This window comes from Pseudonocardia yuanmonensis, from assembly GCF_039542425.1.
In the GTDB taxonomy this organism is placed as follows: Bacteria; Actinomycetota; Actinomycetes; order Mycobacteriales; family Pseudonocardiaceae; genus Pseudonocardia; species Pseudonocardia yuanmonensis.
Genome location: NZ_BAABIC010000004.1, coordinates 171,906 through 227,079, shown reverse-complemented (window position 1 = coordinate 227,079; position 55,174 = coordinate 171,906). Strand labels below are relative to the sequence as shown.

The 55,174-nt window shown below is 75.4% G+C and carries 60 protein-coding genes and 1 pseudogene (2 of these 61 only partly in view); 38 read left to right on the top strand and 23 right to left on the bottom strand.

Features of this window, described 5'->3' with window-relative positions:
• From ABD990_RS07685 to ABD990_RS07650, 8 genes are all read left to right on the top strand, one after another.
• Positions 1-1,046 carry the 3' portion of a DEAD/DEAH box helicase gene (locus ABD990_RS07685; RefSeq protein ID WP_345379340.1) on the top strand. Its footprint begins 622 nt before the window's first position, so 1,046 of the gene's 1,668 nt are visible here — the last part of the coding sequence; its start codon lies beyond the left edge, outside the window; it ends in the stop codon at positions 1,044-1,046.
• Between the two features lie 111 nt (positions 1,047-1,157).
• Positions 1,158-1,550, top strand: coding sequence for a hypothetical protein (locus ABD990_RS07680; RefSeq protein ID WP_345379339.1), 393 nt, complete (start codon positions 1,158-1,160; stop codon positions 1,548-1,550).
• A 56-nt stretch (positions 1,551-1,606) separates the two neighbouring features.
• Positions 1,607-2,113: a hypothetical protein gene (locus ABD990_RS07675; protein WP_345379338.1), complete on the top strand. Its 507-nt coding sequence runs from the start codon at positions 1,607-1,609 to the stop codon at positions 2,111-2,113.
• Between the two features lie 64 nt (positions 2,114-2,177).
• The gene (locus ABD990_RS07670; protein WP_345379337.1) at positions 2,178-2,585 is read left to right on the top strand and encodes a hypothetical protein; all 408 of its coding nucleotides are present in this window, start codon (positions 2,178-2,180) and stop codon (positions 2,583-2,585) included.
• 1,136 nt (positions 2,586-3,721) lie between these two features.
• Positions 3,722-4,153: an Hsp20/alpha crystallin family protein gene (locus ABD990_RS07665; RefSeq protein ID WP_345379335.1), complete on the top strand. Its 432-nt coding sequence runs from the start codon at positions 3,722-3,724 to the stop codon at positions 4,151-4,153.
• 125 nt (positions 4,154-4,278) lie between these two features.
• Positions 4,279-4,704, top strand: coding sequence for a hypothetical protein (locus tag ABD990_RS07660; RefSeq protein WP_345379333.1), 426 nt, complete (start codon positions 4,279-4,281; stop codon positions 4,702-4,704).
• A gap of 19 nt (positions 4,705-4,723) precedes the next feature.
• The gene (locus ABD990_RS07655; RefSeq protein WP_345379332.1) at positions 4,724-5,020 is read left to right on the top strand and encodes a J domain-containing protein; all 297 of its coding nucleotides are present in this window, start codon (positions 4,724-4,726) and stop codon (positions 5,018-5,020) included.
• Positions 5,021-5,085: 65 nt separating this feature from the next.
• A complete protein-coding gene (locus ABD990_RS07650) occupies positions 5,086-5,517 on the top strand; it encodes a hypothetical protein (RefSeq protein WP_345379331.1) in 432 nt (143 codons plus the stop codon).
• A 111-nt stretch (positions 5,518-5,628) separates the two neighbouring features.
• On the opposite strand, the gene ABD990_RS07645 is transcribed toward ABD990_RS07650, so the two are convergent.
• The gene (locus tag ABD990_RS07645) at positions 5,629-6,291 is read right to left on the bottom strand and encodes a GAF domain-containing protein (RefSeq protein WP_345379329.1); all 663 of its coding nucleotides are present in this window, start codon (positions 6,289-6,291) and stop codon (positions 5,629-5,631) included.
• Positions 6,292-6,474: 183 nt separating this feature from the next.
• Here ABD990_RS07645 and ABD990_RS07640 point away from each other — a divergent pair, with 183 nt between their 5' ends.
• Genes ABD990_RS07640 through ABD990_RS07630 form a run of 3 tightly spaced genes read left to right on the top strand, consistent with a single transcriptional unit; the run spans position 6,475 to position 7,614 of the window.
• Positions 6,475-6,759, top strand: coding sequence for a hypothetical protein (locus ABD990_RS07640; RefSeq protein WP_345379328.1), 285 nt, complete (start codon positions 6,475-6,477; stop codon positions 6,757-6,759).
• Positions 6,752-7,027, top strand: a complete 276-nt coding sequence (locus tag ABD990_RS07635) for an SH3-like domain-containing protein (protein WP_345379326.1) — start codon at positions 6,752-6,754, stop codon at positions 7,025-7,027. Before ABD990_RS07640 ends, ABD990_RS07635 begins: the two co-directional genes overlap by 8 nt.
• Positions 7,024-7,614 (top strand): nitrile hydratase subunit alpha, encoded by a 591-nt coding sequence (locus ABD990_RS07630; RefSeq protein WP_345379325.1) that lies wholly within the window; start codon positions 7,024-7,026, stop codon positions 7,612-7,614. The genes ABD990_RS07635 and ABD990_RS07630 overlap by 4 nt, the downstream gene beginning before the upstream one ends.
• A 58-nt stretch (positions 7,615-7,672) precedes the next feature.
• Here the strand turns inward: ABD990_RS07630 and ABD990_RS07625 are convergent.
• Positions 7,673-7,948, bottom strand: a pseudogene (locus ABD990_RS07625) (GNAT family N-acetyltransferase); the annotation flags it as partial.
• 149 nt (positions 7,949-8,097) lie between these two features.
• Here ABD990_RS07625 and ABD990_RS07620 point away from each other — a divergent pair.
• Positions 8,098-8,316 (top strand): hypothetical protein, encoded by a 219-nt coding sequence (locus tag ABD990_RS07620; protein ID WP_345379324.1) that lies wholly within the window; start codon positions 8,098-8,100, stop codon positions 8,314-8,316.
• Positions 8,317-8,325: 9 nt separating this feature from the next.
• On the opposite strand, the gene ABD990_RS07615 is transcribed toward ABD990_RS07620, so the two are convergent.
• Both ABD990_RS07615 and ABD990_RS07610 read right to left on the bottom strand, forming a co-directional pair.
• Positions 8,326-10,119 carry a thiamine pyrophosphate-requiring protein gene (locus ABD990_RS07615; RefSeq protein ID WP_345379323.1) on the bottom strand — a complete coding sequence of 598 codons (1,794 nt, stop codon included), beginning with the start codon at positions 10,117-10,119 and terminating at the stop codon, positions 8,326-8,328.
• Between the two features lie 135 nt (positions 10,120-10,254).
• Positions 10,255-11,247 carry a LysR family transcriptional regulator gene (locus ABD990_RS07610; RefSeq protein ID WP_345379322.1) on the bottom strand — a complete coding sequence of 331 codons (993 nt, stop codon included), beginning with the start codon at positions 11,245-11,247 and terminating at the stop codon, positions 10,255-10,257.
• Between the two features lie 111 nt (positions 11,248-11,358).
• Between ABD990_RS07610 and ABD990_RS07605 the strand changes: the two genes are divergently transcribed.
• Entirely contained in the window at positions 11,359-13,170 is a 1,812-nt protein-coding gene (locus ABD990_RS07605; RefSeq protein ID WP_345379320.1) for an FAD-dependent oxidoreductase, read from the top strand.
• Between the two features lie 13 nt (positions 13,171-13,183).
• Positions 13,184-15,091 carry a maleylacetate reductase and hydroxyquinol 1,2-dioxygenase domain-containing protein gene (locus ABD990_RS07600; RefSeq protein WP_345379318.1) on the top strand — a complete coding sequence of 636 codons (1,908 nt, stop codon included), beginning with the start codon at positions 13,184-13,186 and terminating at the stop codon, positions 15,089-15,091.
• On the opposite strand, the gene ABD990_RS07595 is transcribed toward ABD990_RS07600, so the two are convergent.
• Complete coding sequence (locus ABD990_RS07595; protein WP_345379317.1) at positions 15,092-15,547, bottom strand: MarR family winged helix-turn-helix transcriptional regulator; 456 nt, start codon at positions 15,545-15,547, stop codon at positions 15,092-15,094.
• A gap of 82 nt (positions 15,548-15,629) precedes the next feature.
• Between ABD990_RS07595 and ABD990_RS07590 the strand changes: the two genes are divergently transcribed.
• From ABD990_RS07590 to ABD990_RS07580, 3 genes are all read left to right on the top strand, one after another.
• Entirely contained in the window at positions 15,630-16,757 is a 1,128-nt protein-coding gene (locus ABD990_RS07590; RefSeq protein ID WP_345379316.1) for an LLM class flavin-dependent oxidoreductase, read from the top strand.
• Between the two features lie 2 nt (positions 16,758-16,759).
• The gene (locus ABD990_RS07585) at positions 16,760-17,377 is read left to right on the top strand and encodes an FMN reductase (protein WP_345379315.1); all 618 of its coding nucleotides are present in this window, start codon (positions 16,760-16,762) and stop codon (positions 17,375-17,377) included.
• 359 nt (positions 17,378-17,736) lie between these two features.
• The gene (locus ABD990_RS07580; RefSeq protein ID WP_345379314.1) at positions 17,737-18,504 is read left to right on the top strand and encodes a hypothetical protein; all 768 of its coding nucleotides are present in this window, start codon (positions 17,737-17,739) and stop codon (positions 18,502-18,504) included.
• 22 nt (positions 18,505-18,526) lie between these two features.
• Here the strand turns inward: ABD990_RS07580 and ABD990_RS07575 are convergent, their stop codons facing one another.
• Entirely contained in the window at positions 18,527-18,943 is a 417-nt protein-coding gene (locus ABD990_RS07575) for an AAA family ATPase (RefSeq protein ID WP_345379313.1), read from the bottom strand.
• Positions 18,944-18,992: 49 nt separating this feature from the next.
• Positions 18,993-19,286, bottom strand: a complete 294-nt coding sequence (locus tag ABD990_RS07570) for a 2TM domain-containing protein (protein WP_345379312.1) — start codon at positions 19,284-19,286, stop codon at positions 18,993-18,995.
• A 328-nt stretch (positions 19,287-19,614) separates the two neighbouring features.
• Here ABD990_RS07570 and ABD990_RS07565 point away from each other — a divergent pair, with 328 nt between their 5' ends.
• Both ABD990_RS07565 and ABD990_RS07560 read left to right on the top strand, forming a co-directional pair.
• On the top strand, positions 19,615-20,178 hold the full coding sequence (locus tag ABD990_RS07565; protein WP_345379311.1) for a hypothetical protein: 564 nt from the start codon (positions 19,615-19,617) through the stop codon (positions 20,176-20,178).
• Between the two features lie 25 nt (positions 20,179-20,203).
• Positions 20,204-23,137 (top strand): FtsW/RodA/SpoVE family cell cycle protein, encoded by a 2,934-nt coding sequence (locus tag ABD990_RS07560; RefSeq protein WP_345379310.1) that lies wholly within the window; start codon positions 20,204-20,206, stop codon positions 23,135-23,137.
• A 34-nt stretch (positions 23,138-23,171) separates the two neighbouring features.
• Here the strand turns inward: ABD990_RS07560 and ABD990_RS07555 are convergent, their stop codons facing one another.
• The 6 genes from ABD990_RS07555 to ABD990_RS07530 form a co-directional block, all read right to left on the bottom strand.
• Positions 23,172-24,158 (bottom strand): rod shape-determining protein, encoded by a 987-nt coding sequence (locus ABD990_RS07555; protein ID WP_345379309.1) that lies wholly within the window; start codon positions 24,156-24,158, stop codon positions 23,172-23,174.
• Between the two features lie 106 nt (positions 24,159-24,264).
• The gene (locus ABD990_RS07550) at positions 24,265-25,062 is read right to left on the bottom strand and encodes a universal stress protein (RefSeq protein ID WP_345379308.1); all 798 of its coding nucleotides are present in this window, start codon (positions 25,060-25,062) and stop codon (positions 24,265-24,267) included.
• A gap of 192 nt (positions 25,063-25,254) precedes the next feature.
• Positions 25,255-25,611, bottom strand: coding sequence for a dsRBD fold-containing protein (locus tag ABD990_RS07545; RefSeq protein WP_345379307.1), 357 nt, complete (start codon positions 25,609-25,611; stop codon positions 25,255-25,257).
• A gap of 420 nt (positions 25,612-26,031) precedes the next feature.
• Entirely contained in the window at positions 26,032-26,754 is a 723-nt protein-coding gene (locus ABD990_RS07540) for a GAF and ANTAR domain-containing protein (RefSeq protein ID WP_345379306.1), read from the bottom strand.
• Entirely contained in the window at positions 26,751-27,131 is a 381-nt protein-coding gene (locus ABD990_RS07535) for a CBS domain-containing protein (protein ID WP_345379305.1), read from the bottom strand. Before ABD990_RS07535 ends, ABD990_RS07540 begins: the two co-directional genes overlap by 4 nt.
• Positions 27,132-27,232: 101 nt before the next feature.
• Positions 27,233-27,421 (bottom strand): DUF1918 domain-containing protein, encoded by a 189-nt coding sequence (locus ABD990_RS07530; RefSeq protein ID WP_345379304.1) that lies wholly within the window; start codon positions 27,419-27,421, stop codon positions 27,233-27,235.
• Positions 27,422-27,705: 284 nt separating this feature from the next.
• On the opposite strand from ABD990_RS07530, the gene ABD990_RS07525 reads away from it, so the two are divergent.
• Complete coding sequence (locus ABD990_RS07525) at positions 27,706-28,008, top strand: hypothetical protein (RefSeq protein ID WP_345379302.1); 303 nt, start codon at positions 27,706-27,708, stop codon at positions 28,006-28,008.
• Positions 28,009-28,051: 43 nt separating this feature from the next.
• Here the strand turns inward: ABD990_RS07525 and ABD990_RS07520 are convergent, their stop codons facing one another.
• Complete coding sequence (locus tag ABD990_RS07520) at positions 28,052-28,906, bottom strand: universal stress protein (RefSeq protein ID WP_345379301.1); 855 nt, start codon at positions 28,904-28,906, stop codon at positions 28,052-28,054.
• A 332-nt stretch (positions 28,907-29,238) separates the two neighbouring features.
• On the opposite strand from ABD990_RS07520, the gene ABD990_RS07515 reads away from it, so the two are divergent.
• The 8 genes from ABD990_RS07515 to ABD990_RS07480 all read left to right on the top strand — a co-directional run bounded on the left by ABD990_RS07515 (position 29,239) and on the right by ABD990_RS07480 (position 37,971).
• A complete protein-coding gene (locus ABD990_RS07515; RefSeq protein ID WP_345379300.1) occupies positions 29,239-31,029 on the top strand; it encodes a GAF domain-containing sensor histidine kinase in 1,791 nt (596 codons plus the stop codon).
• 128 nt (positions 31,030-31,157) lie between these two features.
• On the top strand, positions 31,158-31,718 hold the full coding sequence (locus ABD990_RS07510; protein ID WP_345379299.1) for an Rv1733c family protein: 561 nt from the start codon (positions 31,158-31,160) through the stop codon (positions 31,716-31,718).
• 154 nt (positions 31,719-31,872) lie between these two features.
• Positions 31,873-32,295: an STAS domain-containing protein gene (locus ABD990_RS07505; protein WP_345379298.1), complete on the top strand. Its 423-nt coding sequence runs from the start codon at positions 31,873-31,875 to the stop codon at positions 32,293-32,295.
• 79 nt (positions 32,296-32,374) lie between these two features.
• Entirely contained in the window at positions 32,375-32,587 is a 213-nt protein-coding gene (locus tag ABD990_RS07500; protein WP_345379297.1) for a hypothetical protein, read from the top strand.
• A gap of 144 nt (positions 32,588-32,731) precedes the next feature.
• Complete coding sequence (locus tag ABD990_RS07495) at positions 32,732-33,643, top strand: universal stress protein (RefSeq protein ID WP_345379296.1); 912 nt, start codon at positions 32,732-32,734, stop codon at positions 33,641-33,643.
• Entirely contained in the window at positions 33,640-34,530 is an 891-nt protein-coding gene (locus ABD990_RS07490) for a universal stress protein (protein ID WP_345379295.1), read from the top strand. Before ABD990_RS07495 ends, ABD990_RS07490 begins: the two co-directional genes overlap by 4 nt.
• Before the next feature lie 88 nt (positions 34,531-34,618).
• Complete coding sequence (locus tag ABD990_RS07485) at positions 34,619-36,007, top strand: MFS transporter (protein ID WP_345379294.1); 1,389 nt, start codon at positions 34,619-34,621, stop codon at positions 36,005-36,007.
• Between the two features lie 59 nt (positions 36,008-36,066).
• Entirely contained in the window at positions 36,067-37,971 is a 1,905-nt protein-coding gene (locus ABD990_RS07480; protein WP_345379293.1) for a helix-turn-helix domain-containing protein, read from the top strand.
• A gap of 36 nt (positions 37,972-38,007) precedes the next feature.
• Here the strand turns inward: ABD990_RS07480 and ABD990_RS07475 are convergent, their stop codons facing one another.
• On the bottom strand, positions 38,008-38,478 hold the full coding sequence (locus tag ABD990_RS07475; RefSeq protein ID WP_345379292.1) for a GNAT family N-acetyltransferase: 471 nt from the start codon (positions 38,476-38,478) through the stop codon (positions 38,008-38,010).
• Positions 38,479-38,534: 56 nt separating this feature from the next.
• Positions 38,535-38,972 carry a CBS domain-containing protein gene (locus ABD990_RS07470; RefSeq protein ID WP_345379291.1) on the bottom strand — a complete coding sequence of 146 codons (438 nt, stop codon included), beginning with the start codon at positions 38,970-38,972 and terminating at the stop codon, positions 38,535-38,537.
• A gap of 163 nt (positions 38,973-39,135) precedes the next feature.
• Between ABD990_RS07470 and ABD990_RS07465 the strand changes: the two genes are divergently transcribed.
• Positions 39,136-39,945, top strand: a complete 810-nt coding sequence (locus ABD990_RS07465) for a nitroreductase family protein (RefSeq protein ID WP_345379290.1) — start codon at positions 39,136-39,138, stop codon at positions 39,943-39,945.
• Positions 39,946-39,966: 21 nt separating this feature from the next.
• On the opposite strand, the gene ABD990_RS07460 is transcribed toward ABD990_RS07465, so the two are convergent.
• Complete coding sequence (locus ABD990_RS07460; protein ID WP_345379289.1) at positions 39,967-40,959, bottom strand: Acg family FMN-binding oxidoreductase; 993 nt, start codon at positions 40,957-40,959, stop codon at positions 39,967-39,969.
• A gap of 195 nt (positions 40,960-41,154) precedes the next feature.
• Between ABD990_RS07460 and ABD990_RS07455 the strand changes: the two genes are divergently transcribed.
• Entirely contained in the window at positions 41,155-42,873 is a 1,719-nt protein-coding gene (locus ABD990_RS07455) for a sensor histidine kinase (protein ID WP_345379287.1), read from the top strand.
• Positions 42,874-42,894: 21 nt separating this feature from the next.
• Here the strand turns inward: ABD990_RS07455 and ABD990_RS07450 are convergent, their stop codons facing one another.
• Positions 42,895-43,542 (bottom strand): response regulator, encoded by a 648-nt coding sequence (locus tag ABD990_RS07450; RefSeq protein ID WP_345379286.1) that lies wholly within the window; start codon positions 43,540-43,542, stop codon positions 42,895-42,897.
• Between the two features lie 286 nt (positions 43,543-43,828).
• Here ABD990_RS07450 and ABD990_RS07445 point away from each other — a divergent pair, with 286 nt between their 5' ends.
• On the top strand, positions 43,829-44,491 hold the full coding sequence (locus tag ABD990_RS07445; protein WP_345379285.1) for an RNA polymerase sigma factor: 663 nt from the start codon (positions 43,829-43,831) through the stop codon (positions 44,489-44,491).
• Positions 44,484-45,251, top strand: coding sequence for a hypothetical protein (locus tag ABD990_RS07440; protein ID WP_345379284.1), 768 nt, complete (start codon positions 44,484-44,486; stop codon positions 45,249-45,251). The genes ABD990_RS07445 and ABD990_RS07440 overlap by 8 nt, the downstream gene beginning before the upstream one ends.
• Before the next feature lie 317 nt (positions 45,252-45,568).
• On the opposite strand, the gene ABD990_RS07435 is transcribed toward ABD990_RS07440, so the two are convergent.
• On the bottom strand, positions 45,569-46,792 hold the full coding sequence (locus tag ABD990_RS07435; protein ID WP_345379283.1) for an APC family permease: 1,224 nt from the start codon (positions 46,790-46,792) through the stop codon (positions 45,569-45,571).
• A gap of 224 nt (positions 46,793-47,016) precedes the next feature.
• On the opposite strand from ABD990_RS07435, the gene ABD990_RS07430 reads away from it, so the two are divergent.
• Both ABD990_RS07430 and ABD990_RS07425 read left to right on the top strand, forming a co-directional pair.
• Positions 47,017-47,403 (top strand): YciI family protein, encoded by a 387-nt coding sequence (locus tag ABD990_RS07430; protein WP_345379282.1) that lies wholly within the window; start codon positions 47,017-47,019, stop codon positions 47,401-47,403.
• 3 nt (positions 47,404-47,406) lie between these two features.
• A complete protein-coding gene (locus tag ABD990_RS07425; protein ID WP_345379281.1) occupies positions 47,407-48,657 on the top strand; it encodes an RNA polymerase sigma factor in 1,251 nt (416 codons plus the stop codon).
• Here the strand turns inward: ABD990_RS07425 and ABD990_RS07420 are convergent, their stop codons facing one another.
• Positions 48,658-49,371 (bottom strand): FadR/GntR family transcriptional regulator, encoded by a 714-nt coding sequence (locus ABD990_RS07420; RefSeq protein ID WP_345379279.1) that lies wholly within the window; start codon positions 49,369-49,371, stop codon positions 48,658-48,660.
• Positions 49,372-49,466: 95 nt separating this feature from the next.
• Here ABD990_RS07420 and ABD990_RS07415 point away from each other — a divergent pair, with 95 nt between their 5' ends.
• From ABD990_RS07415 to ABD990_RS07405, 3 genes are read left to right on the top strand one after another with little or no spacing between them, the layout of a single operon-like run.
• Entirely contained in the window at positions 49,467-50,270 is an 804-nt protein-coding gene (locus ABD990_RS07415) for a (Fe-S)-binding protein (protein WP_345379277.1), read from the top strand.
• Positions 50,267-51,769 carry a lactate utilization protein B gene (locus tag ABD990_RS07410; RefSeq protein ID WP_345379275.1) on the top strand — a complete coding sequence of 501 codons (1,503 nt, stop codon included), beginning with the start codon at positions 50,267-50,269 and terminating at the stop codon, positions 51,767-51,769. Before ABD990_RS07415 ends, ABD990_RS07410 begins: the two co-directional genes overlap by 4 nt.
• A complete protein-coding gene (locus ABD990_RS07405) occupies positions 51,766-52,374 on the top strand; it encodes a LutC/YkgG family protein (protein ID WP_345379274.1) in 609 nt (202 codons plus the stop codon). The genes ABD990_RS07410 and ABD990_RS07405 overlap by 4 nt, the downstream gene beginning before the upstream one ends.
• A gap of 64 nt (positions 52,375-52,438) precedes the next feature.
• Here the strand turns inward: ABD990_RS07405 and ABD990_RS07400 are convergent, their stop codons facing one another.
• The 3 genes from ABD990_RS07400 to ABD990_RS07390 form a co-directional block, all read right to left on the bottom strand.
• Entirely contained in the window at positions 52,439-53,062 is a 624-nt protein-coding gene (locus ABD990_RS07400) for a CoA transferase subunit B (protein WP_345379272.1), read from the bottom strand.
• Positions 53,063-53,132: 70 nt separating this feature from the next.
• Entirely contained in the window at positions 53,133-53,879 is a 747-nt protein-coding gene (locus ABD990_RS07395) for a CoA transferase subunit A (RefSeq protein WP_345379271.1), read from the bottom strand.
• Between the two features lie 137 nt (positions 53,880-54,016).
• Positions 54,017-54,667 (bottom strand): HAD hydrolase-like protein, encoded by a 651-nt coding sequence (locus ABD990_RS07390; protein ID WP_345379269.1) that lies wholly within the window; start codon positions 54,665-54,667, stop codon positions 54,017-54,019.
• Positions 54,668-54,716: 49 nt separating this feature from the next.
• Between ABD990_RS07390 and ABD990_RS07385 the strand changes: the two genes are divergently transcribed.
• Positions 54,717-55,174, top strand: partial view of a lyase family protein gene (locus tag ABD990_RS07385; protein ID WP_345379267.1) — the 5' portion only. Its footprint extends 682 nt past the window's final position; 458 of the gene's 1,140 nt are visible here — the first part of the coding sequence; it begins with the start codon at positions 54,717-54,719; the stop codon falls past the right edge of the window.

Here is a 55,174-nt window from a genome sequence, read left to right as displayed (position 1 = left end):
AACGGGCGGGCGAGCGCTGGTTGCGCGACGGGGGAGTGGCTGTCACGACCTTCGGGACGTTGGCACGGTTGCCCGTACCGGTCCGCGAGACCGAGGCCGCCATGCTGGTGGTCGACGAGGCGCACTACGTCAAGAACCCGGCGGCCGCCCGCTCGAAGGCGGTCGCCGCCGTCGTCGAACGGGCACAGCGGGCCCTCTTCCTCACCGGGACGCCGATGGAGAACAGGGTCGAGGAGTTCCGGGCCTTGGTGGGTTACCTACAGCCCCAGGTCGCCCGGCGCATCGACGCCCGGGACGCGCTCGGCGGGGCCCGTGCCTTCCGTAAGGCGGTTGCGGACGTCTACCTGCGCCGCAACCAGGACGACGTGCTCGACGAGCTCCCCGAGCGCATCGACACGGCCGAGTGGGTCCAGCTCGGGCAGGACGATCGCAGCCGCTACCGAGACGCCGTGGCGTCGGGCAACCTCATGGCCATGCGCCGGGCCGCACTGGCGTCGCCCGAGTCGGCGAAGCTGGAACGGATCCGAGAGATCGTCGCCGAGGCGGCGGAGGACGGCATGAAGGTCCTGATCTTCAGCACGTTCCTGCCGGTCCTGGACCTGCTGGAGCGGACACTCCCCGAGGTCGCGGGCCGCATCGACGGGTCGGTGCCCCCGGCCGCGCGCCAGCAGGTCGTGCAGGACTTCCACGACCGGCCCGACCACTGCGTCCTGGTCAGCCAGATCGAGGCGGGCGGGGTGGGGCTCAACATCCAGGCGGCGTCCGTGGTGATCCTGGCGGAGCCGCACTGGAAGCCGAGCGTCGAGGAGCAGGCCATCGCCCGCGCGCACCGGATGGGACAGGTCCGCCCCGTACAGGTGCACCGCATCCTCGCGGAGGACTCCGTGGACGAACGGATCGTCGAGATCCAGCAGGGCAAGACCCTGCTGTTCGACGCGTTCGCCCGCCGGAGCGAAGCGAAGGAGCGGGACGAGCGCGCGATCGACCGCAGCACCTCGGAGCAGCTGGTCGTCGCCGAACGTGTGCGCTTGGGATTGTCCGCGTAACGACGCCGGTGGCGGTCTCGATGGTCGGGCAGAGCCGATGAGCGGGGGAGAAGGATGCCGACGGGGGCGCGGAGCACGGCGGAGGTCGCGGCGGACGCTCGCGCGATCGTCATGCGCGAGATCGAGCGGCGGGGCGGCCGGGCGATAGAGGTTCAGCACGGCAGGCGCTGGGAGCTGTTGCTGGACAACGGCTCCGGAGAAGCGTCGCGCGTTCGGGTGGTGAGCCGCCGCCGCGGCGACTGGCAGTCCTCGATCAAAGAGGGTGACGGGCAGGGGGCAGCCTGGCGATTCTGGGTCTTCGTGGACCTTGCGCACGAGCCCCGGTTCTGGATGCTCCCCGAACCGGAAGTGGTCGCCGGCATTCGGGACCGGCATCGCGAGTACCTGGCGCGCCACGGGGGCCGGCGGTCGGTGAACGACTACTCCCTTCACTGCGCCATCCGCACCTCAGACGTGGCGCACGGGGCGGATCGCTGGGACCTGTTGGGACTGTCGTGTACTTGACGTGCCCTCGTTGCTTCTCCGCAGATGACGTCGCTCTACGGAGGCTGCCGGACCGCATGGTCGAGTACACCTGCTCCGGTGCCCACGAGGGAGCCGGCGAACACACGTGGCTGGTCTCGCAGGTGCGCGCGGGATGGACCGCTGAGACCGAGGACGGCGTGACCGACGAGCTTCTCGGCCCACTCCTGGACTGCGTCCTGCCCGGCGAGCCGTACGTCGAGTTCGGGATCGTCGAGTTCCGGCTGCGTGAGAGTCGACCCGACCTGTTCCGCGCGCATGTCGCCGACCGCGGGCACGTGATGCTTGCGCCTGGCATCGCAACCGCCTCCAGCGTCAGGTTCGGCACGGCTCTCGGCCGACTGGCGCGATCCGGTGATCTGCTTTCCCGGTACGGTGCCGCCACCGGCGCGTGGAAGTACAACGGGCAGGTCAGCTACTGGGCGAGGCCGCCCGCTCCGAGCGGGTCGCTGAGTTGGGCTGAGCATTGCGAGCACCTCGGCCGCTCGCCGGAATGGACAGACGACGATCGCGCAGCAGCGCGCGGCAGCGACAGCGGGTCGTGATCTCGACTGGGTCGCGGCCCCGGAGGTCGCCGCGAGACGCTATTGGCGGCGCCGCCGGATCTTCGTGGAGGACGCCATCGCGATCGCGGAGGGCGAGGAGTCAAGCGACCCGCGCTCCCTGGACGCGAAGGCCGTGGTGGGTTACCAGCGGGCGATGACGTACGTCGTCAGCCTCGCCGACGATCCGCACTTCGGGTTCAGCCCCGACCTCATCCGAAGCCTTCATTTCATGATGACCGAGTACGAGCTGGCGGCCTGCCCGGCCGGTGGCGGCCGGGGCCGGTCTGGGTGCGTGACGAGTCGAGTGGCGACGAGGCCGAATCAGACCACAATGGACAAGCCTCGACTACTCAAAGTGACGAACGCCGTGCGTGACAATGATCAAGGCCGTCATTCCATGACCTGTAAGCGGAACTGTAAACATCGACCCCTGAGACGGGCTGAGTCGCACGAGACGACTCAGGTCGGTTGAGCGTGTCTCTGCAGATCAGAGCGTTGTGTCCGAGATGGACGGAGACCCGGAAAACGCATAAGATCAACTTCACACCGAAGAGGTCACTGGTTCGATCCCAGTATCGCCCACTCACCGAAGGCCCTGGTCAGGGCTCCGAACAGGAGCCATGGACCAGGGCCTTCGTCGTTCCCGATGAGGCGACCGGGCGCCGAGGCTGTCCGCTGCGGTGCCGACAGGGTCCGTGAGTCCGGCCAGAAAGCCATCTGAAGCTTCCACTTGACACAACCTCAAGCCATTGGTATAGATATTAGCAAGTGCGCGGTACATGACCTGGTGTCGACGATGACGTTGCCGGGGAGTGAATCGACGATGCCGAAGAGCAGCCACGCGACAGTGACCAGCGAGTTCGTCGATCTGGTCTGCGCGGACCAGGCCTGGCTGCGCGCCGAGTTCGACGCGATCATGGCCGCGAACTTCGGAAGCCTGCCCCCGCGCTTCCCCCCGCCGCCTTTCCCCAGGCCGCGACCGGCCGCCCCAGCGCGGCGTCGAGCGGAGCGCCGAGCCGCTGTCCTCGAGACCGGTGCTGCCCGGTCGTCGGAGGTGGTACGGGCGGTGCGGGGTGGAGGTCGGCAGCGCTCCCCTCCGCTGCCCGACGCTGCTCCGTGCGCAGCGGACCACGGAGATCAGACCTACGGAGATCAGGAGAACGCAGCGCGACGTGGAAGGCAGGTGATGTGGCGTAGACGCGTCTGTCCTGTGCCGTCCGGTGGCCGCTCACCGGCGGGGTACCTGGGTCTCGTACACGTCCGAGGAGTCCAGCGGCGGAGATCTGCCGCGGCCCCGGCCCCTGCGTCTCGCTGACGCATCCCTTGTGGTGACCCGCTCCGGAGGGCGTCCCCAGGGCACTTCGCAGGCGCGACCTCGAAGCACCTGAGCGATGACCCGACACGTGATCGACGGATGGACGAATGGCCCGTCCCGGCCCCGCCGCGCAGCAGCGGCGGGGCCGGGCCCGGAAGAACCAGCCGTCTCGAGGACCTGGAAGAGGAATCGTCACTCACCGGTACCAGGTCTGCGGCACGACCGAGTCGCCTCGGCCCACGGTCCGCCGAAGGCGACTCGTGAAGAACCACGCAGAGAAGGAGGCGCATGTGATGTTGATGAGGACCGACCCGTTCCGGGAGTTGGACCGGCTGACCCAGCAGCTCTTCGGGGTCAACGGCACCGCGACGCGCCCGGCGTTGATGCCGATGGACGCCTACCGGTTCGGCAACGAGTACGTGGTGCAGTTCGACCTGCCGGGTGTCGCGCCGGACTCGATCGAGCTGGACGTCGAGCGCAACGTGCTCACGGTCAAGGCCGAACGCACCCCCGGCTACGGCGAAGGCGCCGAGGTCCAGGTGTCCGAGCGGCCCCGCGGGGTGTTCTCACGGCAGCTCTTCCTGGGTGACACCCTCGACGCGGACAACATCACCGCACACTACGACGCCGGTGTGCTGACGCTGCGGGTGCCGATCGCCGAGCAGGCCAAGCCCCGCAAGATCGCCATCAGCGGCGGAAGCGACGCCACGCAGATCAACGCCTGAGCACCTCGGGCGAGACTGAGCGGGCCTGACCCCGCCCGGGCGGATACACCGCCCGGGGCGGGGTCACGCTCGCGCACCTCCCCTGCAGCGGACGAGCGGGCTGAACGAGACGAGAGGGCAGAACGTTGGGCAGCAGCAGCCGACGAGGGCCGGGCGCGATCGCGACCACGCTGTCCGCTGCGGTCCGGGACGTTCGACGTGCGGTGCGCGCCGCCGCTGAGCCGGCCCAGCCGGCTGCGTTGGCCCTGCTGCGCGATACCGGCTGGCAGCTCACCCAACTGACCGGTGAGTTGACCGATCTGGCCACGCTGCTCGCGGAACGCACCAGCCGCCACCTCGAACATGCCGAGCACGTACGCCACGCCGACGGCGAGCCAGGCATCCCGCAGCTGGCCCGTGCCTGCCGAGACCTCGCCGGCCTGCGGCAGGCACTCGACACCGCCCACACCGCGGCGCGTGACTACTACACCGCAATCAGCCAGCTCAGCCCGGCCACACCTACCGGGCAGCCGCACCGGACACCGGACAGCGATGAACACCGGACAGCCTGACCCGCCCGACCCACACACCGTGCTCGGGCTCGGTCGCAGCGCCACCGCCGCGGAGATCACTGCTGCCTACCGCCGCGCCGTGCGGGACTGCCACCCCGATGCGCCGCACCCCGACCGCGACCGGCTCGCCGCCGTGATCGCCGCCTATCGGCGCTTGCGCGACCAGCACGCCCAGCAGGCCGCCGAACAACAGCGCCGCCCGGAGCGCCGCCCCGCCGGCGGCTGCGACATCCCGGTGCGGGTTCGCCCGCACACCCCACCGCCCACGCCAGATCTGCGTGTCGGCCCCGTCCGCCACCATCCCGACCCGCGTTGAGCAGAACCGCTCGAGTCCGGGCTCGAGGTCTTCCCCACGACGCCAGTTCTTCCGATACTCGGCGGATGCGGGACCTGAGTCCACTGGAGCGCCGCGCCGCGGCGCTGGACGCTCGCGAGGAGGCGATCCGAGACCGCATCGCTCAGATCGAGGGCGTGCTGGCCGAACTCCGGACCAGGCTGAACGGCACCGGGACCCGGCCGGTCGCACCGTCGGAGCTGCCGGCCCAGCGATGCCTCGACGACGCCGAGCGCCGTCGACGGGTCGCAGCCCTTCACGCGATCGAGGCCCTCACGTACGCGGCTCGGGCGCATCGGCGGGCGGCGGAACGCCACCAGCTGTGCGCGGACCGGGGCGGGCCGGCCGCGTCGATGCATCAGGAGAAGGCCGAGCACCACAACCGGGCGGCTCGGGCGGACGAGCAGCACGCGCGAGAACTGAGCATCCAGGAAGAGCGACATTCCGTCGTCCACGGACACCCGACGACGGACTCCTGAGGTGCACCGGCAGCCTGGGCCGAGAGGTGTCGGCGCCGACGGAGTCGCTGAGCGGCGCTGCCCGTAGGGCTGCGAACCAGGTACATCGACACAGCGCACGCAGGCTCGGGCTCAGGTGGGACGCGCCTCCCGGTTCGGCGCGCCGCCCGTGGAGCTGTGCGGCAGCACGCCGCCGAGGGCCAGCGCGGCGCTGCGGGCGATGAGCGCTGCCTTGCCCGAGGTAGGTCGGGGACCGGGGTGGTGGAAGGACAGGACGCCGAGGACCGTACCGTCCGAGGCCGGTAGCGGATAGGACTGGACCGCTCGCGAGCCGGCGGCAAGGAGCGTGTCCCGGGTGGACTGCCGTGCGAAGATCGGGCTGGTCCCGACGTCGTCGACCAGGACGGGCCCGCCGGACGTGAACGCTGTCGTGCACGCGGTCGGATGCCTGATGTCCAGCAGGCCGAACGAGGCGAGGAAGTCGCTCGCGAAGCCGCGTTGGGCCACTATCCGCAGCGCTTCGGCAGGTTGGTCGTACAGCAGCAGGTCGACGGATGTGGCGTCGCTGAAAGTGGCGGTGGCGTCCAGGATCGCCCGGTACAGCGTCGGCAGGTCCGCCACGGCCAGGAAGTCGGGAGCGAGGAAGCCGATGGCGTGTCGGTCGGCGCGGGCGGCCCGCAGCAGGACGTTGCGGGTCATGCGCAGCTCCGCGTCGATGATGCGTTGCTGGGACTCCGCCAGGATCCGCGTCGCGTTCCGCGTGGCACGGTCGCGGGAGGCGACGAGCTTCTCCACGGGTGACGGAGTCGAATCGTCCGGCTGCCTCTGCATCACCTCATGGTCGTCCCGTCCCCGCGTCCCGCCAAGCTCGCTCTGTCAGCTCCTACTCCATGAGGTCCAACCGAGTTGCTCCTGCGCAGTAGGACAGGCCTGCTCGCCGGGCTGACCGGCCGGGAGGTTCTGCGGTAGGAAGGGCCGGTGAGCCGCATCAACGACGTCGGCGGGATGAGCGGGTTCCCGCCGATCGTCGAGGAGCCCGACGAACCGCGCTTCCACGCCGACTGGGAGGCGCACGTGTTCGCGCTCAACGGCGCCCTGATCCGGCGGGGGGTCTACAACCTCGACGAGTTCCGCGACGCGCAGGAGCGGCTGCCGGTGCGGGAGTACCTGGCCGCCTCCTACTACGAGCGTTGGTTCGCCGCGATCCGCATGCTGCTGGCGGAGAAGGGCGTCGCGACCGCCGAGGAGCTCGCACATGGCTGACCGGTTCGCGCCGGGCGACCGGGTGCGCACCCGGTCGGTCGACGTCGGGGGCCACACCCGGTTGCCGGGCTATGCCCGTGGTGCGGTCGGCACCGTGGTGGAGCGGGCGGGCCGGCACCCGCTCGCCGACGAGCGGGCCCGCGGCCGGGACACCGAGCCGCACCCCGTGTACCACGTCCGCTTCGCGGCGGCGGAGCTGTTCGGCGCCGGTGACCACACCGTCGTCGTGGAGCTGTGGGAGGACTACCTGGTGGAGGAGCGGGCATGAGCGCGGAGCACGCGAGCTCGACGATCTCGGCCGAGGTCCGGCACGTCGAGTCGCTGCTGGAGACACGCGGTCTGCTGGAACCCGGGGAGATCGATGCCCGCATCGACGAGTTCCTCGCCGGGGGGAGCCCGGCCAACGGAGCCCGGATCGTGGCGCGCGCGTGGACCGATCCGGGGTTCACGGAGCGCCTGCTGGCCGACGCCAACGCCGCGATCCGCGAGCTGGGCCTGTCCATGGCGGGCGGGATCCAGGAGCAGCGGCTCAAGGTGGTCGCGAACGGCCCTGCGGAGCACCACGTCGTGGTCTGCACGCTGTGCTCCTGCTACCCGATCGCGCTGCTCGGGCCCTCGCCGAGCTGGTACAAGAGCGAGGCCTACCGCTCCCGGGTGGTGCGCGATCCGCGGGCCGTGCTGCGCGAGTTCGGTCTGGTGCTGCCGGACTCGGTGGCGATCTCGGTGTGGGACGCGAGCGCGGAGTCCCGGTACATGGTCCTGCCCCGCAGGCCGGACGGCGCCGACGGGCTCTCCGAGGAGCAGCTCGCCGGGCTCGTCACACGGAAGGGCCTGATCGGCACCGCCGCGGTCTGAGCTCCGATCCCGGGTAGCCATCCGGCGCGGTGTCGGGCCGCGCGGCGGCCCGGTGGGGTCACTTGGGGTCGGTGGCGCGGCGGCGCTCGAGGAAAACGGTGTCCCGCCAGACGCCGTGGTGCCGGCCGATGCGTTCGCGCAGACCGAGGGTTCGGTAGCCGGCCGTCTGGTGGAGGGCGATCGAGGCCCGGTTCTCGGGGAAGATCGCGGTCTGCAGGGTCCACGGTCCGGCCTCGTCGGCGGCGGTGACCTGCTTGTGGATCAGGGCCGTGCCGACGCCGCGCCCGCGCATGCCCTCGGCGACGTAGATCGAGCTCTCGGCGACCCCGGCGTAGACCGGGTCACTGCCGCCGCCGGCCGGGCCCGCCGAGGCGTGACGGAAGTGGGCTCGGCGGCCGCCGTCCGTCGGTGCCGTCGGTCAGCGGCCGCTCACAAGTCGGCCCCTCCGAATCGAGGCGATCTCGGCACCCGTACGGTGTCTCGGTGCAACTGACGGTGACCAGGCGGACCGGCGACCGCGAGTGGACGTGGACCGTGGTCGACGAGGACGGCTTCGTCGTGTCCGGGACCGCGAACAGCCGTCGCCGGGCGCAGGACATCATCGCCTGGGTGCAGACGGAGATGCGCTTCCCGCCCATGCTGCGGCCTCCGTCGGAGACCCCTCGGCATCTGACCTTCAAGCTCCCGCTGGTCGAGGACTGAGCCGGGGACTCAGGCCGGCCCGCCCTCCTGCCGGGCCTGCTCCTCGAGGAGGTGCAGGGCGCGTTCGCCGTCCGGCCCGTCCTGGGCCAGGCCCTGGCGCATCGTGTCGAGCTTCTGCCGCCCGGCGGGGAAGGGCGGCAGCAGCGGAACCTCGGCGTCGACGACGGCCTCCACCAGGGCGGGGCGGTCGGCCTTGAGGGCGGTGTCCCAGGCCGCGCCGACGTCCGCGGGGTCGTCGACGCGGATGCCGTGCAGCCCGAGCAGCTCGGCGTACCGGGCGTAGGGGAACTCCGGCAGCCGCTGACTGTCGTCGAAGCGCGGGTCGCCCTCCATCTCGCGCTGCTCCCAGGTCACCTCCGCCAGGTCCCGGTTGTGCAGCACGCAGACGACGAACCGCGGGTCGGCCCAGTCCGCCCAGCGGGCCGCGACGGTGATCAGCTCGGCCAGTCCGTTCATCTGCATCGCGCCGTCGCCGGCCAGCGCGACGACCGGCCGGTCCGGGGCGGCCAGCTTCGCCGCGATGCCGTACGGGAGGGCCGAGCCCATGCTCGCGAGCGTCGAGGACAGGTGGGCCTGCACGCCCGGCGGCAGGAGGAGGTGCCGGGCGTACCAGTAGGTGACGGAGCCGACGTCGACGCCGACCTGTGCGTCGACGGGCAGCCGGGGGCTGAGCTCGCGGACGACGAGCTCGGGGTTGAGCGGCCGGGCGGGCAGGGCCGCCCGTTCTGCGGCGAGGTCGCGCCACCGGCACACGGCGTCCACGACCTGGGTGTGCCAGGCGTCGTCGGCCCGCTCGTCGAGCAGGGGGAGCAGGGCGTCCAGGGTCTCCGCCGCGTCGCCCGGCAACCCGACGTCGACCGGGTAGCGGTTGCCGAGGTTGCGGGTGTCGACGTCGATCTGCACGGTGCGCGCCTGCCCGGGCGGCGGGTAGTACTCGGTCCACGGGTCGTTCGAGCCGACGATCAGCAGCGTGTCGCAGTTCTCCAGCACGAAGGCGCTCGCGCTGGTGCCCAGGTGCCCCATGGCCCCGGCGGCGACGGGGGACCGCTCGTCCACCCAGGGCTTGCCCAGCAGGCTGGTGGTGATTCCCGCGCCGAGCCGGTCGGCCACGGCCCTCACCTGCTCCGTGGCGTAGCGGGCGCCCTGGCCGACCAGCAGGGCGACCTTCGACCCGGCGTTCAGCACCTCGGCGGCGGCGCGCAGGTCGTCGTCGTGCGGGCGCACGCGGGGGCGGCGCCACTCCGGCGCGCTGACGATCACCCCGTGCTCCTGCGGAAGGCCCTCGGGTAGCGGCAGCCGCTGCACGTCGTGCGGGAGGACGACGGCGCACGGCGCGCGGGAGGCCAGCGCGGTGCGGAAGGCCCGGTCGAGCACCATCTGCGCCTGCTCCGGGGCGGTCACCGTCTGCACGTAGCGGGTCGCGTCGCTGAAGAGCGTCTGCAGGTCGATGCCCTGCTGGTAGGCCGACCCCAGCACCGTGCGCTCCTGCTGGCCGACGATCGCGACCAGGGGCACGCCGTCGAGCTTCGCGTCGTACAGGCCGTTGATGAGGTGGACCGCGCCCGGGCCCTGGGTGGACATCACGACGCCCACGCCGCCGGTGTACTTCGCGTGCCCGACCGCCATCAGCGCCGCGGTCTCCTCGTGCCGGGCCTGCACGAACGCGGGGTTCCCGCCGGCGCGCCGCATCGCCCCGAGCACGGTGTTGATCCCGTCCCCGGAGTGGCCGAACACGCGCTCGACGCCCCACGTGCGCAGACGCTCGACGACGAGGTCCGCGACCAGTTGCTGGTCCTCACCCATGGAGTCCTCCCCCGACCCGTCGCCTCCCGTGGCCGCCGATCGTCCGGGGGACGTACCCGGCCCCTCGCGCTCCATGCGCGCACCGGTTCCTCGCGGGGTCGTCGGTGGGGGCGTCGCGGGATCGTGCCGGCATCCTCACCAGTGCGCGGCGCCCAGGCCGTGCCGCGCGTGGGAGGGGCCGAGCACGTCGGGCTCCGGGGTGGACAGGGCGGCGCGGAGGAAGCGGCGCAGGACGGGGGAGTCCTCGTCGGGCCGCCAGCACACGGCGGTCTCGACGACCGGGGTGTGCTGCCGCGGCGGGCGCGCGACCAGCCCGCTCCACACCATCGACGTGTACTGCGCGGGCAGGAGCGTGACGCCCGCCCCGGCCTCGACCAGCGCCATCGCCTGCACGATCGACCCGGCCTCGACCACCCCGTCCCGACCGCCCGTGCCGCCCGTGCCGCCCGTGCCGCCCGTGCCGGCGATGGCCCACGCCGCGCGGACGTGCCCGGCGAATCCCTCACCGGCGGCCTCGGCGACCACCACGCGGGCCCCGTGCACCCGGGCGAGGTCGACACGGTCCGCGGCGGCCTCGGCGTGGGTCTCGGGCAGGACCGCGACCAGCGGCTCCCGGGCGACGACCGCCACCTCCAGGCCGCGGGCGCGGGCCCGCGGGTGCCGGGCGCGGCCCGGTTCGCCGGGTTCGAGGTGGAGGAGGCCCACGTGGGCGTCCCGGCGGTGCACCCGGTCGACCACCTCCGCGTCCGTGCCCTCGGTGACGGTCAGCTCGACGTCGGCGCCGAGCGCGGCCACGGCCGCGAGGTGCGGCAACAGCCGGGGTGCCACGGTGTGTCCGACGACGACGCCGAACCGGCCCCGGGTGCCGAGCCCGACCGTGCGGACCTCCTCGGCCGCCGCGGCCACGTCGGCGAGCACCCGGCGGGCGCGCTCCACGAGCACCCGCCCCGCGGCCGTGAGGTCCACCCCGCGCCCGTGCCGGACCAGCAGCTCCACGCCGAGCTCGCGCTCCAGGGTCCGCAGCCGGACGGTCAGCGGCGGCTGCGTCATGTGCAGGCGGGCCGCGGCCCGGCTGATCGAGCCCTCCTCGGCGACGGCCACGACGCACTCCAGCGCCCGCAGATCCATAGGCGCAGCGTATATCCGTACCTCGTCTTCGATATTGGACGTATGGCCGCGGGTCTTCCCATACTCGGTCCATCCCGGACGCACCTTGAGCGCACTCAGAGACGAGGCGGCGTGAGCGAGAACGCAGAGTGGAATTCCGCGACGGACCCCGCGACGGACCCCGCGACGGACACGGGGACGGTCCTGACGACGGACGTGCTGGTCATCGGCAGCGGACCGGCCGGGGCGTCGGCGGCGCTGTTCCTGGCCACCTACGGCGTGGACCACGTCGTGATCACGAAGTACCGGTGGACGGCGAACACCCCGCGGGCGCACATCACCAACCAGCGGACCGTCGAGATCCTGCGCGACATGGGGATCGAGGACGACGTGAAGGCGCAGGGCACGCCGTCGGCGCTGATGGGGGACACGGTGTTCTGCACCGGTCTCGCCGGCGACGAGATCGGACGGGTGCGGACGTGGGGTACGCACCCGGCCCGCCGCGCCGACTACACACTGGCCAGCCCGTCCGACAACTGCGACCTGCCGCAGACGCTGCTGGAGCCGATCCTGATCGGGCACGCGGCCGAGCGGGGCAGCCGGATCCGGTTCGACACCGAGTACCTCGGCCTCGAGCAGGACGCCGACGGTGTGACGGTGACCGTGCGGGACCGGCTCTCCGGCCACAGCTACCCGATCAGGGCGAAGTACGTGATCGGCGCCGACGGGGGCCGCAGCCAGGTCGCCCGCGACATCGGCCTGCCCTTCGAGGGGCGGATGGACATCGCCGGGAGCATGAACATCGTCTTCCACGCCGACCTGTCCCGCTACGTGGAGCACCGGCCGAGCGTCCTGTACTGGGTGCTGCAGCCCGGCTCGGACATCGGCGGGATCGGGATGGGCCTGGTCCGCATGGTGCGGCCGTGGGACGAGTGGCTGATCGTGTGGGGCTACGACATCGCGCAGCCCCCGCCGGAGGTCGACGACGCGATGGCGACCAAGATCGTCCACGACCTGGTCGGCGACGACACGATCCCGGTGACCATCCGCTCCACCTCGTTGTGGGGCAACAACAAGATGTACGCCACGCGCTACCGCGCCGGCCGGGTCCTCTGCGCCGGCGACGCCGTGCACCGGCACCCGCCGTCGAACGGGCTGGGCTCCAACACCTCCGTCCAGGACTCGTACAACCTGGCCTGGAAGCTGGCGCTGGTGCTCTCCGGCAAGGCCGGCGAGGAGCTGCTGGACAGCTACGACGCCGAGCGTGCGCCGGTCGGGAAGCAGATCGTGCTGCGCGCCAACAAGTCCATCGAGCAGTTCGGGCCGATCTTCGACGCGCTCGGGTTCACCGGCTCGGACGACCCGGCCGAGCAGGTCGCGGCCATGCGGGCCCGGGCCGAGGACACCCCGGAGGCCGCGGAGCAGCGGATCGCCCTGCGCAAGGCCCTGGAGCTGAAGGACTACGAGTTCAACGCGCACGGCGTGGAGCTCGGCCAGCGCTACCGCTCGGGCGCGGTGGTCGGCGACGGGACGCCCGAGCCGGAGTACGACCGCGACCCCGAGCTGTACTACCACCCGACCACCTGGCCCGGTGCCCGGCTGCCGCACTGCTGGCTCGGCCGGGACGGGCACAAGGTCAGCACGCACGACGTCACCGGCAAGGGCCGGTTCACCGTGTTGACCGGCATCTCCGGACGGGCGTGGGCCGACGCGGCGGCCGCCGCGGCCCGGTCCCTCGGCGTCGAGGTCGAGGCGCACGTGATCGGCCCGGGCCGGGAGTACACCGACCTGTACGACGACTGGGCCCGCCTGCGGGAGGTCTCCGAGTCCGGCTGCGTGCTCGTGCGGCCGGACGCCCACGTCGGCTGGCGGGCCCACGAGCTCCCGGCCGACCCGGAGAAGGAGCTCACGGACGCCCTGGCCACGCTCCTGGCCCGCGGCTGAGCGGAGGGACACCGTGGAGCAGTTCACCTACACCGCGCACCCGGCGCGGATCCTGTTCGGCCCGGGCACGCTCGAGCGGGTCGCCGACGAGGTGGCCCGGCTGGGCCGCTCACGCGCCCTGGTCCTGGCCGGGGAGCACGTGCGGGCGGCGGGCGACCGTGTCGAGAAGATCCTGGGACCGCTCGCGGCCGGCCGGTTCGACGGTGCGGCGATGCACACCCCCGTCGAGGTCACCGAGCAGGCGCTCGCGGTGCTGCGCGAGACCGGTGCGGACTGCGTGGTGGCCGTCGGCGGCGGCTCGACGACCGGGCTCGCCAAGGCGCTCGCCGTGCGGACGGGGGTGGACCAGGTCGTGCTGCCCACGACCTACGCGGGCTCGGAGGTCACGCCGGTGCTGGGCGAGACCGCGAACGGGGTCAAGACGACCCGGACCGACCCGGCGATCCTGCCCGAGACGGTGATCTACGACGTCGAGCTCTCGGCCGAGCTGCCCCGCGCGCTCGCCGTGACCAGCGCGGTCAACGCGCTCGCCCACGCCGTCGAGGCGCTCTACTCGCCCGACGCCAACCCGGTCGTCGACGGCATGGCGCTCGACGCGGTCCGCCACCTCGCGCGGGGTCTGCGCGCGCTCGACTCCGGGCAGGGCCGCGCCGACCTGCTTCGCGGCGCCTGGCTGGCCGGCACGTGCCTCGGCGCGGTCGGGATGGGCCTGCACCACAAGCTCTGCCACACCCTCGGCGGCAGCTTCGGCCTGCCGCACGCGCCGACCCACACCGTGGTGCTGCCGCACGCCATGGCCTACAACGCCGCCGCGGCGCCCGGGGCGATGCGCCGGGTCGCGGAGGCGCTCGGCGCGGCGGACGCGCCCACCGCGGTGTTCGACCTGATCGTCGAGGCGGGCGGGCCGACGTCGTTGGGCGAGCTCGGGCTCGCCGAGGGGGACCTGGACCGGGCGGTCGAGCTCGCCGTGGCGAAGCCCTACCCGAACCCCGCCCCGCTGACGCGGGAGGGGCTCGCCGGGTTGCTGCGGCGGGCCTGGGCGGGCGAGCAGCCGGCCGCCGCGGCGACCGCCACGCTCGACCGGCTCACCGCGCAGGTCGTGGCCACCTTCGCCGGCACCGCGGACCCGCGGCTGCGCGCACTGCTCACCGACCTGGTGCCACGCCTGCACGCCTTCGCCGTGGACAACGACCTCACCCAGGACGAGTGGCAGCGGGGGATCGACTTCCTCACCCGCACCGGGCAGCTCTGCAGCGACACCCGGCAGGAGTTCGTGCTGCTCTCGGACACCCTCGGGCTGTCGAGCGTGGTCGACGTGCTGGACAACTCGCGCACGCCGGACACCACGCCGTCGGCCGTCCTCGGGCCCTTCTACGTGGAGGGACCGCCCGAGCTGCCGCAGGGTGCGGACGTCTCCGCCGGGCTGCCGGGCACCCCGCTCCACGTCGACGTGACGGTCACCGACACCGGTGACCGACCGGTGGCCGGCGCCGTCGTGGACGTGTGGCAGTCGAACGAGGACGGGTTCTACGACGTCCAGCTGCCGGACCTGGACGGGCCGGTGCTGCGCGGCCGGCTGCGGACGGACGCGGAGGGCCGGCTGCGGTTCCGCTCGATCCTCCCCTCCGAGTACCCGATCCCGGACGACGGGCCGGTCGGGGCGATGCTCCGGGCGACCGGCCGGCATCCCTACCGGGCCCCGCACCTGCACTTCATGATCGCGGCGCCGGGCCACCGGCGACTGGTCACGCAGCTGTTCGTGCGCGGCGGGAGGTACCTGGATTCCGACGCGGTCTTCGGGGTGAAGGAGGACCTGGTCGTGGACTTCGTGCCCCGCACCGGGCCGATGCCGGACGGCACGCCGGTGGAGGGGGAGTGGCGGGAGCTGCGCTACACCTTTCGCATCGCGGAGGCGGAGTAGTCAGCCCGCGGCGCGGATCCGGCCGAGCACGGTCTCCGCGATGCCGGCCAGGGCGTCGACCTGGCCGGCGTCCAGCCCGTCGAACATCAGCTCCCGCACCGCCTCGACGTGGGCCGGGGCGGCGTCCTCGATCGCGCGCCGCCCCTCGCGGGTCAGGGCGACGAAGGCGCCGCGGGCGTCGTCGGCGCACTCCTGCCGCTCGACCAGCCCGCGCTTCTGCATCCGGGACAGGTGGTGGGAGAGGCGGCTCTTCTCCCACTGGAGCGCCTCCGCCAGCTCGAGGACCCGCACCCGGTCGTCCTCGCGGTCGGTCAGCGCGACGAGGACGTCGAAGTCCGCGTAGGACAGGCCGGAGTCCGCCTGCAGCCGCCGGTGCAGGCGGGCCTGCAGCTGCGCCTGCATCGCCAGGTAGCTGCGCCACGCGCGCTGCTCCCGCTCGTCGAGCCATCTCGTCACGGGGACCACGGTACCGGAATAGTTGACACATCATCTAGGTTGGGCCACGGTAGATGACACATCAACCAACGAGGTGAAGGTCATGCAGTTCGGAGTGTTCTCCGTCAGCGACGTCACGACCGACCCGACCACCGGGCGCACGCCGTCCGAGGCGGAGCGGATCAAGGCGGTCGTCGCGATCGCGAAGAAGGCCGAGGAGGTGGGCCTGGACGTCTTCGCCCTGGGCGAGCACCACAACCCGCCCTTCTTCTCCTCGTCGCCGACCACGACCCTCGGCTACATCGCGGGCCAGACCGAGCGCCTGCAGCTGTCGACGGCCACCACGCTGATCACCACGAACGACCCGGTGAAGATCGCCGAGGACTTCGCGATGCTGCAGCACCTCGCGGGCGGCCGGGTGGACCTCATGATGGGCCGCGGCAACACCGGGCCCGTCTACCCCTGGTTCGGCAAGGACATCCGGGACGGCATCCCGCTGGCGATCGAGAACTACGCGCTGCTGCGCCGGCTGTGGGACGAGGACGTGGTCGACTGGGAGGGCCGGTTCCGCACCCCGCTGCGCGGCTTCACCTCGACGCCGCGGCCGCTCGACGGCGTCGCGCCGTTCGTGTGGCACGGCTCGATCCGCAGCCCGGAGATCGCGGAGCAGGCCGCCTACTACGGCGACGGCTTCTTCCACAACCACATCTTCTGGCCGGCCGAGCACACGAAGCGGATGGTGGAGTTCTACCGCCGCCGGTTCGAGCACTACGGCCACGGTGCCGCCGACCAGGCGATCGTCGGGCTGGGCGGGCAGGTGTTCATGCGGAGGAACTCCCAGGACGCCGTGGCCGAGTTCCGGCCGTACTTCGACAACGCCCCGGTGTACGGGCACGGGCCGTCGCTCGAGGACTTCAGCCGCGAGACCCCACTCACCGTGGGCAGCCCGCAGCAGGTCGTCGAACGGACCCTCGGCTTCCGTGACTACGTCGGTGACTACCAGCGCCAGCTGTTCCTCGTCGACCACGCGGGGCTGCCGCTCAAGACCGTGCTCGCGCAGCTCGACATCCTCGGCGAGGAGGTCGTGCCGGTGCTGCGCAAGGAGTTCGCCGCGCTCAAGCCCGCGCACGTCCCCGACGCCCCCACCCACGAGTCGTTGGTCGCCGCCCATGGCGCCACGGACTCGACCGTGTACGCCCCCGCGGACGCGGTGACCGGACAGGTGGCCTGATCATGGAGGAGCGCAGGATCGCCGTGGTGAGCGCGGGACTGTCCGTCCCGTCGTCCACCCGGCTGCTGGCCGACCGCCTGGCCGGGGCGACCGTGGCGGCGCTGCGCCGCCGCGGCGTCGAGGCCGGGGTGGAGGTCGTCGAGCTGCGCGAGCACGCCCGGGACCTCGCCGACGACCTGGTCACCGGCTTCGCGAACGCCGACCTGCGGCCGGCGCTGGAGACGGTGACCGGGGCGGACGGGATCATCGCGGTCACGCCGATCTTCTCGGCGTCGTACAGCGGGTTGTTCAAGACCTTCTTCGACGTCGTCGACAAGGACGCGCTGACCGGGAAGCCCGTGCTCGTGGGGGCGACGGCCGGCACCGCCCGGCACTCGCTCGCGCTCGAGCACGCCCTGCGTCCGCTGTTCGCCCACCTGCGCGCCGTCGTCGCGCCGACCGCGGTGTTCGCGGCGGCGGAGGACTGGGGCGGTTCCGGTGAGGCGAGCCACGGCCTCGCCGCGCGGATCGACCGGGCGGCCGAGGAGCTGGCCGAGCTGGTCGCCGCACGCCCGGCGGCGCGGGCGGTCGACCCTTTCGCCGACGCGCCGTCCTTCGAGGCGCTGCTGGGCGGCGTCTGACCCCGTCCGACCCCGCCGCGGAGGCCCCGTCCGGACCGGACGGGGCCTCCGGCGTTCCCGGGGGATGTGCGGTGTCATCCGGGGGTGGGAGCATCGGCGGTCCGCGTGCACGAGGGGGTGTGCCATGACAGGCGACGCGGAGTCGGCCTCGGGCCCAGCACCGCCGACGTGGTCGGGGTGGAGGGGCTGGCGCCGGGGGAGTGAGGTCCGGTAAGCGAGGCCTGGTTCGGTTCGGTTCGGCGCGGTCGGACGAGGACGACGGCGGATCGGGCGATCTGCGAAAACCGCTTCCCGCGGATGCCCCGGGCCCCCACGATGGCTGGCGGGACGCCGGCCGCCGCGGCGTCGAGGGGGGCATCGTGGACCCGACCGTGACCTTCTACCAGACCTTGAGCGGCACGAGCTTCACGCTGCTCGGGCTCTGGTTCGGCGTCATGCAGTTCGCGCACGGCAACTGGCGCTCGGATCCCGACCGGCACGCGGCGACGCTGCACCTCGCGCTGAAGTTCTTCCTGCCCGGGGTGCTCGGACTCGCCTCGATGCTGGGCACCGCGGGGGACGGCGGGATCGTCTGGCGTACCACGTTCGCGATCGGCGGGGTGATCGGGGTGCTCGAGTCGCTCCGCTACCTCCTGCGCACCGGCCGGGCCCGCGTGCCCGGCCGGCGGCTCGCCGTGGTTGACCCGCTGCTGTACGCCCTGCTCGTCGTGGCCGCGTTCGTCCGCCCCGACACGCTGCCGATCACCCCGTTGCAGACCGAGGGCATCGTCACGGGGCTGCTGTTCGTCACCGGACTGTGCGGTGTGTGGCTGGCGTTCGCCGAGCGGGCGCAGGCTTCCACGTCGACCGAGACGTCCGAGCCCTCGCTCCACCCGGCGGGCGTCGCAGCGCCCGGCCCGGCTGGTCCACCGGTCAGCGCAGGCCCGCCGGTTCCCGGCGGGCCGCCGGTCACCCCAGGCCCTCCGGTCACCGCCGGTCCACCCGTCCCCACCGGGCGGCCGGTCCCGCACCTCGGTCCGGGCGGCCCGCCCCTGCCCCGCCCCGCACCCCGGCCCGAGCCCGGACCCGAACAGCTGCGGCCCTTCCCGCCCCGCATCGCGGGTGACGAGGATCCCCGCCGGGGCTGAGAACCCGGTGGACGATCGACGGTCATCCGCCCACGACGTCCACGCGGTCGAAACCCTCGGCGATCGAGGGCGGGACGAGCCGGGCCCGGGTCGACAGCACGCCCACCAGCGGCACCCGCGCCCGCCCCTCCCGCCGGTCGTTGCGCTCGAGGCAGAGCTCCAGCGGCGCGACCAGGTACACCGCGCGCACGTGCGCCCCGTGGGCGCGGGCGGCCGCGAGCAGGGGCTCCCGGTCCTCCGGGGAGGGGTTCGTGTTGTCGACGACGACGTCCCGGCCGGCGCCCAGCAGCTCCGCGACCACCCGGCGCTGCCGCTGCTCGCGGCGCCTTGCGTTGGGCCAGTGGTCCTTGCTGACCACGGCGTGGGTCGCGGCGAGGTGCTCGCGCACCCAGGTGGTCTTGCCCGCGCCCTGCAGGCCGACCATCACCACCAGCTCCACGCCGCCCGCGTACCCGGCGGATACTGGGCCCGATCGCGGGACGACGACCTCAGCGCCGCATGCGGTCCATCTCGTTGCGGATCCGCCGCTCGCTGACCGGGCCCCGGAAGGCGTCCCAGCCGTTGGCGACCAGCCCGATGCCCCAGAAGACGACGGGGAACACCGGCCAGAAGAACGGCGCGCCGGTCCACGCCCACACCAGCACGAGCATGGCGTTGACCACCAGGTACACGGTCAGGTGCACCCAGAAGCCGTTCTTCTTCTCGATCCGCTTCACGGCCTCGTCCCGCAGCTGGTCCTCACCGGTGCTGCCCGTGCCGGTCCCGTGCTCGTCGACGCTCATCGTGACCCCTCGTGGCTCGTCGTCGCCCCCTGTCGAGGCACCAGGGTCGCGCCGGCCGTGCCGTCGGGTGGAGTGCCGGAGGGCCCGCGCGGGGTCCGCCGAGGGCCCGCGTCCGCCGGACCTCAGGCCTTGAGCCGGTCCTCGAATCGGCCGAGCCGAGCCTGGTCCGTGCCCCGCCACCAGGGCCGATCGGCCCGGGAAGGACCCCTCCGGCCCAGGGACCCGGTGGACCCCGCGGGGCCGTCCGCCCCTGCCTCGGCCGGGCCTCCGTCCGGCACCGTGTTCGCGGGACGAGTCGGGCCGTGGCGGGGGCGAGGGGGGCTGCGGGGTGGTTCGGGCCGGGGGGTACGCGGGCGTCCGCGGGGGGCGGCGCCGCTGGTGGCTCTGGATCGCGTGGCCGCTGGCGGTGTCGGCGGTGCTGGCGATCGAGTGGGCGCTGCTGCACGAGCGCATCGAGGCGGACATCGCGCTGCTGCTCGCCAGCGGGCGGGACACCGCGGCCACGCCCGAGCCGACCAGGCCGCTACCGCCGTTGCCGGCCGCGCCCGCGCCGCCGACGGCCGGGACGGTCGACGGTGTGGACCTGCGGACCGTGCGAACCTGCGGGCCCGGGCAGGACTGCCTCGTCCGGATCCACGTGGGGCTGCGCCCCACGGCCGAGCCGCTGACGGTGGCCTGGGCCCTGCGGCTCGACGACCTGTGCGCCGGCACCGGGAGCACGCTCGTCGACGGGAGCGTGACCGTGCCCGCGGGCGGGGACCGCGCCGACGTCGTCGCGGCGGTCCGGGTGCCGGACACCGCCGCGACCGCCCTCACCGCCGTCACGGGCGGGCCGGGGGTCGCGGCCAGCCCGGCGGTCCGGGTCCCGCCGACGGGCGGGTGCACCCCGTGAGCGCCGACCGCGGGGGACGGTCCCGATGAGGCCCGGGAGGCGCCTGCGCCGGCTCCTGCGCGGCCGGCGCCGGATCTCCGCCTGGGCCGGCGAGCGGCCGTCCCGGGCGGAGCGCCCGCCGCGGCGCCCGCGCAACCGCGGGCTGGCCTTCGACGTCGTCGCGGTGCTGGCCACGCTCGTCCTGGTCGCCGCAGGGCTGGCGAACCTCGCCGTGGTCGAGGGCGCGGACACCGCGCTGCGGCAGGCGATCATCGCCGGGGGCGGGCTGGTCCTGCTGGCGCTGTTCTGGCGGGTCCGGGTCGGCCTGCTCGGGGCGCTCGGGGTCGCCTGCTACACCGCGGCCGTCGTGCTGCTCGCCGCGGTGCCGGTCGTGGGGCTGTCGGCGAACGGCGCCACCCGGTGGATCGCGTTCGGCGGGTTCACCTTCCAGCCCTCCGAGCTCGCGAAACTGGGCATGCTCCTGGTGATCGCAGGCGTCCTGGGATCGGGCCGGCCGGCGTGGCAGCGGTTCGTGGGCGCACTCGTCCTGGCGGCCGTGCCGATCGTGCTCACCGTGCTGCAGCCGGACCTGAGCACCACCACGCTGCTGGTGGTCGTCGCGGTCGCCCTGCTGGTCATCGGGCGGGTGCCGGCGCGGTTCGTGCTGCCCGTGTTCGCCGGGGCCGCCGTGGCGGCGCCGCTGGCCGTGGGGCTGTTGCGGCCCTACCAGGTGGAGCGGCTCGGCAGCTTCCTGGCGGGCGCGGCCGAGTCGCCGGCGGGCTCCGGATGGGCGGTCGCGCAGGCGCGGATCGCGCTGGCCTCCGGCGGCGCGTTCGGCCAGGCCGGGGACCCGCTGACGAACGTCCTGGAGCGCTACCTGCCCGAGCGTGACACCGACCTCGCCCCGGCCAGCCTCGTCCTGCAGTTCGGGCTCGTGGCGGGGGTGGCGGTGCTGCTGGCCGCCGTCGTCCTGGTGTGGCGCCTCGCGGTCGCGTCGCGCACCTCCCGCACCGCCCACGGAGCCCTGCTCGCGGGCGGGCTGGCCGTGCTGTTCGGCGCCGAGGTCGTGGTGTCCGTCGGGGGCAACCTCGGCCTGCTGCCGCTCGCCGGGGTGCCGTTCCCGCTGGTCAGCTACGGCGGCACCGCGGTGGTGGTGCACCTCGCGGCGATCGGCGTGGTGCTCGGCGTCCGGCGCGACGGGGCCCGCCGGGTGCTGTGGGCCGCGCCCGACCGGCTGCGCCCGCGGCTGGTCCGGGTCGCCGCGCTGGGCCTGACCGGGCTGCTGGTCACCTTCGGCGCCTTCGGCTGGCGCCTCGAGGCCGTCGAGGGGCCTGCGCTGGTGGCCGCGGGCCAGGAACAGATGACCCGGTGTGTCCGTCTGCCGGCGCCGCGCGGCGACATCACCGACCGCAACGGCACGATCATCGCCACCGACGCCGCGAGGACGGACGCCGGTACCGCGAAGGTCGAGGCGGTCCCGGCCCTGGTCCGGCCCGTCGAGGTCGACCGGATCGCGGAGATGCTGGGGCGGCCGGCCGCGGACGTGCGCGCCGCCCTCGACGCGGCGCCCGACACCACGTTGTCGCTCGAGCTGGCCGACCTGCCCCTCGCGCAGGCCCGGGCCTTCACCAGGTTCGCCGGGATGCGGGTCGAGGCCGGCCCGCGCCGCAGCTATCCCACGGGCGAGCTGCTCGGCCCGCTCCTGGGTTACACCGGGGTGGCGACCGAGGTCCAGGCGCGCCGTGACCCGACGCTGGCGCCCGGCGTCGTCGTCGGACGGGCGGGGCTGGAGGCGAGCTACGACGCGGTGCTGCGCGGCCTCGACGGCGAGCAGTGCTACTACGTCACCCCGTCCGGTGTCCCGACCGCCGTCGGGACCCGGCGTGACCCGGTCCCGGGCGCGGACCTGCGCACCGCCCTCGACCTGCCGCTGCAGCGCCGGCTGACCGACTCGGTCCGGGCCTCGCTCGCCGCCCAGCGGAACCCGCGCGCGGTCGGCGCGGCGGTCGCCATGGATCCGCGCAACGGCCAGGTCCTCGCGCTGGCGAGCCTGCCCTCCTACGACAACAACCTCTACGGCCCGCCGCTCGACGTGCAGGCGCTGCGGGCCGTCGAGGCGCGCCCGGGCCACCCGACGCTCGAGCACGCCAGCCAGGTCGCCCTGCCGCCCGGCTCGACGTTCAAGCTCGTCGTCGCGGCGGCGAACGTGGTCACGAACACGATCCCGCCGGCGTCGGTGATCCCCACCGGGGCGAGCTTCAGCCTCGGCGGCCACACCTTCGACAACTGGCGCCCGATGGGCCCGATGAACCTGCCGCAGGCCATCGCCTGGTCGAACGACGTGTACTTCTACCAGCTCGCCGCGCGGATGGGCCCGGGGCCGATCGTCGACGCCGCCCACGCCCTCGGCGTCGGGAGACCGACGGGCATCGACCTCCCGGGCGAGTCCGCGGGCTACCTCGGCACCCCGGAGACGATCGAGGCCGACGGCGGCCACTGGTACGGCGGCACGACCGTGATCCTCGGCATCGGCCAGGGCCCGCTGCAGGTCACGCCGCTGCAGAACGCCCGCTGGACCGCCGCGATCGCGACCGGTCAGCTGGTGACGCCGCGGGTGGGGCTCGCCGTCGGTACCCGGGAGACCGGGTTCACCGCCCTGCCGGTGCCCCCGCCCGTCCCGGTGCCCTTCGCCGCGGCGCTCGGCCCGGTCAAGGACGGCATGCGCGGCGCCGTGCGCGGGGGGACCGCGACGTCGCTCTCGACGCTTCCCCTGGACTCCGGTTCGAAGACCGGCACGGCCCAGGACGGCAGCCTGTCGGCTGAGGAGTACGACAACTGGAACTCCGTGGTCGCGCCGCTCGACGCGCCGACCGTCGTGATGACCGGCCTGGTCCAGGGGCCGGGCAAGGGCGGCAACAGCGCGAGCCGGATCGTCGTCGACGGGCTGCGGCAGTACCTGGACGCGCCGCCGGCCCCCTGACCGGGGCCGGCCGCGGCGTCCGGGAGCGAGCGGGTCAGCCGCGGGCGTAGGTCTCGAGCACGCCGGGCAGGGTGAAGGCGCGCGCGGCCCCCTCGGCCACGCAGGTCGACGGGTTCTCCGCCTGCTTGACGGGCAGCCCGAGGCCCGCCTCCAGCGCCGCCCGCAGCCCCCGGGTGGGGGAGGCGCCCCCGATCAGCATGACCCCGTCGGCGGCGAGGTCGTCGAGCGCGCGCGCGGGCAGGTCGTCCAGGCAGCCGATCAACGACGTCGCGAGCTCCGCCACCCGCGGCGCCACGACGCCGTGCAACTCGGCCGCGGGCAGGCGCAGGGTGCGGGGGCGGCCGTTGTCGCAGTCCCGCCCGACCACCGTGACCTCGGCGCCGTCCGGGGCCCCGCCGGCCCGGATCGTCAGCTCCTCGGCGGCGTCGCGGCCGAGGGAGAGGTGGTGCTGCTCGCGGACGTGCCGGCGCACCGCGGCCGCGATCGCGTCCCCGGCGACCCGCCGCGAGCGCACGGCGAGCACCTCGCCGTAGCACATCGCGACGATCTCGGCGGTGCCGGCGCCGACGTCCGCGACCATGTGCACCCGCCGGTCGAGCGGGTCGACGCCGCACCCGATCGCGCCGGCGACGGGGCCGGCGATGGCCAGCACGCGGACGATCCCGGCCTCCTCCGCGGCCTCGACCAGGGCCCGGCGTTCCAGGGGGCTGGCCCCGGCCGGAACGGTGAGCGCCGCGGACAGCCGGGTCCGCTGCCACGGCCGGGGGAGCACGTGGCGGACGACGGCGCGCAGGTAGCGGCGGGCCGTGTCGAGGTCGGTGATCACGCCGTCGCGCACCGGGCGGACGGCGTGCGCGCCAGAGGGGATCCGGTCGACGAGGTCCGCGGCCTCGCGGCCCACGCTCACGCCCCGGCCGTGCGGGCGGCCCAGCATGACCGACGGCTCGTCGTACTGGAACCCGCCCTCGGCGTCGTACAGCACCGTGGTGCCGGTGCCGACGTCCATGCCGATACGCCCCATGCTCCACCCCCAGCTACCGGCACGGTGCCCCCCGTGCCGCCCCCTGCCAGCCTGCCCCTCGCCGGCGCTCCCCGGCAGGGCCGAAGGACCGCTAGTCCGCCCGGCCCTACGCGTCGGCCGGTTCCGGCGCCGCCGCGGTCCGCACGACGACCACCGGGCACGGGCCCCGGTGGACCGCGAGCCGTGCCGGCTCGTCCCAGCGCCCGGTCCCGTCCGGCCTGCCCAGGACCAGCGCCGCGGCGCCGGCGGCGCGCTCCAGCACCTGCTCGACGAACGGCCCGCGCACGGCCGCCGTCTCCACCCGGACCTCGGGGAACCGGGCGACCCACGGCGCGAGCGCGGTGTCCAGCGCCGCGGCCGCGACGAGGTCGGCGTCGGCGTCGGCGGTCTCCGGGACCTCGACGACGAGCGGCACCCCGCGGCCCGCGGCGAGCGGGAAGGCGGCGGCGAGCAGCGGCGCGTCCCGCACGGGGTCGGCGACGGCGACCACGACCACCGACCGGTGCCGGCGGTGCGGTGCGCGCACGACCGCGACGGGGCAGCGGGCGCGGCCGATCAGGTCGAGGGCGACGGAGTCGTCGGCGGCCTCCGGCGGGTCGTCCCGCCCGCCCATGCCCACGACCAGCAGCGACGCGGCGCGGGCGGCCTCGAGCAGGGCGGGCCCGGGCGCCCAGTGCGAGACCCGGCGCAGCACCTCCACCTCGGGGGCGACGGCCAGGGCGCGGGCCGTGGCCCGGTCGAGCAGCGCCTGGGCGCGGTGCGTCGACTCGTCCGCCCGGACGGCGTGCACGAGCACGAGCGGGACGCCGAGCGCGCGGGCCTCGCCCACCGCGAACGCCACGGCGAGCAGGGAGGCGTTGCTGCCGTCGACACCGACCGCGACGGGCGATCCGGACAGGGTCACCGCTTCCGTCCTCCCAGCCGAACGTGTGCCGAGCGTGGGCCGGGGCGGGCGTTCCCCGTGAACGCCCGCCCCGGCGGGTCCACCCGTCCGCTCCCCAACGACGAGTGGTGACCGGCGCGGTGCCTTCACGCTGCCGGCGACGTCGATGGTGCCCCCCGGGCGGCGCCCGGTGCAGGGCCGAAAGTCCTTTTCTCAGTGCGGGATCGGCGTGTGGGACGCGTCCTCGACCTCGGCGTGGGCGACCTCGAGCATGTGCCGCGCGAGGTCCACCAGCGCCTGGGCCGCCGCGACCTCGTCGGCAACGCCGGGCACGTCGGAGTCGGGCGGGGCGAGCCGCGCCTGGCCCGTGCCGACCAGCCGGTCGGAGACGCGGTCGTGCAGGCGGGCGACCGCCCGCGTCACCCCGGACCCGGCCTCGAGGTCGACGATCACGGTCCAGCGCTTGCCCGTGGGGACCCCGGGGGGCCGCACCGGCACCGGGCCGGACCGGATCCGGTCCGCAGCCGTGAGGGCGTCCGACAGGGCGTGTGCGGGGGTCGGTTCGGTCATCGCGGTCCCTCCCGGCGTCGTGCGTCGAGGGTGCCCCCGCCGAGCGCGCGGCGGAAGGGGCCGACGGGTCCGGCCGCCGGATCGGCCGGGGCGGGCGGGCCGCCGGAGGGGTCCGGAGGTGAGGGGACCGGTGCGGGCCCGGCCGTGCGGCGGCGGCCGCGTCGACGGGCCCGCACCGGTGAACGGGTCGCCCACCCGGGGGCTGGGGGGTGTAGCGCGGGTGGGTGGCCCGAGTCCGTGAGGGGAGGACCGGGGCAGGGCGCGAGGCGAGGAACGGATCCCCGGACAGCGCGGATCGCGACGCCGACCACGGGGGAGGAGACCCGCGTCCGGGTCGTGCGCGCCGGCGGCGGTGGAGGCATGGGACCCGCTCGGAAGACCGGCTGCGCTGTGGGCTCAGGCGGACCGGATCGGAGCAGCCTACTCGTCCGCGGCCACCCTCGCATCCGCCGGGAGCCGACCGGTGTCGACGACGTCCAGGGCGACGTCGCGCAGCTTGCGGTGCATCCGCCGGGAGGCGGTCCGCAGCAGGTCGAACCCCTGCTCGCGGGTGACCAGGTGGCGCGCCATCAGGATGCCGATCGCGGTGCCGATGTCGCGGTTGGAGCGCAGCGCCTCGTCCAGCTCGGCGCACCGGCGGCGGTTGCGGGCGTCCGTCATCGCGAGGGCCGCGTGCGCGGCGAGGACCGTGCCGAGGGCGACGGCGTGGTCGTCGAAGGCCGCGGGGACGGCGGAGGAGAGGGTCAGGGCGCCCAGGACGTCGTCCTCGACGAACAGCCGGAAGCACAGCAGCCCGCGCACCCCGGCCTCGGCGACGGCGCGCCGGCTGAAGGCGGGCCACCGGGCGTCCGTGGCCAGGTCCGCGACCGCGCAGACGAACCGGTCGTGGATCACGCCGAGGCAGGGGCCCTCGCCGACCTCGTGCTGGATCTGGTCGACGAGGGTCGCCGCCACCCCCGACGACGCCACGGAGACCACCGCGCCGTGCCGGTCGACCAGCGAGATCCCCGCGTGGTCGCAGCCGGGCACGGTCGCCACCGCGTACAGCGTGACCCGCTCCTGCGCGTCCTCCGGGGTCGGTGCCGTCCGCAGCGCCCGCGCGAGCCGGGCGAAGCGCTCGGCGAGCTCGACCTCGCCGCTCACCGGGCGTCCCGGAGCACGCGCAGCAGGTCGGAGAACGTCACGATCCCGGCCACCCGGTCCCCGTCGAGCACCGGCACGACCCGTACGTCCGCCTCGCGCATGCGCTGCACCAGCCCGAGGAGGTCGCCGTCCGGCGTCGCGGTCGGCACGTCCGTGCGCACGAGCGGGCCGACGCCGGAGGGCGCCGGCCCGCGGCGGCCCTCCAGCCGGTCCGGGACGAGGTCCGCCTCGGTGAGCATCCCGACGAAGCGGTCCCGCTCGTCCACCACCGGCACCTCCGAGAGCCCGTGGGCGGCGAGCACCGCGGCCGCGTCGCGGACGGTGGACCCCAGCGCCACGACGAGCACCGGGTCGCTCATGACCTCGCGCACGCGCACCTGCGGAGCGTCCCGCCCCGACGGGCCCCTGGCCAGGGTCCGAAGCCCCGGAGCGGCCCGCCGGTGCACCCGCACCGGCGCCGCCACGGTGGCCCCGGTGGTCACCGGGCGGTGTCGACGTGGGCGTCCGGGCCGGGGAAGAAGACGGACTCGTGGCCGTCCTGCCAGCGGACCCGGTAGTGCTCGGTGTCGCCCTCGCCGCCGAGGACGGCGACGATCGTCCCCCGCCGCCGGGCGGTGTCGAGGGCGTTGGTCTCGATGACGATGCGGTCGCCGACGTGAGCCTGCACGGTGCCTCCCTGCACGCGGGTGGGCACACCAGGATCGCGCGTCGCCCGCCCGCGGACCAGGGTCCGGCGGGTCCCGGACACGATAGGGACTTCCGGCCCTGGTGCGCGGCGGCCGCGCGTACCAGGATGCCGTTCCGATGCACCGCGAGAACCGCGGTGATGCCCGCGTGTCCCGCGCTCCGTCGGAGCGACGCGACCGCCGCTCCGTGCCGATCGGCCCACCGGTCCGCCCGGCCTTTCACCACCCGCCCCGCCGCCCCGCGCGGCGCCCCACGAGGAGCCCGATGACCCTCACCGCGCTGCCCCTCACGTCGGCCCCCGTCCCGCCCGTCCGCGTCCCGTCGACCCGCGTGCCGGCCCCCCGCGTGCCGGTCGCGGAGTACGACGCGGTCTCGCCCGCGATCGCGCGGCTCGCCCGCGAGTTCGCCGGGAAGATGTCGCCGCGGGCGGTCGCGCGGGTCGTGCGGGCGTGCCGGGCGGACCTGTCCGGGGTGCCCGCGGGGGCCGTGCCGGAGCTGCTCGAGCGGCTCGCCCGCCAGCGCCTGCTCGACGTCCTCGCCGAGCGCGCGGAGCAGCCGGGGGCCTGACCCCCGGCCCGGGGCCGGCTCGCCCGGGCCCGCTCGCGCCCGGTCAGCCCTGCAGGCGCGCCGGGAGCGCGGTGGGCAGGGCCAGCATCTCGCGGCGCGGCGGCGCGGGCTCGGGCACGACGAGCACCGGGCAGCGCGCGGCGGCCAGGGCCTCGTCGCCCGGCGCGCCGGCCACGGCCCGCACGAGGGCACCGCGCCCGGAGCGCCCCACGACGAGCAGCTCCGCGTCGACCGAGAGCATCGTGAGCACCGCGGCCGCGTCGCCGTGCACCACGAGCGGGTGCAGCCGCAGGTCCGGGTAGCCGATCCGCCACGGCGAGAGCAGCTGGTCGAGCTCGCGGCGGGCGCCCTCCGCGCTCTCCGCCCCGCCGTCGTCGGATGCGCCCGCCCCGAACGGACCGGGCAGCATCCGGGCCAGCTCGCGCAGCCCCCGGGTTCGGGCCCGCCACGCCCGCACCGCGACCAGTTCGGCGTCGCGCTCGAGGGCCTCCTCGACCGCCGTGCGCAGCACCTCCTCGGGGGTCCACGGGGCGACCCCGACCACCACCCGGCCGCGGGCCGTCTCGTCGGCCGGCACGACGGCCGTCGGGCAGAAGGAGGTCGAGAGGACCGGGCCCGCCGCGGGGGCGGGCAGCGCGAGCAGGGCGGCGTCGGCGGTCAACGGGCGCAGCGCCCGCCCGAGCGGGTCGGGCAGCCGGTGCAGCCGGACCGGGAGGCGGGGGTACTCGCCGCGCAGCCGGCGCACCGCGCGGAGGCCGTCCGCCTGCGTCGCGACGAGCTGCAGCGGCAGGTCGCGCCGGCTGGCCTCGGCCGCGGCCCAGCGCTGGGCGGCGATGCCGGCCACGGTCCCGCCGTCGTCGACGACGAGGACCGGGCGCACGGGGGCGGCGACCGTCACGACCGGACCGTCGCGGCGGGGGTCCGCGGGGCGGTGTTCGGGGCGGGACGGCTCGGGGCGCGACGGCTCGAGGCGGGGGAGGGCGCGATCACCGCCCCAGCCTCCGTGCCGGACGCCCCCGCCCGGCAGGGTCGGAAGTCCCGGGGTCCGGGTGTCCCGGCTCACCCTGCCGTCCCACGGGCGGGTCCGCGGGATGCGCCGCGCGGGGGCCGGTCCGTTGCCCTGCCGGAGCCCTGGCGCGCAGGTCCCGCTCTGCGTAGCGTTCGGGTTCGTGGCGCGGCCGGGGACGTCGACGCGCCACGCGGCCGGCCGGGGACCGCGGAGGGGGCACGATGTCCGTCGACGAGCCGGTCGCCGGTGCTGGGGCGCAACGGCGGCCGCGGGACGGTGTGCCCCCCGACCCTGCGCTGACCTTCCCCGACCAGCCCCGGCTCGAGCTCGACCAGCTGCTCCGCCAGCTGGTGCAGCGCGCCGGCGAGGTCATGTCCACCCAGGGCCGGCTGCGCGGGTTGTTGCGCGCCAACCAGACCGTCATCACCGATCTCACGCTGCCCGTGGTGCTGCGCCGGATCTGCGAGGCCGCCCGGGACCTCGTCGACGCCCGGTACGCGGCGCTCGGGGTCCTCGGCGGCGACGGGCGGATCGCCGAGCTCGTGCACGTGGGCATGGAGGAGGCGATGGTGCGCCGGATCGGCGAGCTGCCCCAGGGCAAGGGGCTGCTCGGCGCGGTGATCGACGAGGGCAGGCCGATCCGGCTGCGCACCCTCGACGCCGACCCCCGATCGTGCGGCTTCCCGGGCGGGCACCCGCCCATGGGCAGCTTCCTCGGCGTCCCGATCCGGGTGCGGGAGGAGATCTTCGGGAGCCTGTACCTCGCCGACTGCACCCGCGGCGAGTTCACCGCGGAGGACGAGGAGCTCACCCGCGCGCTCGCCGCCACCGCAGGCGTGGCGATCGACAACGCGCGCCTCTACGAGTCGACCCGACGCCGCGGCGAGTGGCTCGCCGCCACCGCCGCCGTGACCCGGGAGACGCTGGACCCGTCCGACGGGCACCCGCTGTGCACGATCGCCGAGCGCAGCCGGGAGCTCGCCGACGCCGACCTCGCCGTCGTGCTGCTGCCGGACGACGACGGCGTGCTGCGGATCGAGCTGGCGGTCGGCGGCCCGGGCCAGCACACCATGGCCGAGCACCTGAAGGGCCGGACCGTCCCGCGGGAGAAGACGCTGTCCGGGCACGTCTTCGACACCTCGCAGCCGCTGCGGCTGTCGCACCCGGGCGAGCTCGCGTATCTCGAGCCGGCCGTGGCCGTCGCCGACCTGCACATCGGGCCGATCCTCGTCGTCCCGCTGCTCGGGGCCGAACGCACCGAGGGCGTGCTGCTGCTGAGCCGGCGGATCGGGCGGCTGCCGTTCACGGAGGAGGACCTCGAGATGACGGCGGGCTTCGCGAGCCAGGCGGCGGTGGCGCTGGAGCTCGCCGAGTCCCGCGTGGAGCGGGAGCGGCTGCGCGTGCTGGACGAGCGCGAGCGGATCGCCGCGGACCTGCACGACCACGTCATCCAGCGGCTCTTCGCGGCCGGGCTGTCGCTGCAGGGCGTCGCGTCGCGGCTGGACGGGCCCGAGGCCGACCGGCTGGCCCAGGTCATCGGGGACCTCGACGACACCATCGCGCATATCCGCACCAGCATCTTCTCGCTGCAACGGACCGGCGACGACGAGGGCGTCCGCAGCCGGATCCTCGCCGTCGTCACCGAGGTGGCCCGGCTGCTCGGGTTCACCCCGCTGCTGCGCTTCAGCGGCCCCGCCGAGACCCTGGTCGCCGCCGCGCACGATCCCGCGCTCGCCGACGACCTCGTCGCCGTGCTGCGCGAGGCGCTGACCAACGTGGCGAAGCACGGCCGCGCGTCGCGCGTGGAGGTCGACGTCCTGGCCGAGACCCACGACGGCGACGACCGGCTCACCCTCGTGGTGACGGACGACGGGGTGGGCCCCGGGCAGGGCGCACGGCGCAGCGGGCTCGCGAACCTGGAGCGGCGGGCGGCGCGCCGCGGCGGCACCTTCGAGCTGCGTCCGCACACCCCGCGCGGCTCCCGGCTCCGCTGGGCGGCTCCGCTGTCCTGAGCGGCCGCCGCGCCGATCCTCCTGAGCGGCCCCCGCGCCGATCTTCCCGTCGAGGTCCCGACCCACGTCGGGACACCTGCGGACCTTCGGCCCTGCCCGGCGCCCGGCGTCTTCCCGAGGCTGTCGCCATGCCCGCACCGCCGCGCCGGGACCGGCCGCCCCGGCGGCGCTCGGACCGCCTCGCGGACCTCGCCGCGTGGGTGGTCTGTGCGCTGGCGATCGTCGCCCTGGGCGCGGCCCTCGTCGTCGGGCTCGACATCCACGGCGACCTCTCCGCCCGCGCCGCGGCCGAGGCGCGCGAGCGCACACCGGTCACCGCCGTCCTGGCCGAGGACGTCCCCGTCGTCCCCGAGGCCGGCAGCCGGATCCCCGCCGACGTCCGCTGGATCGGGCCCGACGGGCTCGAGCGCACCGGCCGCACGGAGGTCACCGCGCCGAAGCAGGTCGGCGACGAGGTCGAGGCCTGGGCGACGGACGACGGGCAGCTGGTCCGCGCCCCGCTCGCCGGGTCGGAGGTCACGTTCGTGGCCGTGACGTCGGGTGCCACGCTGCTGCTGCTCGCCGGGCTCACGCTGGCGGGCCTCGGGCGGCTCGCGTTCGCCGGGGTCGCGCGGCTGCGCGCGGCCGAGTGGGAGCGGGAGTGGGCCGAGGTCGAGCCCCGCTGGACGGGCCGGGCCTCCACCGGTTGACGGTCCGGTACGTACGGGTTCGGTTGCCCGCAACCGGGACCTTGGTCCCCCTCGCCCGGGACCTCCGCGGGTACTGACGGGCGCGTCCCGCGACGGACGCTGCGTCCACCCCCACGCCGACCCTCGCCCGGAAGGGCGGGGAAGGAGCGAACCCATGGCCCCGGCGCTTCCCGTCCAGCTCTCCGTCGAGGTGCCCGGTGCCGGGACCGTGCTCGTGCGCGTCGCCGGCGACCTCGACGCGGGCAACGGGGCGCGGTTGCTGCGCCTGCTCGACGACCTGCTGCGGGACTCGTCCGCGCTCGTCGGCGGCGCGGCGGCGGGCGGGGGCGGGTCGCGGCTGGTCGTGGACCTGCGCGACGTCCGCTCCTTCGACTGCCGGGGCCTCGACGTCCTCCGGCACGCCCGGTACCGTGCCGCGACCGTCGGGGTGGAGCTGGCCGTCGCCGGCGTGGAGGACCGCAGGCCCGTGCTGCCCGGCCGGGTCCTCGCCCTGCTCGACTCCGTGACGGCCGACGACTCCGCGACCGCCGACGACGCTCCCGCCCCCGGCGCCCGCGTCCCGGCTCTCACCGGCTGAGGACCAGGAAAGGCCGAAGGACCCTGGCGCCGGCACCCCGCTGCGCGCTAGACGTCCGGGGCGAACCGAGGAGGGTGTCGTGCACCGGAAAGACCTGCGGTACGAGTCGGGCCTCATCGAGGCGATCTGGGTCGGGGAGTGCCCCGCCTGCGGCGCCACGGTCCGGGTCAACCACCCCGCCCAGGCGCGCAGCTGGGAGTCCGCGCACTCCCGGTGCGGCTGCGGGCGCCCCCTCGTCCCGGACGAGACCGGCCGCGGCTGGCGGCCCCGGCGCGGCACGCCCGTCGGCTGACGGCGCGTCCACCGGACGCGCGCCGGCGGCGGGGTCCTTCGTCCCCTTCCCCCGGGCCGGAGAGCCGCAGCGGCGGCAGCCGGCCCCGGGCCACCGTGTGCGGGGACGCCCGCCGTCACGAGCGGGGCGTCCGGGGGAGGGGCGATGACGAACGAGCCCGGTGGAGCGGTGGTCGCCGGCGTCGACGGCTCCGGGACCGCGCTCGACGCCACGCGGTGGGCGGCGGCGGAGGCGGTGCGCCGCGACACGCGGCTCCGGCTCGTCGCGGCCGTCGGCTGGACGACCTTCCGACCGCCCGGCCTGCCCGCGCTCGGGCAGGAGTACCAGCGGCAGGCCGGCGCACGCGCCGCCGAGGAGCACCTCGAGGCCGCGGCCGGAGCGGCCCGCGAAGTGGCCCCCGGCCTGGAGATCGAGCGCGAGGTCCGCGGGGGCGAGCCCCAGGTCGTGCTGCGCGCCGAGGCCGAGCGGGCGGCGCTGCTCGTGCTCGGCACGCGCGGCCGCGGCGGTTTCACCGGCCTGCTGCTCGGGTCGGTCGCGCTCGCCGTCGCGCGGCACGCGGCGTGCCCGGTGGCGGTCGTGCGCGGCACCCCGGCGCCCGACGGCCCCGTCGTGGTGGGCGTCAACGGCGGGGACGAGCCGGGCGGGAGCGAGGACGACGCCGCGCTGGGCGTCGCGTTCGAGGAGGCGGCGCGCCGGTCGGTGCCGCTCGTCGTGGTGCACGCGTGGAGCGAGGCCGTGCTCGATCCGTTCCTCGTGCCCCTGCTCGACCGGAGCGCCGTGCAGGCGGAGCAGGAGAAGGCGCTCGAGGGTCGGCTGGCCGGCTGGTCCGGGAAGTACCCGGGCGTCGACGTGCGCGCCGTGATCGTGGTCGACGGCGCCGCGCGCGAGCTCGTGGCGCGCTCCGCGGGGGCCGGGCTGCTCGTCGTCGGCTCGCGGGGCCGGGGCCCGATCGCCGGTGCGCTGCTCGGCTCCGTGAGCCAGGCCGTCCTCCACCACGCCGCCTGCCCGGTGGTCGTGGTGCGGCCGGAGGCGGAGCCCGCGGAGGGTCGCCCATGACCGTGCAGGGCACCGTGGTCGCCGGGATCGACGGCTCCGACCTGGCGATCGGGGCGGCGCGCTGGGCGGCGGCCGAGGCGGCCCGGCACCGCTGCGTGCTGCGGCTCGTGCGCGCCTACCGGATGCCGCCGGCGTCGAACCCCGAGGCGGCCTCGCTGCTGTGGTCGCACGCCCACCACCAGCTGTGGAACGCCGCGCACCGCGTCCGCGCGGTGGTCCCGGAGCTGGCCGTGGAGCAGGCGGTGGTCGAGGGCGACCCGACCGAGGTGCTGCTGCACGAGTCGGCCGGGGCCCGGCTGCTGGTGGTCGGGACCCGGGGCGTCGGCGGGTTCGCCGCGCTGCTGGTGGGCTCGGTCGGGGCGGCACTGGCGCGGCGGGCGGAGTGCCCGCTGGTCGTGGTGCGCGGCCCGGTGCTGCCCGACGCCGCGCTGACCCGGGCCGATCGCACCCGCCCGGTGGTCGTGGGCGTCGACGGGTCGCCGGCGGGCGAGACGGCCCTGGCCTTCGCCTTCGCCGAGGCCGACGCCTGGTCCGCCCCCGTGGTCGCCGTGCACGCCTGGCTCGAGCACCTCGAGGAGGCCGACGCGCTCGCGGGGCTCGCCGAGCTGGAGCAGCACGAGCGCGAGGTCCTCGCCGAGCGGCTCGCGGGCTGGACCGGCAAGTACCCCGGTGTCCCGGTGTCGCGGGAGCTGGTGCACGGGCCGCCCGCTCGCGCGCTGGTCGCCTGGTCGGACACCGCACGCCTCGTCGTCGTCGGCTCGACCGGGCGCGGCCGGGTCGGCCGGGCGCTGCTCGGCTCGACGGGCCGGGCGCTGCTGCAGCACGCGAACGCACCGGTCGCCGTGGTCCGCCCCGACGCCGCCGGGAACCGCGACCCCGGGCCCTGACAGCGGGAGTCGACCACACCGAAACCGGACGACGGTGTGGTGTCGCCACATACTCGGCAGGGGTGCGGCGGCACTACCGTCACCGACCATGACACAGCCGTCGAGCCGCGGCCCCGCGGGAACCCCGCCGCGCACCTCGTTGATCAAGGTCGTCGCCGCCTCCATGCTGGGCACGACGGTCGAGTGGTACGACTTCTTCCTCTACGGCGTGGCCGCCGCCATCGTGCTGCCGCAGGTCTTCTTCCCGGCGGCGGACCCGGTCGCCGGCACGCTGCTGTCGTTCGGCACCTTCGCGATCGGCTTCGTGGCGCGCCCCCTCGGCGGCCTCGTGTTCGGCCACTACGGCGACAAGCTGGGCCGCAAGAAGCTGCTGGTCGTGAGCCTGCTGATGATGGGGCTGTCGACCTTCGCGATCGGCCTGCTGCCGGGCTACGCGACGATCGGCGTCGCGGCGCCGGCGATCCTGGTGCTGCTGCGGCTGATCCAGGGCTTCGCGCTCGGCGGCGAGTGGGGAGGCGCCGTCCTGATCGTGTCCGAGCACGGCGACGCCCGGCGCCGCGGTTTCTGGGCGAGCTGGCCGCAGGCGGGGGCCCCGGCCGGTCAGCTGCTGGCCAACGGCCTGCTCGCGCTGCTCGCGGTGGTGCAGTCCGAGGAGGCCTTCAACTCCTGGGGCTGGCGGATCCCGTTCCTGCTCTCCGCAGTGCTGGTGCTCATCGGGCTCTACGTGCGGCTGTCGGTCGAGGAGTCGCCGGTCTTCCGGGACGCGCAGGCGAAGGCCGCCGAGCGCGCCGCGGCGGGCCAGGCCCAGACCCCGCCGATCCTCGAGGTGCTGCGCCGCTACCCGCGCGAGGTCCTCACGGCGATGGGCGCCCGGTTCGCCGAGAACGTCTCGTACTACATCTTCACCATCGTCGTCTCGACGTACATGAAGGAGCGCTTCGGCCTGCCGTCGTCCTTCGTGCTCGGCGCGGTCCTGATCGGTGCCGCGGTGCACGTCGTCACGATCCCGCTGTGGGGCCTGGTGTCGGACCGGATCGGCCGACGGCCGGTGTACCTGCTCGGCGCGGTCGGCGTCGGCGCCTGGGCGTTCGCGTTCTTCGCGCTGCTCGACACGCAGAGCTTCGGGCTCACGGTGCTCGCCGTCGTCGGCGGACTGATCTTCCACGGCGCCATGTACGGGCCGCAGGCCGCGTTCCTGTCGGAGCTGTTCGGCACCGGCGTCCGATACTCGGGCGTGTCGATCGGCTACCAGCTCGCGTCGGTCGCGGCCGGTGGCCTCGCGCCGCTGATCTCGGTGGCGCTGCTCGCGTCGTTCGGCACGGGTTACGCGATCGCCGCCTACGTCGCGGCCAGCTCGCTGATCACGCTGATCGCCGTCGCCTCCTACCGGGAGACCCGCAACCGCGACCTCGCCGCCGACGACGGCTTCGGCAGCACGAAGGCCATGCCGGACGGGACCGCCCCGGCCCGGAACTGACGGGCGCCCCGGTGGCCCTGGCGCTGCCCCCGGGCGCGCTCACCGTGCAGGATGCGCGGGTGGCGCGCACCGTCCTCGACCTGCTCCGCCTGCTCGCCGACCGGCTCGACCGCGCCGACGGCACCGGTCCGGCCGGCGAGCTGGAGCGGGCCGCGACGGAGCTCGCGGGCTCCGAGCCCGAGGCGGGCGCGCTGGTCCTGCGCATCCGGTCGGCGATGGACGCCGGCCGCCGCCGCGAGACCGAGCTCGCGGCACTGGTGGAGACCGCCCGGGAGCTCACCTCCCAGTCCGACACCGGCGGGGTGCTCGACGCGATCGTCCGCCGGGCCCGGGCCCTGCTGGGCACGGACCTCGCCTACCTGACCCTCTACGACGCCGACCGCGGCGACACCTACATGCGCGCCACGGCGGGCTCGGTGTCGCCGCGGTTCCAGGCGCTGCGGCTGCCCCTCGGCGCCGGGCTCGGCGGGCTCGTCGCCGCGACCCGGACGCCGCACTGGACCGGCAACTACGGCAGCGACGAGCGCTATCGGCACACCGAGGAGATCGACGCCGCGGTGGGCGAGGAGGGCCTGGTCGCGATCTGCGGGGTTCCGCTGCTGGTCGACGCCGAGTTCGTCGGGGTGCTGTTCGCCGCCAACCGCACCGCCCGGCCGTTCGCGCCGGAGGAGGTGGCACTGCTCGGCTCGCTCGCCGCCCTCGCGGCCGTCTCGCTGGTGCAGGCCCGCCAGCTCGCCGACACCGCCGCGGCCCTCGACGCGCTGCGCACGGCGCACGCCGCGATCGCCGAGGCGGCCGCGGCGCACGACCGCTTCGCGGGGGTGGTCCTCGAGGGCGGTGACGTCGCCGACCTGGCCGAGGCCCTCGGCCGCCTGCTCGGTGCGTGGGTGGTCGTCCTCGATCCGGACGGCGCGGCCGCCGCCCGCTTCGGCGAGGTGCCCGGTCCCGGCTGCTGGTCCGCCGCGATCCGCGCCGCGGACGAGGCGCCGGGCCGGCTCGCCCGGGCCGAGGGGACCGGTGTCGAGGGAACCCGGGCCGGGGGAGCCCGCGCCGAGGGGACGTGGGCCGTGGCGGTGGTCGCGGCCGGGCAGCGGCTCGGCACGGTCCTCCTCGGCGGCGTGCCCGAGCTCGGCGCGGGCCAGGTCCGCACCGTCGAGCGGGCCGCGATGGTCACGGCGCTGGTGCTGTTGTTCCGGCAGCGCGAGGCCGAGGCGGACCGGCGGGAACGGGCCGAGGTGCTCGCCGAGCTGCTCGCGGCGGCCGACCGCCCGCGGCCCGCGGTGCTCACCCGGCTCGGCGAGCTGGGGGTGGCCGCGCGCCGCCCGCACGTCCTGCTGGTCTGCCGTTGCGCACCCGGCCGGCGACGGGCCGTGCTGCGGGACGCCGCGGCGGCCGGCGGGCGGGCCGGGCTCGTCGCCGAGCACGAGGGCGCGGTCTTCGCGCTGCTGCCCGGTTCCGACCCCGCGGCCGTGGCCGAGCCGCTGGCCCGCCCGGCGACCGCGGAGGAACCCGACGGCGCCGTCACGGTCGGCGCGGCCGGCCCGGTGCAGCCCGCGGCCGGGCTGGCCGGGGCGCTGGCGGAGGCGCGCCGGTCGGCCGTGGCGCTGCTCGCGCTCGGCCGCGCCGGCGAGGCGGCCGCGGCACCCGACCTGGGCTTCGCGGGGCTGCTGCTCGGCGACCGGCCGGACGTCGCCGGCTACGTGGCGGGGGTGCTCGGCCCGGTCGCCGAGCACGACGCCCGGCGCGGCAGCGAGCTGCTGCGCACGCTCGAGTGCTACTACGCGGCCGGGGCCAGCCCGAGCCGCGCGGCGGCCGCGCTGCACGTGCACGTCAACACGGTCGCGCAGCGGCTCGAGCGGATCGGGGCGCTGCTGGGCGACGGCTGGCAGGAGCCCGACCGGGCGCTGGAGATCCAGCTGGCGCTGCGGCTGCACCGGCTCGGCGCGTCCGGGCGGCCCGGCTGAGCCGACGCGGGGGTGCCCGGCCCGGCACCCCCGCCGTCAGTTCACCTGCGCGCGGGGGACCCGCTTGCGCAGCTCGCCGTCGGCCTTCTCCTCGAACCCGTGGGCCTTCAACCAGCCGGAGATCTCCTCGCGGTCCGGGTGCGTCATCGGCACCACGTTGTAGACGTAGTTGAGGTGCCGCTGCGCCGCCTCGCGCTCGAGCCGGTCGAGGATCACGGCGCCCAGGCCCTCACCGCGCCGGTCGGGGTGCACGACGATCAGGATCTCGGCGTCCCCCCACGAGTCGTCGAGCCGGCCGTAGCCGATCACGCCGCGCTCGTCCTCGGCGCGCCACCACTCGTCGGCGAGCGCGTCGCCGTCCGCGGGCGAGCCGAGGCCGAACAGCGTGGTCGGGAGTTCGCCGAACGCCTCGGCCTTCGCCGCGTCCCAGCGGGCGGGCGCCTCCTTGGTCCAGCCGCCCCCGTCGCGGGTCGCCTCGACGTCCACGTCGTCCTCCTCGGTGGTCACGGCGGGAGCCGGTACAGCGGCGTCACGGTACCGCCGCGCGCGGGGTGCCGCCCTGCTCACCGGACCCGGCCGGCGAGGGCGTGGACCAGGTCCGTCGCCGTGACGAGGCCGACCGGCCGACCGCCCTCCACGACGAGCAGGGCGTCCGTGCGCTCGTCGTCCATGCGGGCGGCGATCTCGTGCAGCGGGGTGTCCGGCGGGACCGCGACGACGGGCCGCAGGACGTCCGCGACCAGCAGCGTCGCCGCGCCGAACGGGCCGCGGCGGGCCGCGAGCCCGCGCAGCAGGTCGACCTCGGCCACCATCCCGACACAGCGCCCCTCGCGGACCACGGGCAGGTGCCGGACGTTCCCGGCCACCATCAGCCGCAGCGCGGTGGGCAGGGGTGTCGCGGGGTCGACGCCGACGAGCCGGTGCGTCATCACCGCGCGGACCGGCGGGTCGTCGTCGAGGGTCTCCGGTGGGGCCGGGCGCTCGTGCCGCTGCTGGGTCATGGTCGCTCCTCGGTCCGGTCCTCGGCCCGAGCGTCGCGCACCGGGACCGCGGGCGGCAGGGGCCGACGGCCCGAACGCGGCCCGACCGCGACGCCCGGGCTCCCGGCCACCGGGGACCTTCGCCTCTCGCGACGGCCGGTGGCGGGTGCGAAGACTCGGCGCCATGTCCGCACACCCGGTGGCCACCCCGGAAGCGGCGCAGGCGGCGCCCATGGCGCTGCGGATCGCCCCGCTCGTCGACGCGGCCCGGTCGGCCGCGGCGCCGGAGGGGTCGGCGCCCTGGTTCGTCACGGCCGTCGACGACGGCGTCGCCGTCCGGTCGGTGGTCCGGCGCTGGTCGCGCGCCGAGGAGCCGCCGGCCCGGGTCACCCGGGTCGCCGCGGGCGCGGGCCTGCGCGCCATCCGGCTCGCGGTGGCTGCGCAGGGCCGCCGCCCGCAGGTCACGCACCCGGTGGAGGAGGGCCTGCTCGCCGTCGTGCGGCCCGGCGAGGCGTGTGCACCGCGGCCGGTGGAGCGGGCGCTGTACGCCGCGCTCCGGGACCGGGCCAGGCCGCACCCGCCGACCGGTCCGCGTGGGGCCGCGGCCCGGTCGGTGCTGCGGCGCGCCGCCGAGACCGAGAGCGCATGGCTGCGCGGGATCGACCACCCGGTGGTCCCGGGCGACGAGCTCGGCCCCACCTGGCCCGACCCGCTCGACGACGAGGAGCCGGACCGGGGTCACCCGCCGGAGCCGGAGTTCGTGCTGGTCGGCGCGGCGGGCCGGGTGCCGCACGCGGACCTGCGCACCGGGCAGGCCGTCGAGGCGCTGCGGCTGACCGCCGCCCTGCTCGGGCTGCACACCGCCGTCGTCGCGGCCCCCGCGGACCCTGCGGCGCTCCGGGCGCGCCTGCCGGACCGGTTCCGGGACGTCGTCGACGGCGCGCGGGGCAGCACCGTCGCGGTGCTCGAGTTCTGGTGGAACGGCGCCGGCTGACGGGCACGACGACGCCGTCGGTCAGTCCGGGTGGTCGCTCCCGGGCAGCAGGAGCTCGGCCAGGGGCCGGCGGGGCGTCGCCGGGACCGGCCAGCCCTGCCCGATGCGCAGTACGACCTGGGGCGGCCGGATGCCGCTGATCAGCCGTCGCATGCTCTCCCGGACGTCCGGGACCTCCACGAGCTGGGAGAGGAAGGACACCGCGAGCCCGTGCACGGTCGCGGTGAGCAGCACGCGTTCCATGGCCTGGCCGGCCCGGACCTCCTCGCGCGGGCCGTCGGCGTACGCGCTGAGCACCGCGACCAGCGGCTCGGCCTCCACGCCGTCCGCGGTGTGCCCGGTACCGCCGCTGAAGTCGCGCAGCACCCAGGTCGCGTTCGGCCGGGGCAGCGGCCCGCCGGCCGCGGCCGGGACGCCGTCGACGCGCCCGTCGTCCTGCCCGGTCCAGCGCTCCAGCTCGGCGACGAACTCGGGGTCGGCCATCTGCCGCTCGTGCGCCTGCCGGGCCATCGCGCCCAGCTCGGCCCGCTGTGCCGGGTCGCTGACGAGGTCCAGCCAGGCGCCCTCGTCGAGCGCCGCCCGGCGCAGGGCGTGCCGCGCGGGCGTGGGCACCTCGGCGTCGGTGAAGGGCCGCCGGTTGGTGCGGCGCCGCGGGACGGCCTCGAGCAGCCTGCGCTGCTCGGGCGTCGGCGGGCGCACCCCGCCGCGCCGGACCGTGGCCACGAGATCCGGGCGCCCCGGATCGGGCATCAGCGTGACGAGCGGGCGCACCCCGTGGCCGACGAGGGCCAGCCGGAGGTTGTACAGCGCCGCGCCGCACGCGATCCGCAGCTCGCGCCCGCTCGGGTCCGCGATCGCGAGCTGCCGGGACGTGTCGGCGTGCAGCTCGATCCCGTCGGCGCTCAGGCGGAAACACCAGGGCTGCGTGTTGTGCAGCGAGGGTGCGCGGGCGGCCGCCCCGACGGCGTCCCGCAGCTGCCCCTCGGTCAGCCCGAGCGAACCCGTCTCGATCATCAGCGCTCGCCGTCCGAGGTCCCGCGGGTCCCCGGTCGGACCCGTGCACAGCGTGCGAGCGGCGGGACCCCGGACACTAGCGTCGAAGGTCCCCAGTGGGCGGGGTGTTCGGCCCGTGGCGGCGGGCCGCGGCGGGCTTGTCGTGATCGCGCGGCGAGTGACACCGTGTCCCGCGGACGAGCGACGGGAGGGCCGATGACGCGGCCGGATCACGGGCCCGACGAGGGCCCGGCGGTCTCGGAGGTGCTCGCCGGGCTGCGGCTCGACGAGCTGCTCGGCGAGGTGCAGGAGCGCCTCGGGCAGATCGTCGCCGCCCGGGACCGGATGCAGAGCCTGCTCGACGCCGTGCTCGCCGTCGCGGCCGGGCTCGAGCTGGAGGCGACGCTGCGCCGGATCGTGCAGTCCGCCGTGGACCTGGTCGACGCCCGGTACGGCGCACTCGGCGTGCTGGCCCCGGACGGGTCCATCTCGCGGTTCATCGACGTCGGCCTGCACCCGGGGGTGCGCGAGACGCTGGGCCCGCCGCCCACCGGGAAGGGCCTGCTCGGCCAGCTGATCCTGGAGCCGCATTCGCTGCGGCTCGCCGACCTGACCGCGCACCCGTCGTCCGTCGGCTTCCCGGCGAACCACCCGCCGATGCACAGCTTCCTCGGTGTCCCGGTCCGGGTCCGGGACTCGGTCTACGGCAACCTCTACCTGACCGAGAAGGTCGGCGGCGGCGAGTTCACCGCGGACGACGAGGTCGTCCTGCACGCCCTCGCGGCGGCCGCCGGGATCGCGGTGCAGAACGCCGACCTGTTCGAGCAGGGCCGGCAGCGGCAGCACTGGCTGGAGGCGCTGGGGGAGGTGCGGGGCGAGGTGCTCGCGGGCGCGTCGGACGAGGAGGTGCTCCGGCTCGTCGCCGTGCGGACCCTGGAGCTGACCGCCTCGACCGCGGCGGTGGTGCTGCTCGGGCCGGACGAGGACGGCCGCTATGCGCTGGGCGGCAGCGCCGGGCGGCCGCTCGGCCTGCCCGAGACCGGGATCCGGGCGGGCGCGGACCTCGACGAGGTCGCCGAGAGCCGCAGCCCGGTCCTGGCGGGGTCGCCGGTGGCCTTCCTCGACCACGCCGGTTCGGTGCCGGCCGATCTCGGACCGTCCGTCGCGGTGCCGATGCGGTCGGGGGAGCGGGTGATCGGGGTGCTGGTCGCGCTGCGGCGGACCGGCGGCGAGCCGTACCGCTCCAACGAGGTGCCGCTGGTGACCTCGTTCGCCGAGCAGGCGGCGCTGGCGTTGGAGATCGCGGAGAAGTCGCGGGCGCAGCGGCAGCTCGACGTGCTGGCCGACCGCGACCGCATCGCGCGCGACCTGCACGACCACGTCATCCAGCGCCTGTTCGCCACGGGGCTGAAGCTGCAGAGCACGCTGCGGCGCGCGGTGCGCCCGGACGTCCAGGAGCGGATCAGCCAGGCCGTCGACGAGCTCGACGAGACCGTCCGCGAGATCCGGACCTCGATCTTCGACCTGCACGGCACGGACCGCGGCGGCGGGAGCGTCCGGCGGCGGCTGCTCGACACGGTCGACGAGATCGTCGACGGGTCGGCCCTGACGCCCTCGATCCGCACCTCCGGCCCCGTCGACACCCTCGTGCCGGACGACCTCGTGCCGCACCTGCTGGCTGCGGTGCGGGAGGGCACGAGCAACGCCGTGCGGCACTCGGGCGGCCGCACCGTCACGGTCACCGTGGAGGCGGGGGCCGACCTCGTCGTCCAGATCGTCGACGACGGCACGGGCATGCCGGACGACGTCGCGCGCAGCGGGCTGCACAACCTCGCCGACCGGGCCGAGGAGCTCGGCGGCACGCTGGAGGTGCGCCGGCGGCCCGGCGGTGGCACCCGGGTGACCTGGCGGGTGCCGATCGACCACGCCGGCTGACGATCGCGACCGCCGCCGGCGTCAGCGGGCGCGGCGGCGGCGTTCGGTGGCGTAGACGGCGGCCTCGGTGCGCCGGGAGAAGCCGAGCTTGTGCAGCAGCGAGGAGACGTAGTTCTTCACGGTCTTCTCGGCGAGGTAGAGCTCGGCGCCGATCTGCCGGTTGGTGAGGCCGTCGGCGATGAGGTCGAGGATCCGCCGCTCCTGCGGGGAGAGGCCCTCGTAGCGGGGGTCGTCGGGCTCGGAGCCGTGCCGGAGCCGTTCGAGGACCAGGGCGGTGGCCTTGGGGTCGAGCAGCGAGCCGCCCGCCGCCACGGTGCGCACGGCGCCGATCAGGTCGGTACCGGCGACCTGCTTGAGCAGGTAGCCCGCGGCACCGGCCATGATCGCGCCGAAGAGGGCCTCGTCGTCCGAGTACGAGGTGAGCATCAGGCAGGCCGGCGGCGGGTCGAGCGTCGAGCGGATGTCGCGGCAGACGCTGATGCCCTCGCCGTCGGGCAGCCGGACGTCGAGGATCGCCACGTCCGGCCGGGTGGCCGGGATGCGGGCCAGGGCCTGCGCGGCGGTGCCGGCCTCGCCCACGACCTCGATGTCGTCCTCGGTCTCGAGCAGCTGGGCGATACCGCGACGGACGATCTCGTGGTCGTCCAACAGGAACACCGAGATGGTCACGGGCCCTCCTCGTCCTCGACCGGTCCGACGCTAACGGCTCGCGCAACCCCTGCACCCCGCCCCGAAGGTCCGGGCCGCGAGGGCCGAAGGTCCCCCCACCACCGAGCGGGTCCGTTCGCCCGCGGGGCTCGCCCGATCAGGGCCCGGGATCGGCGCAGTCGGAGCAATCTCCCCGATCACTGCCACGGGTTGTAACGACCGTGCGGGGCGCGGCGCTGAGGGCGTGGCGGGCCGGACGGAGACGCCCCCCGACGTCCGGCCCGTCATCGAACGACCTGGAGGTGGAGTGCCCGCCCTCGCCAGCCCGACCGCGGCGCCCGTGGCCGCGGCCCGTGACCAGACCCTGCTCGAGGACGCGCTGGGCGCGGCCCGGGCGGGGGACGAGTGGGCCTTCGTCGCGCTCTACCGCGACCTGCAACCACGCCTGCTGCGGTACGCCACCGCACTGGTCGGCGCCGACGCCGAGGACGTCACCGCCGAGACGTGGCTGCACGTCGCGAAGGACCTGCGACGCTTCTCCGGCGACCTCGACGGCTTCCGCGGGTGGGTCACCACGATCTGCCGCAACCGGGCGATGGACTCGGCGCGGGCCCGCACCCGCCGCCCCGCCGACCCCGCGGAGCCGGCGGACCTGGTGGCGCTCGCCGACCTCCGGCAGACCGACGGCGCGGTGCTCGACGGGCTCGCCACCCGCTGGGCGCTGGACCAGATCCTGGCCCTGCCGCGCACCGAGGCGGAGGCGGTGCTGCTGCGCGCGGTGATCGGGCTCGATGCGCCCACCGCCGCCGAGGTCCTGGGCAAGCGGCCCGGCGCCGTCCGGGTCGCCGCGCACCGCGGGCTCCGGCGGCTCGCCGAGCGGCTGCGGGCGGACTCCGACGGCGTGGGCGTCGGGCACCACGGACCCGGGCGCCACGGATCCGGCGAGCGGAGAGGGGCCGCCGATGTGTGAGCACTGCACGGTCCGGGGTGCCGACGCCGCCCCGACCACCTGGATGGCGATCGCGGACGTCGACCGCCTGCTCGACGGCGACGGCGGCCCCCGCGACCTCCGCCGTCTGCTCGACGCGGCCGCCGCCCCCGGCACCCCCGCCGAGCTCCGGGGCGAGCGCGACGCCCTGGCCGCCTTCGCCTCCGCCGCGACGCCCCGGGGCCGGTGGCGGCTGCGCCGGGCGACGGTCACCGCCTCGGGCGCGGTGGCGGCCAAGTCCCTGGCCGCCGCCCTCGCCGTGGTGGGCACCGCGACGGGCGGCCTCGCCCTGGCCGCGAGCGAGACGCACTCGTCCGACGCCACGACCGCCCGCACCCCGGAACAAGGCCCCACCTGGTCGGCGCCGGGGGAGCACGCCGCGGGCGTGGCCGGCGCGGCCCTCTCGGCGGTCGCCGGCGTCTCCGCCGCGGATGCGGCGGGGGCTCCGGTGTCGGGGCACGAGGTGGCGGCGCACGGGATCGGGGGTGGCGCAGGGGCCGCCGGCGGCCGGGGAGCCGGTCCCGGCGGACCGGGCGCCCACGGTGCCGCACAGGACAGCGGGGGCAACTCGATCGACGCGGGCCCGGGAGGGTCGGTCGGCGAGTCCGTCGCCGGTGCTGCGAGCAGCGGCGCGTCGGGCGGGGCCCCGAGCGGGGTGTCGAGCGGCGGGGAGGCCGGGGACTCCGGCACGACCCCGCCCGGCCTCGTCCGCCGGGCCGAGACGCCGGCCGGGCCGAAGTAGGGCTCACGACGCACCTTCGGGCGAACCTCGCGGTGCCGCCGGCCCGCCGGGGTGGCTTCCGCGCAACCGTCGGAGATCGAACCGTCAGCCCCCCGAACCGTCCGACCGTCTGACGGTTCGATTTCCCATGGTTCCCGAAGTGGGGCCCGGCCGCGGCGGTCGGGGGGCATCGCCTGCCGCGGCCGGGTGTCGAGGGTGCGCGTGATCAGCGTCGCTGGCCCCCGGTTGCCCCAGGAGAGGCCGACCGATCAGCGTCTGCGGGCCGCTCGGTCCGCAGATGCGGGACGAAGGTCCCGGGACTGGTTCGGGCCCGGGCGTCAGCCCGTCCGCCGCCGCACCCACCGGTATCCCACCCCGACGGCCACGACCCCCACTCCGACCACCACCGACGTCCACGGCAGGGTCGCGGCGAGCACGGCGCAACCGACCATGCCGAGTAACTGGAAGGCGTGCGGGTACCGGCGCTCCGCGGCCGGCTGCCCGACCGCGGCGAGGTTGGCGACGAAGTAGTAGAGCAGCACGCCGAAGGACGAGAAGCCGATCACGCCGCGGAGGTCCACCGTGGACACCAGCACCACCACGATCAGGGCGACGGCGATCTCCGCGCGGTGCGGCACCGACCGTCGCGGGTGGACCGCGGCGAGCGGCCCGGGCAGGTCCGACTCCCGTGCCATCGCCAGCACGGTCCGTCCCACGCCCGCGACGAGCCCCAGCAGTGCGCCGAGGGAGGCGAGCGCACCGCCGACGGCCGCGACCCAGGCCGCGCCGGGCGGGAGCACCTCGGCCAGCGGTGCGGTGGAGCGGGCCAGCCGCTCCGGGCCGAGCACGAGCAGCAGCACGACGCCGACGGCCGCGTACACCACGACCGCGCCGGTGAGGGCGAGGGTGATCGCCCGGGGGATGGTGCGTGCGGGGTCGCGCACCTCCTCGCCGAGCGTCGCGACGCGCGCGTACCCGGCGAACGCGAAGAACAGCAGGCCGGCGGCCTGCAGGATGCCGTAGACACCGGACGGGCCGGTCAGGTCGGCGGGCTGCAGCGGCCCGCGGACCGCCGCGGTCAGCAGGATCGCGGCCAGCGCGAGCAGCACCAGCGCGACCAGGACCCGGGTCAGCCGCGCCGTGCGCGTCACGCCGGCGAGGTTGACCCCGGTGACCAGGACGACGGCGAGCACCGCCACCGGCCGCTGCCACGCGACGGGCACGAGGTAGGCCGCCGCCGTCAGCGCCATCGCCGCGCAGCTGGCCGTCTTGCCGACGACGAAACCCCACCCCGCGACGAACCCCCACCACGGTCCCAGCCGCTCCCGGCCGTAGACGTACGTGCCGCCGGACCGCGGGTAGCGGGCGGCGAGCTGGGCCGAGGACGTCGCGTTGCACCACGCGACGACGGCGGCGAGGGCGAGTCCGATCAGGAGCCCGGAGCTGGCCGCGGCGGCCGCGGGCGCGAACGCCGCGAACACCCCCGCGCCGACCATGGAGCCGAGCCCGATCACGGTCGCGTCGAAGGTGCCCAGCCGGCGCTGCAGCGCGGGAGTACTCATCGGGCGAGACGGTAGCGGGGATCGGCCGAGCGGCGCCGCGTCGTCGTGCCGGAGCCGGTCACCGCCTCCCGGAGGACGATCCCGCGACCACGCCGGCGAGCCGGCCCGAGGCTCGGCGGACCTGTGACCGACGTCACTCAGGGCAGGATGTCGAGTGCGGGCCGCCCGCTCCGTACGTGCTGACGACGGACGCCCGCCGGGCGCCGCCGACGAGAGGAGACGTCGTGAAGTACCTGCTCATCATGCAGATCGACCCGGCCGTGCTGGAGAGCCTGACCGAGGCGCAGGGCCGCGAGATCGAGACCGGGCACGGGCGGTTCATGGAGGAGATCACCCGCACCGGGGAGCTGATCGGGACGCAGGCCCTGGCCGATCCCTCCCGCAGTGCGGTCGTGTCCGTCCGCGACGGCGCGACAACGGTGACCGACGGGCCGTTCGTGGAGGCCAAGGAGTACATGGGGGGCTTCTACGTGATCGACGTCGAGACCCCGGAGCGGGCGTACGAGCTGGCCGCGAAGATCCCCGACGCCGGCATCGAGGGGCTCGCGGTCGAGGTGCGCCCGGTCGTCTTCACCGCGGGCTTCGGCCTCACGGAGCCCGAGGAGTCCTGAGGGATGACCGACCGCACGCTCGAGGACCTGCTGCGCGAGTGTGCGCCGCAGGTCCTCGGCGTGCTCGTCTCCCGGTTCCGCCAGTTCGACCTGTGCGAGGACGCCGTGCAGGAGGCCCTGCTCGCGGCGGCGACGGCATGGCCGGAGAGCGGGATCCCGGAGGAGCCGGTCGGCTGGCTGGTCACCGTCGCCCGCCGCCGGCTCACCGACCTGTGGCGCAGCGACAGCGCGCGCCGGCGCCGGGAGGAGGCGGTGGCCGTCGATCCCGCCGGGACCGTCGACCTCGAGGCGCCGGCAATCGACGACAGCCTCGAGATGCTGCTGCTCTGCGTGCACCCGGACCTCACCGAGGCGAGCCGGATCGCGCTGACGCTGCGCGCCGTCGGCGGACTCACGACCGCCGAGATCGCCCGCGCGTTCCTCGTCCCCGAGGCCACGATGGCCCAGCGGATCAGCCGGGCGAAGGCCACGATCGGCGCGGGCGGCGGCTTCACCCTGCCCGCGGACGTGCGGACCGAGCGGCTGGCCGCCGCCCTGCACGTGCTCTACCTGATCTTCAACGAGGGCTACACGGCCAGTGCGGGTCCCGGCCTGACGCGGGTCGACCTGTCCGCCGAGGCGATTCGGCTGACCCGGATGCTGCACCGCCTCCTGCCCGCGGACGGCGAGGTCGCCGGGCTGCTCGTCCTCATGCTGCTCACCGACGCCCGACGGGACGCCCGCACGGACGCCGACGGCCGGATGATCCCCCTGGCCGAGCAGGACCGCGCCGGCTGGGACCACGCCGCGATCCGCGACGCCACCGCGCTGCTCGAGCGCACCCTCGCCCGTCGCGAGGTCGGCCCGTACCAGCTGCAGGCGGCGATCGCGGCCGTGCACGCCGAGGCGCCGACGGACGCCGACACCGACTGGCGGCAGATCGAGATCCTCTACCGGCTGCTCGAGGAGTGCACGGACAACCCGGTGGTCACGCTGAACCGGGCCGTCGCCGTCGGGATGGCGTACGGCCCCGAGCGGGGGCTGGAGGTGCTGGACCGGGTGGCCGGCGACAGGCGGCTGGCGCGGCACCACCGGCCCGACGCCGTGCGCGCCCACCTGCTGGACCGACTCGGGGACCACGAGGCGGCGCGCGAGCACTTCCGGAGGGCCGCCCGCGCGACCCTCAACCTCGCCGAGAAGCGCTACCTCGAGGACCGGGCCCGGCGGGCGGGATCGGCCGCCACCCCGCCACCGGACGACGACCCGGGCACCTGATCACGGCAGGCGGCGGTGGAAGGCGCGGATGTGTGTTTCCATCCGCTCGGCGGCCCGCGCGGCGTCGCCCGCCTCGATCGCGTCGAGGATCCCGCGGTGCTCGCGGCGCAGCTGCGCGCGCAGGCCGGGCCAGTCCTCCTCGGCCCGCATCCCGTCGAGCAGCGCGCCCCGCAGCGACTCGCGGATCGCCGCGGTCAGCTCGCTGACCAGCCGGTTCCCGCCGGACTCGGCGATCGCCACGTGGAAGGCGGTGTCGAGCGGGTTGAACTCCTCGCGCGGGAGGTCGGCGTCCATCGCCGCGAGCGCCTCGCGCAGGCGCACGCGATCGGCGGGGGAGTGCCGCTCGGCGGCCGACGCGGCGCTGGTCCGCTCCAGCATCACCCGCGCGCCGGTGAGGTCCTCGGCCGGGAAGGAACTCACGGCGAGGTGCACCTTGAGCAGCCGGGAGAGCGCCTTCGCCGGGGCGGGGACGATCACGGTGCCGGAGTCGCTGCCGGTGCCCTGCTGCGACCGCACGACGCCCTGGGCCTGCAGCACGCGCAGCGCCTCGCGCACCGCCTGCCGGCTCGCGCCCAGCATCGAGGCCAGCTCGCGCTCCGGGGGCAGCCGGTCGCCCGGGCCGAGCGCCCCCGAGACGAGCTGCTCCTCGATCCGCTCGATCACGAGCTCGTAGGTCGGGACGCGCTGGACCTGGTCCCAGCGTGGTGCCGCCATCTCCACCCCCTCGGTGGACGCGAGCGTAGCGTGCGGGCTAAGGTCCGACCATAGTCACGACCTGGTTTCACACTCCGTCCACCACCGGAGGCACCGTGCCCGTCGGCCTGCTTGTCACCTGCCTGAACGACGCCCTGTTCCCCGACACCGGCCGCGCCGTCGTCACCCTGCTGCGCCGGCTGGGCGTCGAGGTCGACTTCCCGGCCGCGCAGACCTGCTGCGGTCAGCCGATGGTCAACACCGGCTACCTCGACGAGGCCGTCCCGCTGCTGCGCCGGCACCTGGAGGCCTTCGCCGGGTACGAGGCCGTCGTGGTGCCGTCCGGCTCGTGCGCGGGCTCGGTGCGCCACCAGCACCGCCTGGTGGCCGAACGTTCCGGCGACCCCGGGCTGGTGCGGGCGGTCGAGCAGGCCCCGCCGGTGTACGAGCTCTCGGAGTACCTGGTCGACGTCCTGGGCGCGGTCGACGTCGGGGCGTACTTCCCGCACCGGGTCACCTACCACCCGACCTGCCACTCCCTGCGGATGCTCGGCGTGGGCGACCGCCCGACCCGGCTGCTGGAGGCGGTGCGCGGGCTGCGGCTCGTCGAGCTGCCGGCCGCCGCCGAGTGCTGCGGGTTCGGCGGGACCTTCGCGGTGAAGAACTCGGAGACCTCGATCGCGATGGGCGCGGACAAGGCGCGGCACGTGCGGGAGTCCGGCGCCGAGGTGCTGGTCGCGGGGGACAACTCCTGCCTCACCCACATCGGCGGCCTGCTCTCCCGGCAGCGGTCCGGGGTGCGGGTGATGCACCTCGCCGAGGTGCTGGCCTCGACCGAGCCGGTGATCGAGGAGCCGCCGCGGGAGGCCGACCGCGGGTCCGCGGGGAGCGCCGCCCTCGCGACCGGGGGTGCCCGGTGAGCGCGACCTTCCTCGGCACCCCGGCCTTCCCGACCGCGGCGCGCGCCGCCCTGGGCGACACCCAGCTGCGCCGCAACCTCGCCCACGCGACCGGCACGATCCGGGCCAAGCGCGCGGCCGTCGTCGGCGAGGTCGAGGAGTGGGAGCGGCTGCGGCGCGCCGGTGCGGCCCTGAAGGACCGCACGCTCCGGCACCTGGACACCTACCTCGCGCAGCTCGAGGAGTCGCTGACCCGGGCCGGCGCCACCGTGCACTGGGCGCGCGACGCCGCCGAGGCCAACCGGATCGTCGTCGACATCGCCCGGGGTCACGGCACGGACGAGGTCGTCAAGGTCAAGTCCATGGCGACGGCGGAGATCGGGCTCAACGAGGCCCTGGAGGCCGCCGGGATCCACGCCTGGGAGACCGACCTGGCCGAGCTGATCGTGCAGCTCGGCGAGGACCTGCCCAGCCACATCCTGGTCCCGGCGATCCACCGCAACCGCTCCGAGGTACGCGAGATCTTCCTGCGCGAGATGGGCCGTCACGGGAAGGCGGCGCCGCGTGACCTCACCGACATGCCCGCCGAGCTGGCGGCGGCCGCCCGGGCGCACCTGCGGGAGAAGTTCCTGCGCGCCAAGGTGGCGGTGTCCGGCGCGAACTTCGCCGTCGCCGAGACCGGCACGCTCGCCGTCGTCGAGAGCGAGGGCAACGGCCGGATGTGCCTCACCCTGCCCGAGGTGCTGGTCAGCGTGGTGGGGATCGAGAAGCTGGTGCCCACGTGGGCGGACCTCGACGTCTTCCTGCAGCTGCTCCCGCGCAGCTCCACCGGCGAGCGGATGAACCCCTACACCTCGATGTGGACCGGCGTGACCCCGGGCGACGGGCCGCAGGAGGTGCACGTCGTGCTGCTCGACAACGGGCGCACGGAGGTCCTCGCCGACGAGGTCGGCCGGCAGGCGTTGCGCTGCATCCGCTGCTCGGCCTGCCTCAACGTGTGCCCGGTCTACGAGCGCACCGGCGGGCACAGCTACGGCTCGGTCTACCCCGGGCCGATCGGCGCGATCCTCACCCCGATGCTGCGCGGGATCGGGCGCGGTGGCGAGGAGGGGGCGCAGCTCGACTCGTTGCCGTACGCGTCGAGCCTGTGCGGGGCCTGCTTCGAGGTGTGCCCGGTGCGGATCGACATCCCGGAGGTGCTGGTGCACCTGCGCACGAAGGTCGTCGACGCGCACCGCGGCGAGCTCAAGGTGCAGAACCTGGCGATGAAGGCGGCCTCGTGGGCGCTGGCCGACGCGCGGCGGACCGCCGCGGCGGAGAAGGTGTCCGGCGCGGTGGGGCGCGTCCTGCGCGGCACGAAGCGGCGCGCGCCGGGAGGACGCGGGGTGCTCGGCGCGCTGCCGGGGCCGGCCGCGGCCTGGTCCGACGCGCGGGACGTGCCGGTGCCCGCGCCCGAGTCCTTCCGGGCCTGGTGGGCACGCACCGACGGGGGCCGGAGCGAGAACGGGGGAGCGAAGTGAGCGCGCGCGAGGAGGTCCTGGGCCGGGTGCGGCGGGCGTTGCGCGACGTCCCGGCCGCCGAGGCCCCGGCCGACGTCGCCGTGGACCGGCCGGAGCCGCGGCCGACCACGCCCGACGATGTGGAGCTCTTCGCCGAGCGGGTCGCCGACTACAAGGCGACCGTGGTGCGCTGCACCCCCGAGGACCTGTCGACCCATCTCGCCGCGGCGCTGCAGGGCGTCCCGCGCCTGCTGGTGCCCGCGGACCTGCCCGAGGAGCTGCGCCAGGCCGACGCGATCCTGGACGACGACCTGACGACCGCCGAGCTGGACGGCGTCGACGGCGTGCTGACCACGGCCGCGCTGGGGATCGCCGAGACCGGGACGATCGTGCTGGACCACGGCCCGGGACAGGGCCGGCGCGCGGCCACCCTGGTGCCGGACCTGCACGTCTGCGTGGTGCGGGCGGACCAGGTGGTCGCCGACGTCACCTCCGCGGTGGCCCGCCTCGACCCTGCCCGCCCGCTGACCTGGATCAGCGGGCCGAGCGCCACCAGCGACATCGAGCTGGACCGGGTCGAGGGCGTCCACGGCCCCCGCACCCTCGTCGTCCTGCTGGTCGCCTGAGCGAACGGCACTCTCGCTCATTCCTAGTGAGCGAGAGTGCCGTTCGTGCGTCAGACCCGGTGGGTCAGAGCAGGGGGGCGCCGGTCTTCTCGCGGACCTCGTCCTCGCTCACGCCGAAGGTCTCGACCAGCTTCAGGCCCTCGTCGGTCACGTCGATCACGGCGAGGTCGGTGACGATCCGGTTCACGCAGGCCACCCCGGTGAGCGGGAGCGTGCACTGCTCGAGGATCTTGGGCGAGCCGTCCTTGGAGACGTGGTCCATCATCACGATGACCTTCTTCGCCCCGTGGACGAGGTCCATCGCGCCGCCCATCCCCTTGATCATCTTGCCGGGAATGGCCCAGTTGGCGAGATCGCCGGTCGCGCTGACCTGCATGGCGCCCAGGACGGCGACGTCGACCTTGCCGCCGCGGATCATCGAGAAGCTGTCCGACGAGCCGAAGTAGCTCGCGCCGGGCAGGACCGTGACGGTCTCCTTGCCGGCGTTGATCAGATCCGGGTCGACCTCGTCGTCCGTCGGGTAGGGCCCGACGCCGAGGATGCCGTTCTCGCTGTGCAGCACCACGGTCCGGGTGCCCGGGATGTGGTCGGGCACCAGCGTGGGCATGCCGATGCCGAGGTTGACGTACGAGCCGTCGGGCAGCTCGTCGGCCACCCGCTTCGCGAGCTGGTCCCTGGTGAGGCTCATCGTTCTCCCTCGCTGTGCGAGCTCGACGCTTCGCTCGGACGCTGTATCGATGATTCGCTCGCACGCTCGCTCATGAGCGCACCGTCCTGAACTCGACCGGCTTCTCCGCGTCCGGCACGTGCACGACGCGCTGGACGTGGATGCCCTGGGTGTGCACCGCGTCCGGGTCGATCTCGCCGGGCTCGACGAGGTGCTCGACCTGCGCGATGGTGATCCGGCCCGCGGCGGCGCAGTCCGGGTTGAAGTTGCGGGCGCTGCGCCGGTAGACGAGGTTGCCGTGCCGGTCGCCCTTCCAGGCGTGGACCAGCGCGAAGTCCGGGACGATGGCACGCTCGAGCACGTAGCGCACGCCGTCGAACTCGCGGACCTCCTTGGGCGGGGACTTCACCGCGACCGTGCCGTCCGCCGCGTAGCGCCACGGCAGGCCGCCGTCGCTCACGAGGGTGCCGACGCCCGCCGGGGTGAAGAAGGCCGGGATGCCCGCGCCGCCGGCGCGCAGCCGCTCGGCGAGCGTGCCCTGCGGGGTCAGCTCCAGCTCGAGCTCGCCGGCGAGGTACTGCCGGGCGAACTCCTTGTTGTTGCCGACGTAGGAGCCGATCGTCCGGCGGATCCGGCCCGCGGAGAGGAGGGTGCCGAGTCCGAAGCCGTCCACCCCCAGGTTGTTGCTGATCGTCTCGAGGTCCGTCGCGCCCTGCTCGAGCAGGGCCGCGATCAGCGCGGTCGGGACGCCGGACATGCCGAAGCCTCCGACGGCCAGGGACGCGCCGTCCCCGATGTCGGCGACCGCTTCGCGCGCCGACGCCACCACCTTGTCCATGGGATGGCACCGTACCCCGCGTTCGCATCTCGCACAAGAGTTCGTATGGCGAACGGTTGGGGAATGAGCGAACGGCGCTCTCGCTCATATCTAGTGAGCGAGAGCGCCGTTCGCTCCTGTCTTGGGTGGGGGCGACGTCAGAGGAGTGCGGCCTGCAGCTCGGCGGCGGTGGGGTAGACCGCGATCGCGCCGGCGGTGTCGAGCTCGCCGGGCTCGCCGTAGCCCCAGCCCGCGCCCAGACACGAGATACCGTGCCGACCAGACCCGACGACGTCGTGCAGCCGGTCCCCGACCATGATCGTCTCGTCCGGCGCGGGGGAGTCGAGGCGGCGCAGCGCCTCCTCCACCACGGCGGCCTTGCTCGGGCGCCGGGCGTCGACGGTGTCGCCGGTGATGGCGGTGAACAGCTCGGTCCAGCCCTGGTTGGCGATGATCTCGCGGGCGGCCGGCTCGGCCTTGCTGGTCGCGAGGCCGAGCCGCACGTCGGCGGCGACGAGGGCGCGCAGCAGGTCCTCGATGCCGGGGTACGGGGTCGACTTGAGCAGGCCGCTCTCACGGTAGAGCGGCCGGTACAGCGCGAGGATCTGCTCGGCGTTCTCCGCGCCGACCAGCGGCGGCAGGGACTCGTAGAGCGGCGGGCCGAGCAGGTGCCGGCCGATGACGGTGTCGTCCCACGGCACGCCGACCTGGTCGAACGCGGTGCGCAGGGTCCCGAGGATGCCGGGGGCGGAGTCGACGAGGGTGCCGTCGAGGTCGAGGAGCACGGTGCGGTAGCGGGGGCGGGTCACGACGCCATTGTCCCCGACGCCGCTGGACGCATGCCGTACGGTCGTGCGCATGACGAACACGGGGTTGCTCGCGCCGCTCTCCGGCGCCGACGCCGTCGCCGCGCACCTGGACGACGCCGCCTGGGTCCGCGCGCTGCTCGACGTCGAGGTCGCGCTCTCCCGCGCCGCCGCACGGTACGCCCTCGTCCGGCCGGACGACGCGGAGGAGGTCGCGGCCGCGGCCGACCGGCTGGCGGCGGACCCGGACGTGCCGGACGAGCTGGCCGCCGCGGCCGTCGAGGGCGGCAACCCGGTGATCCCGCTGGCCCGCCTGCTCCGGAAGGCCGCGGGCGGGGCGAGCGGTGCGGTCCATCCGGGTGCGACCAGCCAGGACGTCATGGACACCGCATTGGTGCTCCTGGTCCGCCGCGCGGCGCCGACCCCGCTCGCGGACCTGCGTGCCGCCGCTGGCGCCGCGGCCCGGCTCGCCGCCGCCCACCGCGACACCCCGACCATCGCCCGCACCCT

Coding starts and splice junctions, on each gene's coding strand:
- ABD990_RS07680 (WP_345379339.1), top strand. CDS start 1,158: ATGCGCGAGATCGAGCGGCGGGGCGGCCGGGCGATAGAGGTTCAGCAC.
- ABD990_RS07675 (WP_345379338.1), top strand. CDS start 1,607: ATGGTCGAGTACACCTGCTCCGGTGCCCACGAGGGAGCCGGCGAACAC.
- ABD990_RS07665 (WP_345379335.1), top strand. CDS start 3,722: ATGTTGATGAGGACCGACCCGTTCCGGGAGTTGGACCGGCTGACCCAG.
- ABD990_RS07650 (WP_345379331.1), top strand. CDS start 5,086: ATGCGGGACCTGAGTCCACTGGAGCGCCGCGCCGCGGCGCTGGACGCT.
- ABD990_RS07635 (WP_345379326.1), top strand. CDS start 6,752: ATGGCTGACCGGTTCGCGCCGGGCGACCGGGTGCGCACCCGGTCGGTC.
- ABD990_RS07630 (WP_345379325.1), top strand. CDS start 7,024: ATGAGCGCGGAGCACGCGAGCTCGACGATCTCGGCCGAGGTCCGGCAC.
- ABD990_RS07615 (WP_345379323.1), bottom strand. CDS start 10,119: ATGGGTGAGGACCAGCAACTGGTCGCGGACCTCGTCGTCGAGCGTCTG.
- ABD990_RS07610 (WP_345379322.1), bottom strand. CDS start 11,247: ATGGATCTGCGGGCGCTGGAGTGCGTCGTGGCCGTCGCCGAGGAGGGC.
- ABD990_RS07590 (WP_345379316.1), top strand. CDS start 15,630: ATGCAGTTCGGAGTGTTCTCCGTCAGCGACGTCACGACCGACCCGACC.
- ABD990_RS07585 (WP_345379315.1), top strand. CDS start 16,760: ATGGAGGAGCGCAGGATCGCCGTGGTGAGCGCGGGACTGTCCGTCCCG.
- ABD990_RS07570 (WP_345379312.1), bottom strand. CDS start 19,286: ATGAGCGTCGACGAGCACGGGACCGGCACGGGCAGCACCGGTGAGGAC.
- ABD990_RS07560 (WP_345379310.1), top strand. CDS start 20,204: ATGAGGCCCGGGAGGCGCCTGCGCCGGCTCCTGCGCGGCCGGCGCCGG.
- ABD990_RS07555 (WP_345379309.1), bottom strand. CDS start 24,158: ATGGGGCGTATCGGCATGGACGTCGGCACCGGCACCACGGTGCTGTAC.
- ABD990_RS07545 (WP_345379307.1), bottom strand. CDS start 25,611: ATGACCGAACCGACCCCCGCACACGCCCTGTCGGACGCCCTCACGGCT.
- ABD990_RS07525 (WP_345379302.1), top strand. CDS start 27,706: ATGACCCTCACCGCGCTGCCCCTCACGTCGGCCCCCGTCCCGCCCGTC.
- ABD990_RS07515 (WP_345379300.1), top strand. CDS start 29,239: ATGTCCGTCGACGAGCCGGTCGCCGGTGCTGGGGCGCAACGGCGGCCG.
- ABD990_RS07510 (WP_345379299.1), top strand. CDS start 31,158: ATGCCCGCACCGCCGCGCCGGGACCGGCCGCCCCGGCGGCGCTCGGAC.
- ABD990_RS07505 (WP_345379298.1), top strand. CDS start 31,873: ATGGCCCCGGCGCTTCCCGTCCAGCTCTCCGTCGAGGTGCCCGGTGCC.
- ABD990_RS07495 (WP_345379296.1), top strand. CDS start 32,732: ATGACGAACGAGCCCGGTGGAGCGGTGGTCGCCGGCGTCGACGGCTCC.
- ABD990_RS07490 (WP_345379295.1), top strand. CDS start 33,640: ATGACCGTGCAGGGCACCGTGGTCGCCGGGATCGACGGCTCCGACCTG.
- ABD990_RS07485 (WP_345379294.1), top strand. CDS start 34,619: ATGACACAGCCGTCGAGCCGCGGCCCCGCGGGAACCCCGCCGCGCACC.
- ABD990_RS07470 (WP_345379291.1), bottom strand. CDS start 38,972: ATGACCCAGCAGCGGCACGAGCGCCCGGCCCCACCGGAGACCCTCGAC.
- ABD990_RS07465 (WP_345379290.1), top strand. CDS start 39,136: ATGTCCGCACACCCGGTGGCCACCCCGGAAGCGGCGCAGGCGGCGCCC.
- ABD990_RS07460 (WP_345379289.1), bottom strand. CDS start 40,959: ATGATCGAGACGGGTTCGCTCGGGCTGACCGAGGGGCAGCTGCGGGAC.
- ABD990_RS07455 (WP_345379287.1), top strand. CDS start 41,155: ATGACGCGGCCGGATCACGGGCCCGACGAGGGCCCGGCGGTCTCGGAG.
- ABD990_RS07440 (WP_345379284.1), top strand. CDS start 44,484: ATGTGTGAGCACTGCACGGTCCGGGGTGCCGACGCCGCCCCGACCACC.
- ABD990_RS07435 (WP_345379283.1), bottom strand. CDS start 46,792: ATGAGTACTCCCGCGCTGCAGCGCCGGCTGGGCACCTTCGACGCGACC.
- ABD990_RS07425 (WP_345379281.1), top strand. CDS start 47,407: ATGACCGACCGCACGCTCGAGGACCTGCTGCGCGAGTGTGCGCCGCAG.
- ABD990_RS07420 (WP_345379279.1), bottom strand. CDS start 49,371: ATGGCGGCACCACGCTGGGACCAGGTCCAGCGCGTCCCGACCTACGAG.
- ABD990_RS07400 (WP_345379272.1), bottom strand. CDS start 53,062: ATGAGCCTCACCAGGGACCAGCTCGCGAAGCGGGTGGCCGACGAGCTG.
- ABD990_RS07395 (WP_345379271.1), bottom strand. CDS start 53,879: ATGGACAAGGTGGTGGCGTCGGCGCGCGAAGCGGTCGCCGACATCGGG.